Origin of the sequence: Streptomyces sp. NPDC093149 (genome assembly GCF_044754145.1) — a bacterium.
Taxonomy (GTDB): domain Bacteria; phylum Actinomycetota; class Actinomycetes; order Streptomycetales; family Streptomycetaceae; genus Streptomyces.
This window is the reverse complement of record NZ_JBIVON010000011.1, coordinates 56808-114478: the sequence shown is the minus strand read 5'-3', so window position 1 is coordinate 114478 and position 57671 is coordinate 56808. Positions and strand designations below refer to the sequence as shown.

Annotated in this window: 53 protein-coding genes (2 of these 53 cut by a window edge); 37 read left to right on the top strand and 16 right to left on the bottom strand. The window is 71.1% G+C overall.

Annotation, left to right across the window (positions count from 1 at the left end; all coding sequences use genetic code 11):
• Both ACIQCZ_RS29395 and thiD read left to right on the top strand, forming a co-directional pair.
• Positions 1-442, top strand: the 3' portion of a protein-coding gene (locus ACIQCZ_RS29395) for a thiamine-phosphate kinase (RefSeq protein ID WP_093545137.1). Its footprint begins 530 nt before the window's first position; only the last 442 of its 972 coding nucleotides appear in the window; the start codon falls outside the window, past its left edge; its stop codon occupies positions 440-442.
• A gap of 10 nt (positions 443-452) precedes the next feature.
• Positions 453-1259, top strand: a complete 807-nt coding sequence (gene thiD, locus ACIQCZ_RS29390; RefSeq protein WP_402286413.1) for a bifunctional hydroxymethylpyrimidine kinase/phosphomethylpyrimidine kinase — start codon at positions 453-455, stop codon at positions 1257-1259.
• An 83-nt stretch (positions 1260-1342) separates the two neighbouring features.
• On the opposite strand, the gene rpmB is transcribed toward thiD, so the two are convergent.
• A complete protein-coding gene (gene rpmB, locus ACIQCZ_RS29385; protein WP_030928661.1) occupies positions 1343-1528 on the bottom strand; it encodes a 50S ribosomal protein L28 in 186 nt (61 codons plus the stop codon).
• Between the two features lie 257 nt (positions 1529-1785).
• Between rpmB and ACIQCZ_RS29380 the strand changes: the two genes are divergently transcribed.
• Positions 1786-3399, top strand: coding sequence for a DAK2 domain-containing protein (locus ACIQCZ_RS29380; protein ID WP_402286410.1), 1614 nt, complete (start codon positions 1786-1788; stop codon positions 3397-3399).
• 16 nt (positions 3400-3415) lie between these two features.
• Here the strand turns inward: ACIQCZ_RS29380 and ACIQCZ_RS29375 are convergent, their stop codons facing one another.
• On the bottom strand, positions 3416-6364 hold the full coding sequence (locus ACIQCZ_RS29375) for a tetratricopeptide repeat protein (protein ID WP_402286408.1): 2949 nt from the start codon (positions 6362-6364) through the stop codon (positions 3416-3418).
• The gene (locus ACIQCZ_RS29370; RefSeq protein WP_402286405.1) at positions 6361-8250 is read right to left on the bottom strand and encodes an HSP90 family protein; all 1890 of its coding nucleotides are present in this window, start codon (positions 8248-8250) and stop codon (positions 6361-6363) included. Before ACIQCZ_RS29370 ends, ACIQCZ_RS29375 begins: the two co-directional genes overlap by 4 nt.
• A 174-nt stretch (positions 8251-8424) precedes the next feature.
• Between ACIQCZ_RS29370 and recG the strand changes: the two genes are divergently transcribed.
• The 11 genes from recG (at position 8425) to ACIQCZ_RS29315 (ending at position 17887) form a co-directional block, all read left to right on the top strand.
• Positions 8425-10641 (top strand): ATP-dependent DNA helicase RecG, encoded by a 2217-nt coding sequence (recG, locus tag ACIQCZ_RS29365; protein ID WP_402286403.1) that lies wholly within the window; start codon positions 8425-8427, stop codon positions 10639-10641.
• A 115-nt stretch (positions 10642-10756) separates the two neighbouring features.
• Positions 10757-11341, top strand: coding sequence for a 16S rRNA (guanine(966)-N(2))-methyltransferase RsmD (gene rsmD, locus ACIQCZ_RS29360; protein ID WP_402286401.1), 585 nt, complete (start codon positions 10757-10759; stop codon positions 11339-11341).
• A 26-nt stretch (positions 11342-11367) separates the two neighbouring features.
• The gene (coaD, locus tag ACIQCZ_RS29355) at positions 11368-11847 is read left to right on the top strand and encodes a pantetheine-phosphate adenylyltransferase (protein WP_402286715.1); all 480 of its coding nucleotides are present in this window, start codon (positions 11368-11370) and stop codon (positions 11845-11847) included.
• 98 nt (positions 11848-11945) lie between these two features.
• The gene (locus ACIQCZ_RS29350; RefSeq protein ID WP_402286399.1) at positions 11946-13019 is read left to right on the top strand and encodes a cell division initiation protein; all 1074 of its coding nucleotides are present in this window, start codon (positions 11946-11948) and stop codon (positions 13017-13019) included.
• Positions 13020-13200: 181 nt separating this feature from the next.
• Entirely contained in the window at positions 13201-13872 is a 672-nt protein-coding gene (locus tag ACIQCZ_RS29345; protein WP_376208604.1) for a DUF177 domain-containing protein, read from the top strand.
• Positions 13873-13874: 2 nt separating this feature from the next.
• Positions 13875-14048: a 50S ribosomal protein L32 gene (gene rpmF / locus ACIQCZ_RS29340; protein WP_003965982.1), complete on the top strand. Its 174-nt coding sequence runs from the start codon at positions 13875-13877 to the stop codon at positions 14046-14048.
• 19 nt (positions 14049-14067) lie between these two features.
• Positions 14068-14892, top strand: coding sequence for a ribonuclease III (rnc, locus tag ACIQCZ_RS29335; RefSeq protein ID WP_114246886.1), 825 nt, complete (start codon positions 14068-14070; stop codon positions 14890-14892).
• A 102-nt stretch (positions 14893-14994) separates the two neighbouring features.
• Positions 14995-15864, top strand: a complete 870-nt coding sequence (mutM, locus tag ACIQCZ_RS29330) for a bifunctional DNA-formamidopyrimidine glycosylase/DNA-(apurinic or apyrimidinic site) lyase (protein ID WP_402286396.1) — start codon at positions 14995-14997, stop codon at positions 15862-15864.
• 186 nt (positions 15865-16050) lie between these two features.
• Positions 16051-16689 (top strand): LysE family translocator, encoded by a 639-nt coding sequence (locus ACIQCZ_RS29325; RefSeq protein WP_402286394.1) that lies wholly within the window; start codon positions 16051-16053, stop codon positions 16687-16689.
• Between the two features lie 270 nt (positions 16690-16959).
• Positions 16960-17562 carry an RNA polymerase sigma factor gene (locus ACIQCZ_RS29320; RefSeq protein ID WP_402286392.1) on the top strand — a complete coding sequence of 201 codons (603 nt, stop codon included), beginning with the start codon at positions 16960-16962 and terminating at the stop codon, positions 17560-17562.
• Positions 17552-17887, top strand: a complete 336-nt coding sequence (locus ACIQCZ_RS29315) for a hypothetical protein (protein ID WP_402286389.1) — start codon at positions 17552-17554, stop codon at positions 17885-17887. The genes ACIQCZ_RS29320 and ACIQCZ_RS29315 overlap by 11 nt, the downstream gene beginning before the upstream one ends.
• Before the next feature lie 170 nt (positions 17888-18057).
• Here the strand turns inward: ACIQCZ_RS29315 and ACIQCZ_RS29310 are convergent, their stop codons facing one another.
• Both ACIQCZ_RS29310 and ACIQCZ_RS29305 read right to left on the bottom strand, forming a co-directional pair.
• Entirely contained in the window at positions 18058-18462 is a 405-nt protein-coding gene (locus ACIQCZ_RS29310; protein ID WP_402286387.1) for a winged helix-turn-helix transcriptional regulator, read from the bottom strand.
• A 71-nt stretch (positions 18463-18533) separates the two neighbouring features.
• A complete protein-coding gene (locus tag ACIQCZ_RS29305) occupies positions 18534-19478 on the bottom strand; it encodes a CAP domain-containing protein (protein WP_402286385.1) in 945 nt (314 codons plus the stop codon).
• 145 nt (positions 19479-19623) lie between these two features.
• Between ACIQCZ_RS29305 and ACIQCZ_RS29300 the strand changes: the two genes are divergently transcribed.
• The 4 genes from ACIQCZ_RS29300 to ACIQCZ_RS29285 all read left to right on the top strand — a co-directional run bounded on the left by ACIQCZ_RS29300 (position 19624) and on the right by ACIQCZ_RS29285 (position 26281).
• Positions 19624-19905, top strand: a complete 282-nt coding sequence (locus ACIQCZ_RS29300; RefSeq protein ID WP_030928628.1) for an acylphosphatase — start codon at positions 19624-19626, stop codon at positions 19903-19905.
• 439 nt (positions 19906-20344) lie between these two features.
• Positions 20345-20557 (top strand): hypothetical protein, encoded by a 213-nt coding sequence (locus ACIQCZ_RS29295; protein ID WP_018551753.1) that lies wholly within the window; start codon positions 20345-20347, stop codon positions 20555-20557.
• A 354-nt stretch (positions 20558-20911) separates the two neighbouring features.
• Complete coding sequence (locus ACIQCZ_RS29290) at positions 20912-24640, top strand: AAA family ATPase (RefSeq protein ID WP_402286383.1); 3729 nt, start codon at positions 20912-20914, stop codon at positions 24638-24640.
• Positions 24641-24862: 222 nt separating this feature from the next.
• Entirely contained in the window at positions 24863-26281 is a 1419-nt protein-coding gene (locus ACIQCZ_RS29285) for a sugar porter family MFS transporter (RefSeq protein WP_402286382.1), read from the top strand.
• Positions 26282-26360: 79 nt separating this feature from the next.
• Here ACIQCZ_RS29285 and ACIQCZ_RS29280 read toward each other — a convergent pair whose 3' ends face one another.
• Complete coding sequence (locus ACIQCZ_RS29280; protein ID WP_402286380.1) at positions 26361-27326, bottom strand: LLM class flavin-dependent oxidoreductase; 966 nt, start codon at positions 27324-27326, stop codon at positions 26361-26363.
• 367 nt (positions 27327-27693) lie between these two features.
• Here ACIQCZ_RS29280 and ACIQCZ_RS29275 point away from each other — a divergent pair, with 367 nt between their 5' ends.
• Both ACIQCZ_RS29275 and ftsY read left to right on the top strand, forming a co-directional pair.
• Positions 27694-27939 carry a hypothetical protein gene (locus ACIQCZ_RS29275; RefSeq protein ID WP_402286378.1) on the top strand — a complete coding sequence of 82 codons (246 nt, stop codon included), beginning with the start codon at positions 27694-27696 and terminating at the stop codon, positions 27937-27939.
• 360 nt (positions 27940-28299) lie between these two features.
• Positions 28300-29511 (top strand): signal recognition particle-docking protein FtsY, encoded by a 1212-nt coding sequence (gene ftsY, locus ACIQCZ_RS29270; protein WP_351074110.1) that lies wholly within the window; start codon positions 28300-28302, stop codon positions 29509-29511.
• Between the two features lie 155 nt (positions 29512-29666).
• Here the strand turns inward: ftsY and ACIQCZ_RS29265 are convergent, their stop codons facing one another.
• A complete protein-coding gene (locus tag ACIQCZ_RS29265; RefSeq protein WP_402286375.1) occupies positions 29667-30326 on the bottom strand; it encodes a bifunctional DNA primase/polymerase in 660 nt (219 codons plus the stop codon).
• A gap of 426 nt (positions 30327-30752) precedes the next feature.
• Between ACIQCZ_RS29265 and ACIQCZ_RS29260 the strand changes: the two genes are divergently transcribed.
• The 5 genes from ACIQCZ_RS29260 to ffh all read left to right on the top strand — a co-directional run bounded on the left by ACIQCZ_RS29260 (position 30753) and on the right by ffh (position 38489).
• Positions 30753-32228, top strand: a complete 1476-nt coding sequence (locus tag ACIQCZ_RS29260) for a hypothetical protein (RefSeq protein ID WP_402286374.1) — start codon at positions 30753-30755, stop codon at positions 32226-32228.
• 372 nt (positions 32229-32600) lie between these two features.
• Complete coding sequence (locus ACIQCZ_RS29255; protein WP_402286712.1) at positions 32601-33956, top strand: ammonium transporter; 1356 nt, start codon at positions 32601-32603, stop codon at positions 33954-33956.
• Positions 33953-34291: a P-II family nitrogen regulator gene (locus ACIQCZ_RS29250; RefSeq protein ID WP_402286372.1), complete on the top strand. Its 339-nt coding sequence runs from the start codon at positions 33953-33955 to the stop codon at positions 34289-34291. Before ACIQCZ_RS29255 ends, ACIQCZ_RS29250 begins: the two co-directional genes overlap by 4 nt.
• A gap of 59 nt (positions 34292-34350) precedes the next feature.
• The gene (locus tag ACIQCZ_RS29245) at positions 34351-36810 is read left to right on the top strand and encodes a [protein-PII] uridylyltransferase (RefSeq protein ID WP_402286370.1); all 2460 of its coding nucleotides are present in this window, start codon (positions 34351-34353) and stop codon (positions 36808-36810) included.
• 131 nt (positions 36811-36941) lie between these two features.
• Positions 36942-38489: a signal recognition particle protein gene (ffh, locus tag ACIQCZ_RS29240; RefSeq protein ID WP_402286368.1), complete on the top strand. Its 1548-nt coding sequence runs from the start codon at positions 36942-36944 to the stop codon at positions 38487-38489.
• Between the two features lie 69 nt (positions 38490-38558).
• Here the strand turns inward: ffh and ACIQCZ_RS29235 are convergent, their stop codons facing one another.
• The 8 genes from ACIQCZ_RS29235 to yhfZ form a co-directional block, all read right to left on the bottom strand.
• Positions 38559-39800 (bottom strand): phosphopentomutase, encoded by a 1242-nt coding sequence (locus tag ACIQCZ_RS29235; protein ID WP_402286365.1) that lies wholly within the window; start codon positions 39798-39800, stop codon positions 38559-38561.
• A 26-nt stretch (positions 39801-39826) separates the two neighbouring features.
• Entirely contained in the window at positions 39827-40990 is a 1164-nt protein-coding gene (locus ACIQCZ_RS29230) for an alanine racemase (RefSeq protein WP_402286363.1), read from the bottom strand.
• A gap of 2 nt (positions 40991-40992) precedes the next feature.
• The gene (locus ACIQCZ_RS29225) at positions 40993-42108 is read right to left on the bottom strand and encodes an aminotransferase class V-fold PLP-dependent enzyme (RefSeq protein ID WP_402286360.1); all 1116 of its coding nucleotides are present in this window, start codon (positions 42106-42108) and stop codon (positions 40993-40995) included.
• Entirely contained in the window at positions 42105-43067 is a 963-nt protein-coding gene (locus tag ACIQCZ_RS29220) for a phosphotriesterase (protein ID WP_402286357.1), read from the bottom strand. Before ACIQCZ_RS29220 ends, ACIQCZ_RS29225 begins: the two co-directional genes overlap by 4 nt.
• 35 nt (positions 43068-43102) lie before the next feature.
• Complete coding sequence (locus ACIQCZ_RS29215; protein WP_402286356.1) at positions 43103-44437, bottom strand: YhfT family protein; 1335 nt, start codon at positions 44435-44437, stop codon at positions 43103-43105.
• 42 nt (positions 44438-44479) lie between these two features.
• Positions 44480-44836: a DUF2620 domain-containing protein gene (locus ACIQCZ_RS29210; protein ID WP_402286353.1), complete on the bottom strand. Its 357-nt coding sequence runs from the start codon at positions 44834-44836 to the stop codon at positions 44480-44482.
• Between the two features lie 76 nt (positions 44837-44912).
• Positions 44913-45299 (bottom strand): PRD domain-containing protein, encoded by a 387-nt coding sequence (locus ACIQCZ_RS29205; RefSeq protein WP_391742861.1) that lies wholly within the window; start codon positions 45297-45299, stop codon positions 44913-44915.
• A 90-nt stretch (positions 45300-45389) separates the two neighbouring features.
• Positions 45390-46328: a GntR family transcriptional regulator YhfZ gene (yhfZ, locus tag ACIQCZ_RS29200; RefSeq protein WP_351083092.1), complete on the bottom strand. Its 939-nt coding sequence runs from the start codon at positions 46326-46328 to the stop codon at positions 45390-45392.
• 154 nt (positions 46329-46482) lie between these two features.
• Here yhfZ and ftsH point away from each other — a divergent pair, with 154 nt between their 5' ends.
• Complete coding sequence (gene ftsH, locus ACIQCZ_RS29195; RefSeq protein ID WP_402286351.1) at positions 46483-48396, top strand: ATP-dependent zinc metalloprotease FtsH; 1914 nt, start codon at positions 46483-46485, stop codon at positions 48394-48396.
• A 57-nt stretch (positions 48397-48453) separates the two neighbouring features.
• Here ftsH and ACIQCZ_RS29190 read toward each other — a convergent pair whose 3' ends face one another.
• Entirely contained in the window at positions 48454-49314 is an 861-nt protein-coding gene (locus tag ACIQCZ_RS29190) for a methyltransferase domain-containing protein (protein WP_402286348.1), read from the bottom strand.
• 238 nt (positions 49315-49552) lie between these two features.
• Here ACIQCZ_RS29190 and proS point away from each other — a divergent pair, with 238 nt between their 5' ends.
• The 11 genes from proS to lepB (ACIQCZ_RS29135) all read left to right on the top strand — a co-directional run.
• A complete protein-coding gene (gene proS / locus ACIQCZ_RS29185) occupies positions 49553-50968 on the top strand; it encodes a proline--tRNA ligase (RefSeq protein WP_402286346.1) in 1416 nt (471 codons plus the stop codon).
• A gap of 229 nt (positions 50969-51197) precedes the next feature.
• Positions 51198-51791: a hypothetical protein gene (locus ACIQCZ_RS29180; protein ID WP_402286344.1), complete on the top strand. Its 594-nt coding sequence runs from the start codon at positions 51198-51200 to the stop codon at positions 51789-51791.
• Positions 51792-51948: 157 nt separating this feature from the next.
• Positions 51949-52392 (top strand): 30S ribosomal protein S16, encoded by a 444-nt coding sequence (gene rpsP / locus ACIQCZ_RS29175; protein ID WP_351083101.1) that lies wholly within the window; start codon positions 51949-51951, stop codon positions 52390-52392.
• 2 nt (positions 52393-52394) lie between these two features.
• Positions 52395-52634 (top strand): RNA-binding protein, encoded by a 240-nt coding sequence (locus tag ACIQCZ_RS29170; RefSeq protein ID WP_020868149.1) that lies wholly within the window; start codon positions 52395-52397, stop codon positions 52632-52634.
• Positions 52635-52713: 79 nt separating this feature from the next.
• On the top strand, positions 52714-53298 hold the full coding sequence (rimM, locus tag ACIQCZ_RS29165) for a ribosome maturation factor RimM (protein ID WP_402286341.1): 585 nt from the start codon (positions 52714-52716) through the stop codon (positions 53296-53298).
• The gene (trmD, locus tag ACIQCZ_RS29160; RefSeq protein WP_351083106.1) at positions 53298-54119 is read left to right on the top strand and encodes a tRNA (guanosine(37)-N1)-methyltransferase TrmD; all 822 of its coding nucleotides are present in this window, start codon (positions 53298-53300) and stop codon (positions 54117-54119) included. The genes rimM and trmD overlap by 1 nt, the downstream gene beginning before the upstream one ends.
• Positions 54120-54286: 167 nt before the next feature.
• Positions 54287-54637, top strand: coding sequence for a 50S ribosomal protein L19 (gene rplS / locus ACIQCZ_RS29155; protein ID WP_073784884.1), 351 nt, complete (start codon positions 54287-54289; stop codon positions 54635-54637).
• Between the two features lie 101 nt (positions 54638-54738).
• On the top strand, positions 54739-55509 hold the full coding sequence (gene lepB, locus ACIQCZ_RS29150) for a signal peptidase I (RefSeq protein WP_402286338.1): 771 nt from the start codon (positions 54739-54741) through the stop codon (positions 55507-55509).
• Positions 55502-56581: a signal peptidase I gene (gene lepB / locus ACIQCZ_RS29145; RefSeq protein ID WP_402286336.1), complete on the top strand. Its 1080-nt coding sequence runs from the start codon at positions 55502-55504 to the stop codon at positions 56579-56581. The genes lepB (ACIQCZ_RS29150) and lepB (ACIQCZ_RS29145) overlap by 8 nt, the downstream gene beginning before the upstream one ends.
• On the top strand, positions 56478-57377 hold the full coding sequence (gene lepB / locus ACIQCZ_RS29140; RefSeq protein WP_402286710.1) for a signal peptidase I: 900 nt from the start codon (positions 56478-56480) through the stop codon (positions 57375-57377). The genes lepB (ACIQCZ_RS29145) and lepB (ACIQCZ_RS29140) overlap by 104 nt, the downstream gene beginning before the upstream one ends.
• 51 nt (positions 57378-57428) lie before the next feature.
• Positions 57429-57671, top strand: the beginning of a protein-coding gene (lepB, locus tag ACIQCZ_RS29135) for a signal peptidase I (protein WP_402286334.1). 504 nt of this gene lie beyond the right edge of the window; the window shows 243 of its 747 coding nt (coding positions 1-243); it begins with the start codon at positions 57429-57431; its stop codon lies off the right edge, out of view.

Here is a 57671-nt window from a genome sequence, read left to right as displayed (position 1 = left end):
CTCCCGTGGTTTCCGCTCGCCCCGCGCCTTCGTCGAGGCCCACCGCCGCCCCGAACCGCCGTACCACGCGGGCCCCGCGGCCGCAGGGCTCGGCGCCACCGCGATGACGGACGTGAGCGACGGACTCGTCGCCGACCTCGGACACATCGCCGAGGCCAGCAAGGTCCGGATCGATCTGCGCTCCGGACTGATCGACATCCCCTCGCAGATGTCCGACATCGGACAGGCCGTCGGCGTGGATCCGCTGCAGTGGGTGCTGACCGGGGGAGAGGACCACGCGATCGTCGCCACCTTCCCGCCGGACGTGAAGCTGCCCGCCCGCTGGAAGGTGATCGGCGAAGTCCTCAACCCCTCGGCGCTGCCGCAGGTGACGGTCGACGGAGCGCCCTGGACCAGCAAGAGCGGCTGGGACCATTTCGGGGACATCGAGGACGCCCAGTAGATTCAGGCACATGCCCTCGACTGCTGCCGTACCTGCCTGTGTGCTCACCGTCGCCGGATCCGACTCCGGCGGCGGCGCGGGTATTCAGGCCGATCTGAAGACGATGCTGGCGCTCGGCGTGCACGGCATGAGCGTGCTGACCGCCGTCACGGCCCAGAACTCGCTGGGGGTGCAGGGCGCCTGGGAGTTGCCCGTCGAGGCCGTACGCGCCCAGTACCGCAGTGTGGTGGACGACATCGGTGTACGGGCGGTGAAGACCGGCATGCTGTCGTCGGCCGCGCTCGTGGAGACCGTGGCCGAACTCCTCGCGGAGACCGACGCCCCCGTCGTCGTGGACCCGGTCGGGGTCTCCAAGCACGGGGACCCGCTGCTGGCCGCCGAGGCACTCGATTCGGTGCGGACGAAACTGCTTCCGGTCGCCACGGTCGCCACCCCGAACCTGGACGAAGTGGCGCAGCTCACCGGTGTGAACGTCACGGACGAGACCGGAATGCGACAGGCCGCCACCGGGATGCTCGGGTTCGGACCGCGCTGGGTCGTCATCAAGGGCGGGCACCTGTCCGGCGAACCCGTGGATCTGGTGACGGACGGCACGGAGGAGCACTGGCTGCGCGCGACGCGGCACGACAACCGGCACACGCACGGCACAGGCTGCACACTCGCCTCCGCCATCGCCTGCGGACTGGCCCTGGGGCAGGACGTACCGACAGCGGTGCGGGGTGCGAAGGACTATGTCACCGGGGCGATCGCGGCGGGCTTCCCGCTGGGTGCCGGGATCGGCCCCGTCGACCACGGCTGGCGGACGCGCACCGTGTGAGCACGCCGGGCACAGCAAAAAGCCGGTCCACCGAGGCGGACCGGCTTTTTGGGCAACCGGAAGGCTGCGCTACGACGGGAACGTCAGCGCGCGACCTTGCCGGCCTTGATGCACGAGGTGCAGACGTTGAGCCGCTTCGGCGTCCGACCGACCACGGCACGCACGCGCTGGATGTTGGGATTCCAGCGACGGGACGTACGGCGGTGCGAGTGCGAAATGTTGTTGCCGAAGCCCGGCCCCTTGCCGCAGACGTCGCAGTTGGCAGCCACGGGTCACTCCAAAGACTTCAGGTGCACTTACAGTGAATTCCGGCGCGCCGGATTCATTTGACTGAAGTGGCGGTACCGGGGAATGGCCCGACTCTCGTCGGGCAACCGAAGCAGCATACAACGGCCGCGTCGGTAGAACGAAACTACCATGGGTTCCGCCGCCCCCCGCCCGCCCCTGTCTCCGCCGGACCCGGCGTTCGGGGACTACTCTGCGGTGCAGCCGGCCACGTACGGCCGATTCCGAGGAGGACCGACAGGTGCCGCAGACCGCCGACGACATGGACGCCGTCGCGGTGCGTACCTGGTGCTCACTGGCCCTGGAGGCGCTGGGCCGGGAGCGCGCGGCGATCGACGCGATCAATGTGTACCCGGTCGCGGACGGGGACACCGGCACGAACCTCTATCTGACCGTGGAGTCCGCCACCCAGGCCGTCGAAGCGGTCTTCGCCGCACACGAGACCGGCACGACGGCCCCCGTCGCCGCCGACGCGGTACGGGCCATGGCGCACGGGGCGCTGATCGGCGCCCGCGGGAACTCCGGCACGATCCTGGCCCAGCTGCTGCGCGGGATGGCGGGGGTGCTGGGCGACGGGCACGACGCGGACCATCTGCGCCGGGCGCTCACCGCCGCCGCTGCCGCCGCCCGGCAGGCCGTCGCCCACCCCGTCGAGGGCACCGTGCTGACGGTGGCCTCCGCGGCCGCCGAGGCCGCCGGGCGCACGGCGGACGACGCCGGAACCGCGGAGGTCGCACGGGCGGCGTACGAGGGGGCGCGGACGGCCCTGGAGGAGACCCCCGGGCAGCTGGAGGTCCTCGGGCGCGCAGGCGTCGTGGACGCCGGTGGCCGGGGCCTGGTGACAGTGCTCGGGGCGCTCGTCGAAGCGGTCTCCGGGAGGGCGCCCGAGCACATGTACACGGCCGCGCCCGCGCCCCAGGTCGCGGTGGTGGAGAGCTGTGCGCAGGGCGGGCCGGCCTTCGAGGTCATCTACCTGCTGGAGGCCGCGGACGACGCCGTGGACCGGCTGCGGAACCGGCTCGACCGGCTCGGTGACTCGCTCGTGGTGGTGGGCGGCGACGGGCTGTGGAACGTCCATGTGCATGTCGACGACGCGGGTGCGGCGGTGGAGGCCGGCGTCGAGGCGGGGCGGCCGTACCGGATCCGGATCACCCACTTCGGTGCGGACCGGGTGCACGCCCAGGCCGAGCCCGTGCAGCGCGCGGTCGTCGTGGTGGTCCCCGGCGACGGCCTCCGCGGGCTGTGCAAGGAGGCCAGCGCGACGACGGTCCTGGCGCGTCCCGGCGAGCCGCCCGCCAGCGGCGAACTGGTCGACGCGATCCGACGGGCGCACGCCCGCGAAGTGGTTCTGCTGCCCAACGACGCCGAGTTGCGCCACACCGCGGCCGCCGCCGCCGAACAGGCCCGCGCGGAGGGAGTCAGGGTCGCCCTGATCCCGACCCGGGCCGCCGTCCAGGGCATCGCCGCCCTCGCCGTCCACGAACCCGACCGCAGCTTCGACGAGGACGTGGTGGCGATGACCGCCGCCGCCGGTGCCACCCGCTACGCCGAACTGGCCGTCGCCGAGCGGCAGTCGTGGACCATGGCGGGCATCTGCCAGGCCGGCGACGTCCTGGGCCTGATCGACGGCGACGTCGCGGTGATCGGCGAGGACGTGCCGGAAACGGCCCGCACCGTGCTGGACCGCATGCTGGCGGCGGGCGGTGAACTGGTCACCCTGGTCCTGGGCGAGGACGTCCCCGACAGCCTGGCCGACGCGCTGGAGGAGCACGTGCGCGAGGGCTATCTGGCGGTCGACACGGTGGTGTACCGGGGCGGCGACCAGCGCGCTCCCCTGCTGATCGGCGTGGAGTAGGGCCGGGGCGGGGTCCTCAGCCGCCGGACGGGCCCGATCTCCCGTCCACGTACTTCAGCAGCGCCTCGGCCTCCGCACGACGCTCCCGGCCCGTCTCGTCGGGCTCCCCGGTCCCGTAGATCTCGAGGATCCTGCGGGCCCGGGTCCGCGCGGCGTCCGGATGGCCCAGGTCGGCCTCCAGCCAGGCGGCCGTCAGCTCGGTGGCGGTGCGCGGTCCGAGGAACTCGGGGCCGGCCTCCGTGAAGCGGTCGATCGCCCGGTGCACATGGCCGAGAGCCTCCTCGAACTCCGGTGCCCCGCCCGGTTCGCCCTGGCACAGGTGCGCGATCAGCTCACCGGTCTGGCGGTGGGTGTCCGCGAGCTCCGCCAGCAGCCGAGGCGCCCCCTCCACCGGTCCGGACGCCAGGGCCGCCTCGCACTCCCGCTCGGCCGCCGCCATGAACTCCCGTGCCGCGGCCGGGCCCGACTGCCCCTCCCGGATCGCGATCCAGGCCCGCACCCGCAGCGTCCGGACGAGCGCCGGGACGTCACCCAGCTCGCGCCACAGCTCCCCGGCCCGCGCATAGGCCCGCTCCGCCTGGGAATCGAGATCGGCCCGGTAGAGGGCCTCCGCGGCGAGACCGGCGAGCATCGCGTGGTCGTGCTGCTCGGGCCAGTGGCGGGCGATGTCGGCCGCCTTCAGCCAGTGCCCTGCCGCCTCGCGCGGCTCGCGCAGCTCGGTGAGGGACTCACCGAGCCACCACAGCGTCTGCACCACCATGCCGTCCCCGTGCTCCTCGGCCGTGATGTCCGGCAGCACGGCCTCCAGCACCGCCGCCGCCTCCGCCGCCCGGCCCAGCCGCAGCAGCCAGCCGCCGAGCCGATGGCGGGCATGGACCCCGAGCGTCGCGCTCTCGCCCGCCTCGTCCGCCCAGTGCGCGGCGTCCAGCGCGTGCTCGGTCGCCTCGTCGAACTGCCCGGCGGCGCCGAGGACTTCGGCGAGCCCGAGGTGCAGCTGGGACCGTCCCGCGGCAGGGACGAACGCCGCTCCGTGCTCCAGCGCGGCGCGTGCGGCGCGTTCGGCCCTCCCGTGCTCGTCGAGCCAGGTGGCGAGCGCGGCCGTCTTGGCCTCGTACTCGACGGCGTACCACGGCAGCCCGGCGGCATGGGCCCCGGCGGCGGCCCGCTCGTACAGCTCCAGCGCGCCCCGCGGATCGCCCCGGTACCTCGCGACGTCGCCGAGAAGATCCAGCGCCTCCGTGAACCGGGTGACGACCGACCCCTCGGCGCACAGCGGTTCGGTGAACGCGAGCAGTTCCCGCGCACCCTGTTCCAGACCGGCGACAGCCGCCTCGGCGGACTCCTCGTCCGAGGCCTCGCGCACCAGCCGGCCGAGAACGCGGGCCCGGCACATCAGCACGGTGCTCGCCTGCCGGGCGGTGGCCCCGCCCCCGGCGTGCAGCGCGAGGGCCCGGTCCAGGAGCGGTGCGAGCTCGGCCAGCGCCTCCTGCGCGCGACCGGTCTCCAGCGAGCGGGCGTACGCGGCCCTGGCCGCCGCGGCCGTGGCCTCGCCCGGGTCGCCCGCGGCCTCGTACAGTCCCGAGGCGGTCCGGAAGGACGCGACCGCCTCGGCGGGCGGCAGGGAACCGTCCATCGCCCGGTGGTCCTCGACGCACGCGCGGTCGTGGTCCGACAGCCCGGCCGCCGCCCCGTCCGACTCGGCGGCGCGGCGGGCGACGGCTCCCCAGGCGGCCTCCGCGTCCGGGTGCTGGGCGTCCGAGAGACGGTGCGCCTCGGCCAGCAGACCTGCCAGGTCGAGCGGCGCGTCCACCACCCCGCTCGGGGCCGCGTCCGGCTTCCCGGCCGCGGTGGTGAGGCGTGCGGCCCGTACGCCGAGCGGCAGCCGGTCCAGCAGCGGCTGCCGGTCCAGACGCTCCCGCACCAGACCGCTGATGTACGCGTTGCCGTTGCGCTCGTCGAAACGGGCGGCCAGCGCGAGCGCCTGCGCACGGGCGTGCACGGCCAGCGAACGCGCCGTCCAGCCGGTCCCCGCGGGCCCCGGTACGGTCTGCTCGCCGTGGCCGAGAGCGGTCAGCCGGTCCATCAGCAGGGCGGTGACGGCCAGGAAGTCCATCAGGCTGCCGGGGTTCCCGCTGTCGGTGAAGTACGCGGGCCGCTCGGCGATGATCTCAAGGGCACGGGCCTCGTTGCCGGTCAGGGCGCAGAACTCGATGTGCTGGGCCGCGGAGTCCCGCATGCTCTCCATCGACCGGACCATGCGGTACCCCCGCAGATGGTGGGCGCGCGCCTGCTCCGCGCGTCCCGTCCGCAGCAGCGGGAGGAGCGAGGCCGCCAGCACCGCGTGCGGCTCATGGGCGCAGGTGTGCTCACCGGCCAGCACCGGCGCCCAGGTCTCCAGTGCCTCGGCGTCCAGACCGCGCTGCACCTGCCAGCCACCCTGTTCGTGCAGCTCACAGGCGTGACAGTTGGCCATCCGGTCCCGGTCGGCTGCCTGCCAGGCGGCAAAGGCCCGCTCGGCCCGCGCCAGGTCGCCCAGGTGCCGGGCGATCTCCAGCTCGCCCTGGCGCACGGCCCGCTCGGAGTGACCGGCCAGCCGGTAGCGGTGCTCCATCTCGCCCTGCCACTTCTCGATGGCGGCGAGCGGGATGTGCGGCTGGTCGACCATGGAGCTGGAGACCCACTTGAACATCCAGAACAGATGGTGGGTCATGAAATCACCGAAGGCTCCGGGCTGTTCGTCCCACATGCGCAGCAGCCGCGCGAAGGGCACGAACATCTTGTCCTTCTCGGAGCTGTAGTTGTAGACCTGCAGCTGATGGGTGAGCGCCTCGACGAGGAGGGCGGCGTCCCCGGTCTGCTCGGCCTCGGCGAGCAGCCGTTCCGCACGGGCGTTGCGCGCGGGGCCCTCCGGTTCCGCGTCGTTCTCCCGCAGGGCCTGGCGGATCGTGGTGCTGTCGAGGCTCATCGGCCGTCCTCCTGGGGGTCCGCGGGGGAGTGCCCCGGTACCGCGGGGTGGGTGGCCCACTCCAGCAGACCGACGAACGCCCGGTTCAGCAGCGCCGAATCGGCGGGCCGCAGCGGGCGCTGCGCCATCAGCAGCGCCTGCCCGTACAACGCCTCGGTCGCGGTCGCGGCCAGCTCCGGGCTGTCCAGCGAACCGATCCGCCGGACCAGTGGGTTGAGGTGGTTCAGTACGAGCCGGGCGCGCGGCGCACTGCCGCGCAGCGAGCCGAGGATGCCCGCCCACAGGTCGTCCGCCTGCCCCTCCGCCTCGGCGCGGGCCTGCTCGTGGCGGGCCGCCCGGTCGTCGAGGTGCAACGCGGGCACGGTCAGCGGATGGAAGGCGCGCAGCGCCACGTCACAGCCCAGCGGGTCCAGCCGGGCGCGGGCCGCGGCCAGGAAGGCGCCGAGCGCCAGCTCCTGTGCCGGATCGACGGAGTCCAGATGAGCGGTGACGGTATCGGCGTCCAGCTCCGCGACCGTGGTCCCGGGACGGACCGAAGGCAGCCGCTCGACCAGCTCCGTGTCGTACGTGTAGCCGCCGTTGACCACCCCGATGCCCTGCGCCGAGGCGATCGGCGCGACCTGCCGGTACTCCTCCACGGTCCGCGTGAAGTGCACCACCGGGTGGCGCCGGGCGAACTCCTCCAGCGACAGCCGTCCGTCCGTCGTCTCGAACGGCAGCCACGGCAGCATCGTGCGCAGCATGGCGCTGTCGTGCCGGGCGAGCGACTTCACCCCCAGGTGGTGCACGGAGAGGAACTCCGCGAGCCGCTCCGGATCACCCGCGGCGAGCCCGGTGAGCCAGTCCCTGATCCGGTCGCCGAGCGCCTCCCGCACGGCGGCCAGGGTCTCGTCCGCGTACAGCGCCTCGCGCGAGGCGGTGGGCCGCAGGCTGTCCGTGTCGAGGACGCAGCGCACGAAGAACGCCCAGTCGGGCAGCAGCTCGTCGGCCCGGTCCGTCAGCAGCATCCCCTTCAGATGCACGCGGTGGCCCGCGCGCTGCGCCGGGCTGACGGCGGACGGAAGGACATAGGCGACACCGCGGATCCCGGCGAGCGGCAGATCCAGGTCGATCGCGTCGAGCGGCGAGAAACCGAACTGCTCGTGGCAGTGGCGCGCGAGCGCCACCCGCCGCGCCGCCGGGGTCGGGTACGGCCGGTCCCACGCCGCGGGAAGATCGGTGACGGCCGCCTCGCCGACCCGTACGTCGTAGGGCAGGAGCGAGCCGAAGTCACGGGCGAGGGAGAGGACCCGCTCCTCGGCGAGCCAGTCCGCGCTGCCGGGGCGGGCGGTCAGATGCACGGTGGTGCCGGGCTCCGGACGGGCGCTGTCCGGCAGCGTACGCACGGTGTACGAACCGTCGTCGCGGGCGCACCACTCCACGGGCGGTGAGCCGGGTGTCCGCGCCGACCGGCTGATCACCCGGATCTCCGCCGCCACGACGAAGCAGGCCAGCAGCCCGATGCCGAACTGGCCGAGGAACTCGGTACGCGCCGACGCCAGCCCCTCGGCCCCGTCGCGTTTGGAACTGCGGCCGATCGTCGCGAGCAGGCTGTGCACATCGGCCTCGGTCAGACCGATCCCGCTGTCCTCGACCCGCAGCCGTCCGCCGTCCGCGTACAGCCGCACCAGGGCGGGCGCGTCCTGCTCCTCGGCGCGGCGGGCCGTGATGGCGTCCACGGCGTTCTGCAGCAGCTCACGGAGGTAGACACGAGGGGAGGAGTAGAGATGGTGGGAGAGGAGATCGACCAGTCCGCGCAGATCCACCTGGAAGGTGTGCGGCGACCGATCGGGGAAGGGTTCGGAATGCTCGGGGGACGCGGAATTCGCTGAGGTCTCAGATGTCATCGTCGCAGCGCCGGTGGGGGGACTTGCGACAGCGCGGGTCGGGCGATCCCGTGAAGGGTGATCGCGAGCCGGAAGCGTGGGAGCCGATCCTAGGGGTGCGGCGACGATTCCTACCAGGGGATTCCGGTGATCCGCGTGGTGCCCGCCGGACATCTGTCAGTGGTGTGGTGTGCAATGGATCGCGTGTCTGCGTTCGATGAACCCCTCAAGAAGCTGCTCGGCGGAGCCACCGCGAAGGTGATGGCCGAACATCTCGACCTGCACACGGTCGGTGATCTGCTGCATCACTACCCGCGGCGGTACGAGGAGCGCGGCCGGCTCACCGCCCTGGCCGACCTCCCGCTGGACGAGCACGTGACGGTGGTCGCCCAGGTCGCCGACGCCCGCATCCTGATGTTCAACAACGGCCGTGGCAAGCGCCTCGAAGTGACCCTCACCGACGGCAACGGCCGCCTCCAGCTGGTCTTCTTCGGCCACGGCGTCCACAAGCCGCACAAGGAGCTGCTGCCGGGACGGCGCGCGATGTTCGCGGGCAAGGTCTCCGTCTTCAACCGGAAGATGCAGCTGGCCCACCCCACGTATCAGCTGCTGGACGCCGAGTCCATCGACGGGGCCGAGGCCGCGGAGGCGGTGGACGCCTTCGCCGGGCGGCTGCTGCCGATCTACCCGGCCTGCAAGCAAATGGACTCCTGGCGGATCGCCAAGGCCGTCGACACCGTGCTGCCCAGTGCCGCGGAGGCCGTCGACCCGCTGCCGCCGGGTCTGCGCGAGGGCCGTGGATTCACCCCGCTCCCGGAAGCGCTGCTGAAGGTCCACCGCCCGCAGACCAAGGCGGACATCGCGCAGGCCAGGGACCGGCTGAAGTGGGACGAGGCGTTCGTCCTCCAGGTCGCGCTGGCCCGCCGCAGATACGCGGACACCCAGCTCCCGGCGGTGGCGCGCAGACCCCGGCCCGACGGGCTGCTCGACGCCTTCGATGCCAAACTGCCCTTCACCCTCACCGAAGGACAGCGGAAGGTCTCCGGGGAGATCTTCGACGACCTGGCGACCGAGCACCCGATGCACCGGCTCCTGCAGGGCGAGGTCGGTTCCGGGAAGACGTTGGTCGCCCTGCGCGCCATGCTCGGCGTCGTCGACGCGGGCGGACAGGCCGCCATGCTCGCGCCCACCGAGGTGCTCGCCCAGCAGCACCACCGGTCCATCACCGAAATGATGGGCGAGCTGGCCGAGGGGGGAATGCTGGGCGGCTCCGAACAGGGGACGAAGGTGGTGCTGCTCACCGGCTCCATGGGGGTCGCGGCCCGCCGCCAGGCGCTGCTCGACCTCGTCACCGGCGAGGCCGGGATCGTGATCGGCACGCACGCGCTGATCGAGGACAAGGTGCAGTTTCACGACCTGGGCCTGGTCGTCGTCGACGAACAGCACCGCTTCGGGGTGGAACAGCGCGACGCCCTGCGTTCCAGAGGGAACCAGCCCCCGCATCTGCTGGTCATGACCGCCACCCCCATTCCCCGTACGGTCGCCATGACCGTCTTCGGCGACCTGGAGACGTCCGTACTGGACCAGCTCCCGGCCGGCCGTTCGCCGATCGCCAGCCATGTCGTCCCCGCCAAGGACAAGCCGCACTTCCTCAGCCGCGCCTGGGAACGGGTCCGGGAGGAGGTGGAGAACGGGCACCAGGCCTATGTGGTCTGCCCCCGCATCGGCGACGACGCCGAGGACGAGGCGGCCGGCGGGAAGGGGAAGAAGAAGGCCCCCGAGGACGACGGCGAGAAGCGCCCGCCGCTCGCCGTCCTGGAGATCGCCGAACAGCTCGCCAAGGGCCCCCTGGCCGGTCTGCGCATCGAGGTGCTGCACGGCAGGATGAATCCCGACGACAAGGACGACGTGATGCGCCGCTTCGCCGCGGGCCAGGTCGACGTCCTCGTCGCCACCACCGTCATCGAGGTCGGGGTCAACGTCCCCAATGCCACCGCCATGGTGATCATGGACGCCGACCGGTTCGGCGTCTCCCAGCTGCACCAGCTGCGCGGCCGGGTCGGCCGTGGCTCGGCCCCCGGGCTCTGTCTGCTGGTCAGCGAGGCCCATGAGGCCAGTCCCGCCCGTGCCCGGCTCTCCGCCGTCGCCGCCACGCTCGACGGCTTCGAGCTGTCCCGGATCGACCTCGAACAGCGGCGCGAGGGCGATGTCCTGGGCCAGGCCCAGTCCGGCGTCCGCTCCTCGCTGCGGATGCTCACCGTCATCGACGACGAGGAGGTCATCGCCGCCGCCCGCGAGGAGGCCGTGGCGACAGTCGCGGCCGACCCGGAGCTGGAGCGTCTGCCCGAGCTGCGGATCGCGCTGGACGCGCTGCTCGACAAGGAGCGCGAGCAGTACCTCGACAAGGGCTGACAGGCCCGGCAGGGGGCGACGGGCGCGCGGGCCCGATCCGCCACGACGCCATATCGTGGGTGCCACGGCGCCGCAGCACCCTGTGGGCCACCCACGAACCGAGGACCAGACACCCATGACCCGCGTGATCGCCGGCTCGGCCGGCGGACGCCGCCTGGCCGTCCCGCCCGGCACCGGCACCCGCCCCACCTCCGACCGTGCGCGCGAGGGACTCTTCTCCACCTGGGAGGCGTTCCTGGGCAGCCTCCACGGCACCCGAGTCGCGGATCTCTACGCGGGCTCGGGCGCCGTCGGCCTGGAGGCGCTCTCCCGCGGCGCGGTCCACGCCCTCCTCGTCGAGGCCGACTCCAAGGCCGTCCGCGTCGTCCGGGACAACGTCCGCACGCTCGGCCTGCCCGGCGCCGAGGTCCGTACCGGCAGGGCGGAACAGATCGTGACCGGGCCGGCGCCCGCCGAGCCGTACGACGTCGTGTTCCTGGACCCGCCGTACGCCGTGACCGACGGCGATCTTGGGGAGATACTGCTCACACTCCGTGCTCAGGGGTGGCTCACGGCCGACGCGCTCGTCACCGTGGAACGGAGCACCCGAGGCGGAGAATTCAACTGGCCCAAGGGATTCGAGCCACTGCGGGCCCGTCGCTACGGCGAGGGAACGCTTTGGTACGGTCGCGCCGCCTCTACGTGCGAAGACGCACGATGACCGGACCGGAGAGCGAGGGAACCAAGTTGCGCCGCGCCGTCTGTCCGGGGTCATTCGACCCCATCACCAATGGACACCTCGACATCATTGGCCGTGCCTCGAAGCTGTACGACGTCGTGCACGTCGCGGTGATGATCAACCAGTCCAAGAAGGGTCTGTTCACGGTCGACGAGCGGATCGATCTGATCCGTCGGGTGACCGCGGACTTCGGCAACGTCCAGGTCGAGTCCTTCCACGGGCTCCTGGTCGACTTCTGCAAGCAGCGCGACATCCCGGCGATCGTGAAGGGCCTGCGGGCCGTCAGCGACTTCGACTACGAGCTGCAGATGGCCCAGATGAACAACGGCCTCTCCGGCGTCGAAACGCTCTTCGTGCCGACCAATCCCATCTACAGCTTCCTGTCGTCCTCCCTGGTCAAGGAGGTCGCCACCTGGGGCGGAGACGTCTCCCACCTGCTTCCCCCCGTGGTCCACCAGGCCCTCACCGAGCGTCTCGCCGGGCGCTGAAGCACTGACTGTCCGTCACCAGGTGTCGGGCGGGCGCCGACTGGCCGTACAGTCGTCCCGTCCGTCTCCAATCGGCTGTAGAGAGTGGCGAGCACACGGTGGACGTGCAGAAGAAGCTCGACGAGATCGTCGAGGCGGTCGGCAGCGCCCGGTCCATGCCCATGTCGGCTTCGTGCGTGGTCAACCGCGCCGAGCTGCTCGCGATGCTCGAAGAGGTGCGTGAGGCCCTGCCCGGCTCGCTCGCCCAGGCCCAGGAGCTCATCGGCGGGCACGAGCAGCTGGCCGAGCAGGCCCGTCAGGAGGCCGAACGGATCATCGAGGCCGCGCACGCCGAACGCACCTCGCTGATCGCCGGGACCGAGGTCGCCATGCAGTCGCGCAGCGAGGCCGACCGCATCCTCGACGAGGCCCGCCGGGAGGCCGCGGAGGTCCGCGCCGAGGCCGACGAGTACGTCGACAGCAAGCTCGCCAACTTCGAGGTCGTCCTCACCAAGACCATCGGCTCCGTCGACCGGGGCCGCGAGAAGCTCCTCGGCCGCGGCCAGGCCTTCGACGAGCAGGGGTACGAGGACCCGGACTTCGCCGAGGCCCCCGAGCGCAGCACCGACCCGGCCACGCTCCAGCGCCGTGCGGACGAGTACGTGGACACCAAGCTCGGTGCCTTCGAGGCCGTGCTCGCCAAGACCCTGGAGGCGGTCGGCCGTGGCCGGGAGAAGCTGCTCGGCCGGGTCGCCACCGACGAACTCGGCGCGCACATGGCCGCCCAGGACGCGGCGGGCAACCAGGGGCACATGAGCGACGAGGACCACTGGGCCGGCCTCGCCGAGCTCGCCACCCCGCAGCCGCAGACCGCGCACCAGCAGGTCCAGCCGCACTTCCCGGCCCAGGCCCAGCCGAGCTACGCGGAGACGTACGGGTACCAGGAGCAGCCGCAGCAGGACGTCTACCAGTACCAGCAGCAGCCGGACCCGTACGCCGCCTACCAGCAGCAGGGCTACGACCAGGGCCAGGTCCAGCCGCCGGCCCAGAACTACGACGGCTGGCAGCAGCAGCCCGTGCACCCCCAGCAGACGCTTCAGCCGCAGGGTGAGAGCGCCCTCGACGAGACCAGCCTGTTCGACACCAGCATGATCGATCTGGAACAGCTCCGCCGCTACGAGCAGGAGCGCTGACCGGACCCCGCGGCGGTCCGGTCGCCACGGCGGTCCGGGCCGTGCGGGGGACCGGCGGACCGGATTGGGAGCTGAGCGGCGCGTCCAGTATCCTGGCTCTTCGGTCGCGCGTATGACCGCGATCTCTGCTGCCCGATTCGAATCCGAATCCGGTCAGCCCTCCCCACGCTGCGTGACGCACATGATTTCGAAAGCAGGAAAAGCCCTGAACGGCCACCTCGACCACCGAAACCCCCTCGTGTTCGACACGCACGAGCTGGGTCGGCGTCCCGGTGCCCTCCAGCGGCTCACCCGCACGGTGGACGCACCCGGTTCGCCGGCCCTCGGCATCGACGGGGTCATCGGTGTGCCGGAAGGCGCGCCCGTGGAGCTGGACCTGCGCCTCGAATCCGTCATGGAAGGGGTGCTCGTCACAGGCACCGCCCGTGCGTCGGCCGAAGGGGAGTGCGTAAGGTGTCTGGAGCCGCTGCACCAAGAGGTCGCGGCGGACTTCCAGGAGATGTTCTCGTACCCTGACGCCGATGACCGTGGCCGCAGCAGCAAGGCGGAACCGGCCGACGACGCCGAGGACGACGAGGACAGGCTCTTCATCGAGGACGGCCTGTTCGACCTCGAACCAGTGCTGCGCGATGCGGTGGTGCTCGCACTGCCGATGCAGCCGGTGTGCCGGGAGTCCTGTGCCGGCCTGTGTTCCGAATGCGGAATCAGGCTGGACGAGAACCCCGGTCACCACCACGATGCCGTCGACATTCGTTGGGCGGCACTGCAAGGACTCGCCGACACCGTTCAGGACGGCGAGAAGGACAACATGGGCGGCGCCGAAGCGGGCGTCGACGAGAAGCAGGAGAAGTAGCCGTGGCTGTTCCGAAGCGGAAGATGTCGCGCAGCAACACGCGCCACCGCCGGTCGCAGTGGAAGGCTGCGGTCCCCACCCTGGTTTCGTGCGAGCGTTGCCAGGAGCCGAAGCTGCAGCACATCGCGTGCCCCAGCTGCGGCACGTACAACAAGCGCCAGGTCCTCGAAGTCTGAGCGGCTGGTGAGAGGCCCGATGTCTGAGTTGTCCAACGCCAAGAAGCAGGCAGACAACGTCAACACAGCCTCGTCCCACACGCTTCTGGAAGGGCGGCTCGGGTATCACCTCGAGTCCGCCCTTCTGGTGCGTGCGCTGACCCATCGCTCCTACGCGTACGAGAACGGCGGTCTGCCCACCAACGAGCGTCTCGAATTCCTCGGGGATTCGGTGCTCGGCCTGGTGGTCACGGACACGCTGTACCGCACCCACCCCGACCTGCCCGAAGGCCAGCTGGCCAAATTGCGGGCCGCGGTGGTCAACTCGCGTGCGCTGGCGGAAGTGGGCCGCGGCCTCGAACTCGGCTCCTTCATCCGGCTCGGCCGCGGTGAAGAGGGCACGGGCGGCAGGGACAAGGCGTCCATCCTCGCCGACACCCTCGAAGCGGTGATCGGCGCGGTCTATCTCGACCAGGGTCTCAGCGCGGCCTCGGAGCTGGTCCACCGGCTCTTCGACCCGCTGATCGACAGGTCCTCCAACCTCGGCGCCGGCCTGGACTGGAAGACCAGCCTCCAGGAACTCACCGCGAGCGAGAGCCTCGGCGTCCCCGAGTACCTCGTCACGGAGACCGGCCCGGACCACGAGAAGACCTTTACTGCTGCTGCTCGCGTCGGTGGTGTCTCGTACGGCACCGGCACCGGCCGTAGCAAGAAGGAAGCGGAGCAGCAGGCGGCGGAGTCCGCCTGGCGCGAGATCAGCGCCGCCGCGGAAGCACGGGAGGCCGCGGCGAAGGCCGCTGCCGACGGAGGGGCCGCCGACACCCCTGCCGACCCCTCGCCGTCCACGGACGTCGCTCCGGCCTGACCCGAGAACCCCCTCGGCGCCCTGCGCACCGAGGGGTTTTTCCTGCCCGGATATGCTTTTCATCTCCCCGTTCACTTCTCGTACTTCTCCAGGAGCGACACCGTGCCCGAGCTGCCCGAGGTCGAGGTCGTACGACGGGGTCTCGCGCGCTGGGTCACCGGCCGCACGGTCGGCGAGGTCGAGGTGCTGCACCCGCGTGCGGTCCGCCGCCATCCCGCGGGCGGAGTGGATTTCGCGGCCCGGCTCGGCGGTGCCCGCTTCGGAACGGCCATGCGCCGCGGGAAGTACCTCTGGATACCGCTGGACGACGCGTCCAGCTCGTTGCTCGGCCACCTCGGCATGAGCGGACAACTGCTCGTACAGCCGCAGGACGCCCCCGACGAGAAGCACCTGCGCATCCGGATCCGCTTCGACGACGACCTCGGTACCGAGCTGCGCTTCGTCGACCAGCGGACCTTCGGCGGGCTCTCGCTCCACGAGTGCGCGGCCGACAGCACGGACGGGCTGCCCGACACCATCGCGCACATCGCCCGCGATCCCCTGGACCCGGCATTCGACGACGCGGCGTTCCAGACGGCCCTGCGGTTGCGCCGGACGACGATCAAGCGCGCTCTGCTCGACCAGTCGCTGATCAGCGGAGTCGGCAACATCTACGCGGACGAGGCGCTGTGGCGCACCAAGCTGCACTACGACCGGCCGACCGCCACCCTCACCCGCCCCAGGTCCGCGGAGTTGCTGGGGCATGTCCGTGACGTGATGAGCGCGGCGCTCGACCAGGGCGGCACCAGCTTCGACAGCCTCTACGTCAATGTGAACGGCGAGTCCGGTTACTTCGACCGCTCGCTCGACGCCTACGGACGCGAGGGCGAGCCCTGCCACCGCTGCGGTACGCCGATGCGGCGCAGGGCGTGGATGAACCGCTCCAGCTACTTCTGCCCGCGCTGCCAGCGTCCGCCGCGCACGGCTTCCTGAGGGCTGTCCGGCGAGTCGTCGCCGGACAGCCCGGCGTCCGACGGCGTAACGGCCTGGTGCACGACGGCGAGCGGGCTCCCTGTCGTGCACCGGGCCGTAAGTCGCGGGTGGGTCTCTTCGATCGGCGCGGGGCCGTTCCACGAAAATGGCTGCAGGCATGCCCGGCCCCCGTGTTACATGAGTGCCATGGTGCCCACCGACCGACTGCCGGCCTTCGCGGCCATGTCGTTCCTGCTGATCGTGGTTCCCGGCCCCAGCGTGCTGTTCGTGATCGGGCGGGCACTGGCACAGGGGCGCCGGGCCGCGCTGACCACGGTCGCGGGGAACACACTCGGAGCCTACGTACTCGTCGTGGCCGTGGCGCTCGGAGTCGGGGCCGTGGTCGAGCGCTCGGTCCTGGTCTTCACGGCGCTGAAGCTCCTGGGCGCCGCGTACCTGGTGTATCTCGGTGTCAAGGCGGTGCGGCAGCGCGGGTCGTTGCATGCCGCGTTCACCGGTGATGGTCCCGCGCACGGCAGTCTGCGCACGTTGTGGGAGGGGTTCGCGGTCGGCGTGGCCAATCCCAAGACCATCGTGTTCTTCGCCGCCGTACTGCCCCAGTTCGTCGACCGTGATCAGGGGCACGTCACAGTTCAAATGCTGTTGCTCGGTCTGGTCTTCAATGTCATCGCGGTGGCCTCCGACAGCGTGTGGGGGTTGGTCGCGGCCACCACGCGAAGCTGGTTCGCCCGCTCACCGCGGCGTCTTGCCCTGATCGGCGGGGTCGGTGGGTTCACGATGATCGGCCTCGGTCTGACCGTCGCCGTGACCGGTCGCAAGGACTGAGGTCCCCCGGCCGGACCGTCGCCCGGCGGGACACCACCGGGCTCGGCCGCGGCTGCGGTTCGTACGGGCCGAGGTGCGATGACAGACCGGACCCGCGGCCAGGGGTGAATCCTTCTGGGCCCGCCACGCCTCTCATAGGCGTGCGGACGACCGCGTCCGCCGCATCCCACCGGGAGGACCCCATGACCACCGTCGTCATCGCCGTCGCGGCCGCCGCGCTGCTGCTGTGCGCGTGCACCGTCACGCTGCTGCGCCGCCGGAGGCGTCAGCGTGGCTGACCGCAGCTGGCCCGGCGCGACCCTGGTCGCCGCCGCGCAACGCGGTGACGTCGAGGCGCTCACCGCGCTGGTGTACGGCTCCTACCCGCACGTGCAGCGGTTCGCGCGCACGCTGTGCGCCACACCGCAGGACGCCGAGGACGCCGCCCAGGAAGCGCTGATCATCCTCTACCGCAAGATCGGCATGCTGCGCGCTTCCGGGGCGCTGGCGTCGTGGATGTTCCGGATCGTCCGCAACGAGTGCCTGCGCCGCACCCGCACCCTGCTCCACCACGAACCGGCCGAAGAGCCCGGCCGGCTCGGCACGGCCGACCGGGTCGACGCGTTCGGCGGCACCGCGCGGTCCGCCGAGGAGGACGTCCTGCTGCGCCTGGAGGCCGAACGCGTCGCGGCCGCCGTCGCCGCCCTGCCCGACGACCAGCGGCAGGTGCTGGTCATGCGGGACATCCAAAGCCTGCCCGGCCGCACCGTCGCGGACCGGCTCGGGCTGAGCACCGCCGCGATGAAGTCCCGCCTGCACCGGGCCCGTTCGGCGGTACGCGAGGCGCTGCGCGACGAACCGGCCGCAACGAGGGGAACCGACGATGACACCTGACCCGACCACCGCGACCCGCACCGCCGGGCCCGGTTCCGCACCCGGCGTCGCCGCCTTTGACGCGTCGGCGCGCGGCGGCTTCGCCGGCGACACCGTCCCGCGCCATCTGGCCCGCGGAGCCGTCGGGTTCGGCGCGCTCGCCGGGTCACTCGCCCTGTTGCCGGTCGTCGGCCCGGCGAGCCTGCTGCTCGCCCCGGTCGGCCTGGTCGCGCTGCGCGGATGTCCGATGTGCTGGGCGATCGGCCTCGTGGAGAGCGTCTCGGCCGGGCGGCTGCGTCGGCCTTGCGCGGACGGGAGGTGCGAACTGACCCGCGCCAGGTCCTGACGGCCCAGCCGTGAGGTCCTTCGTTCGGATCGGGCCGGATCGGCGAGCGGGGCCGGTGCTGTGGATCGCACGGCGGAGGGACGTCCGCACACCCGATGCTTGCGGACGTTCCCACAACGCGGCGAGGCGCCGTGGCTGTCGTCGTGCACCAGGCCGTCACGGGACGGCCCTCAGCCCCGGCCCTCCGGTCCCGGGTGGGCCTCGTCGTAGCGGTCACGGGCCCGCAGCACCTCGGGCATCCGGCCCTCGACGAGTTGGATCAGCCCGAGCAGCCGCTCGGCGACCTGTCGGCCCAGGGGAGTCAGCTCGTAGTCGACGCGTGGGGGATTGGTCGGCTGGGCCTCGCGGTGCACCAGACCGTCCCGCTCCAGGGCGTGGAGCGTCTGCGAGAGCATCTTCTCGCTCACCCCGTCGACCCGGCGGCGCAGCTCGTTGAAGCGGAAGCCGCTCTCGTACAGCGCTCCCAGCGTCAGGCTGCCCCACCGCCCGGTGACATGTTCCAGCGTGCCGCGCGAGGGGCACTGCCGGGAGAACACATCGAATGCGAGCGCGTCCGAACGGGAGTTCTCGTCCATGTGCACGAGCTTACGCCCGCACAGCGCTCACCACCGGGTCGCGCTTTCTTCCGGTGAGTATCTGCTGCGGCTCAGAAGCCGAAGTCCTGCGTCCACCAGGGGCCGCCCGCACCGTAGTGCACGCCGACGCCGAGCGTCTTGTAGTCGCAGTTGAGAATGTTCGCCCGGTGACCGGAGCTGTTCATCCAGGAGTCCATCACGGCCCGTGCGTCGGCCTGGCCCCGGGCGATGTTCTCGCCCCCGAGCCCCTGCACACCGGCCTTCGACGCGCGGTCCCAGGGGGTCCGGCCGTCCGGGTCGGTGTGGTCGAAGAAGCCGCGGGCGGCCATGTCGTCGCTGAAGTTCTGGGCGAGCGAGGTCAGTGCGGAGTCGGCCGTCACCGGACTGCAGCCGACCTTCGCGCGCTCCTGGTTGACCAGGGCGAGCACGGCGGCCTGGGCGGAGTCGGCCGTGGCCGACGCCGTGGACCTGCGGGCGGCCGGAGCCGAGGGTGCGGTGGTCTCCGGAGCGGCCGACGAGGCCTCGGAAGCGGCCGGGGCGGCGCTCTTCCCGGCTTCCGCCGCGCCGGCTCTCGGCGCCGAGGTCGACGGGGACGGGTTCGCCCGTTCCTTCGGCCGGGACGTCTTCGACGGGGAACCGGACGACGGGGAGCCCGCCCGGGACTGCGCACTCGTCGGCCCATCGGTACGTCCGGCACCGCGGCCTGCCTCGGCCGACGCGGTGGAGCGGTCGGCGGGCGCGGTGGACGAGCCGCCCTGGCCCAGCAGATCCGGAGCCCCCTCGGTGCGCACCCGGTCGGCGGCCGAGCCGCCGTTCGTGTAGGTGTCGCCGCCGGGCAGCAGACCGGAGGCGACCGCCGCGGCTCCTACGGCAAGGGCGGCGGAGACGCCGACCAGCCCCGTACGAACAGATGTTCCGGACCGCTTCCCGTGGTGCTTGCCCCGGTGCCGACCGGTGTCCCCCGTCGCGGGGTCCTGAGCGGCGGGAGCTGCTGCGGAGCGTCGATGACGTCCCATCTGCTGAGCCCTTCCGACGATCTGTACGCCGCTCTCGGCGTCAACATGCCTCACCCGATCGGGTGAGGTTATTGCGACGGGACTGTACGCCATGGGCTAAAGGAGCAAGGTGCTCCAAGAGCAATTGGCCGGTTAGCGTTCGGGCATGAACGAAGACGTACGACTCACCGCCTGGGTGCGCGGCCGTGTGCAGCAAGTCGGGTTCCGCTGGTTCACCAGGGCAAACGCCCTGGAGATCGGTGGTCTCACCGGGTTCGCCCTCAATCTCGACGACGGCAGGGTGCAGGTCGTCGCCGAGGGCCGGCGTGAGAATTGCCACCGTCTGCTGGAGTGGCTGCGCTCGGACGACACACCCGGGCGCGTTGACGGAGTCACTGAGATCTGGGACACGCCGCGCGGCGGTTACGAGGGTTTCGCGATCCGCTGATCCGAGCCCGAAACGGGTCCGACGCGAGCGCCGTGTTCGGACGGTGTTCGAGGGGCGGCGCGCGGTGACGGGGCGGGGTGCTCATCTGCGTACACATGAAATGACCTGCGAAATGACCGGGTGGTTGCCAAGATTCGGTTGGCGTGCCAGGCTGCGGCAGTAAGGATGATCTCCACGCCCTTCAGGGCCCCGCAGGAGAGTCGCGCCGCATGATTGTGAAGCCGCGCGCCCCAGGGCTGCCCGTCTCTACGGGGTGTGATCGTGTTGACCGTCAAACTTTTTGGTGAGACGCTGAAATCCCCGCGCACCTTAGCTGTTCGGCAGAGCTGTTTGGCAGCAGAACAGCAGTGAATACAGAGCACTGCCGAGCACCGCGGGTGCGAATCCCTCACGACCCACACCGCATCGGTCGGTCACTCAGTGTGGAGGACCATCCATCATGGCAAAGGCGCTTCTCGGTTACGTCGGCGGTTCCGACCCGCGACTCCTCGCCGAGATGCGACGGCTCCAGCAGCGTGTCCAGGATCTCGAATCCGAGCTTGTGCGGATTCAGGACGAGAACGACGCGCTCAACGCCGCCGCCCAGCACCAAGAGTCGCTGCTCGACAGCATCGACATCGACGTACCTCAGGCGGAGCCGGCGCTGACCTGACCGATGGCCACAGGGCCGGTCGGGCTGCCCCGCGTCAGCCGTCCGAGATCATCACCCGGATCGTCGCCGGATCATTGAAGATCACTGCTCTTGATCTGTCACCTTCGTGACATGTCCTTGATCCGTCATGTGCCGCTGCACCAGTACACCGCACACGCAACACCGCACAAGATTTAAAGGGGCGCTCCGGCGTCCCTTCTTTCTTTCCCTTCGGACCTGTGCGGCCCCGCCCCGGACGCGGACCCCTTCTCCTACGGCCTTGATCCACTCTCCATCGCGCACCAGGCCGTTACCGTCTGATGTGCCCTGCACCTTCATCAGCGAAACCGAGAGTGAAAGGTAGAGTCCGGCGGCGTGCACCTCAAGGCCCTGACCCTGCGCGGTTTCAAATCGTTCGCCTCCGCCACGACGCTGCGGTTCGAACCCGGTATCACGTGCGTCGTCGGTCCCAACGGATCGGGCAAGTCCAATGTGGTGGACGCGCTCTCCTGGGTCATGGGGGAACAGGGTGCCAAATCACTGCGCGGCGGCAAGATGGAAGACGTCATCTTCGCCGGCACCACCGGGCGGCCGCCGCTCGGGCGGGCCGAGGTTTCGCTGACCATCGACAATTCCGATGGAGCGCTGCCCATCGAGTACGCCGAAGTGACGATCACTCGGATCATGTTCCGCAACGGTGGCAGCGAATACCAGATCAATGGCGACACCTGCCGACTCCTGGACATCCAGGAACTCCTCTCGGATTCCGGTATCGGCCGGGAGATGCATGTCGTCGTCGGGCAGGGGCAGCTGGACTCCGTTCTCCACGCCGATCCGATGGGGCGGCGCGCATTCATCGAGGAAGCCGCGGGCGTGCTCAAGCACCGCAAGCGGAAAGAGAAGGCGCTGCGGAAACTGGACGCGATGGGAGCCAATCTGGCCCGCGTCCAGGACCTGACCGACGAGCTGCGACGCCAGCTGAAACCGCTGGGCCGGCAGGCGGCCGTGGCACGCCGGGCCGCAGTCATCCAGGCCGATCTGCGCGACGCCAGGCTGCGACTGCTCGCCGACGACCTGGTGCGACTGCACACCGCGTTGCGCAGCGAGATCGCCGACGAAGCGGCGCTCAAGCAGCGCAGGGAGGCCGCGGAGGCGGAGCTCAGGGCGGCCCTGGCGCGCGAGGCGGAGCTGGAGGACGAGGTACGGCGGCTGGCACCGCGGCTCCAGCGGGCCCAGCAGACCTGGTACGAGCTGTCCCAGCTGGCCGAGCGGGTGCGCGGCACGATCTCGCTGGCCGACGCCCGGGTCAAGAGCGCCGGGGCGGCACCGGAGGAGGAACGGCGCGGCCGTGATCCGGAGGAGATGGAGCGGGAGGCGGCCCGCATCCGTGAGCAGGAGGCGGAGCTGGAGGCCGCGCTGGAGGCGGCGGAACACGCGCTGGAGGACACGGCCGCCCACCGTGCCGACCTGGAACGGGAGTTGGCGGCCGAGGAGCGCAGGCTCAAGGACGCCGCGCGGGCCATCGCAGACCGACGCGAAGGACTGGCCCGGCTGAACGGGCAGGTCAACGCGGCCCGCAGCCGGGCCGGTTCGGCGCAGGCGGAGATCGACCGGCTGGCTGCCTCCCGTGACGAGGCACAGGAGCGGGCGGTCGCCGCACAGGAGGAGTACGAACAGCTCAAGGCCGAGGTCGATGGGTTGGACGCGGACGACGCGGAGCTGGGTGAGCGGCACGAGGCCGCCAAGCGGGAACTCGCAAAGGCGGATGCGGCGCTCTCCGCGGCGCGGGAATCAGCGACCGCCGCCGAACGGAAGCGGGCGGCGATCGCGGCCCGCCATGACGCACTGGCCCTCGGCCTGCGCCGCAAGGACGGCACGGGCGTGCTGCTCGGCGCGCAGGACCACCTGGCGGGCCTGCTCGGCCCGGCCGCCGAACTCCTGACGGTGGCGCCGGGGCACGAGGTGGCGGTGGCGGCGGCCCTGGGCGCGGCGGCGGACGCGGTCGCGGTGACGGATCCGGCCACGGCCGCGGAGGCGATCCGGCTGCTGCGCAAACAGGACGCGGGCCGGGCGGCGATGCTGCTGGGCGGGGTGCGCGCCGGCGTCCCCGATCAAGGTGGGGCCTCTGATGCTGTTGTCACTGGTGTGGATTCGGGTGCTGGTGGTGCTGTTGAGACCGGTGGTGCCGGTGGCGCTGATGCGTCTGCTGTGCACCTCCCGGGGCAGACGCACGGCCGGGCGGACGGTCTCCACGCACCTGCCCGCTCCTCGCGCATCGCGGTGGCCGGAGCGACCGCCGGAGGTCCGCCCGCCGTGGCCGACCTCGTCCGTGGGCCCGTCGAACTGGTTGACGCCGTACGGAGGCTGGTGCGGGACATGGTGGTCGTCGGCACCTTGGAGGATGCCGAGGACCTCGTTGCCGCGCGCCCGGAGCTGACGGCTGTGACCGCCGAGGGGGACGTCCTCTCGGCGCACTTCGCGCACGGCGGTTCCGCCGGTGCGCCGAGCCTCCTCGAAGTGCAGGCCTCGGTCGACGAAGCCGCCCTCCAGCTGGAGGAACTGGCGGTGCGGTGCGCGGAGTCGGCCGAGGAACAGCGCCTCGCGACGGAGCGGCGCAGGGCGAGTGCCGGACTGGTCGAGGAGCTGGGGGAGCGGCGCCGGGCCGCCGAGCGGGAGAAGTCCGGGGTGGCCCAGCAGCTCGGGCGGCTCGCCGGGCAGGCCCGTGGCGCCGCAGGCGAGGCGGAGCGGATGACCGCGTCGGCCGCCCGGGCCCAGGAGGCGCTGGAGCGGGCGACGGAGGAAGCCGAGGAACTGGCCGAGCGGCTGCTGGTCGCCGAGGAGATGCCGGTCGAGGAGGAACCGGACACCTCCGTGCGCGACCGGCTCGCCGCCGACGGTGCCAACGCCCGCCAGACCGAGATGGAGGCCCGCCTCCAGGTACGTACTCACGAGGAGAGGGTCAAGGGGCTCGCGGGCCGTGCGGAAGCCCTCGACCGGGGCGCCCGGGCCGAACGGGAGGCCCGCGCCCGTGCCGAGCGGCGCCGCGCCCGGCTGCGGCACGAGGCGGCGGTGGCGTCGGCCGTCGCGTCCGGCGCCCGTCAGCTGCTCGCCCATGTCGAGGTGTCCGTCGTGCGGGCCGAGCAGGAGCGGGGGGCGGCCGAGGCGGCGAAGGCGGAACGGGAGCGGGAGCTGGCGGCCGAGCGTACTCAGGGCCGCGAGCTCAAGAGCGAGCTGGACAAGCTGACCGACTCCGTCCACCGCGGCGAGGTGCTCGGTGCCGAGAAGCGGCTGCGCATAGAGCAGCTGGAGGCGAAGGCGCTGGAGGAACTGGGCGTCGAGCCGGCCGGGCTGGCCGCCGAGTACGGCCCCGACCAGCTCGTACCGCCGTCACCGGCGGTGGAGGGCGAGGAGCTGCCGGAGGATCCGGAGCATCCGCGCAACCAGCCGAAGCCCTTCGTCAGGTCCGAGCAGGAGAAGCGGCTGAAGTCGGCCGAACGGGCGTACCAGCAACTCGGAAAGGTGAATCCGCTCGCCCTCGAGGAGTTCTCGGCGCTGGAGGAACGGCACAAGTTCCTCTCCGAGCAGCTCGAAGACCTGAAGAAGACCCGGGCCGATCTGATACAGGTCATCAAGGAGGTCGACGAGCGGGTCGAGCAGGTGTTCAGCGAGGCGTACCGGGACACGGCCCGTGAGTTCGAGGGCGTCTTCTCGCGCCTCTTCCCGGGCGGTGAGGGGCGGCTCGTCCTGACCGACCCGGACAACATGCTCGCGACCGGTGTGGACGTCGAGGCCCGGCCGCCCGGCAAGAAGGTCAAGCGGCTCTCGCTGCTGTCCGGCGGGGAACGCTCACTGACGGCGGTGGCGTTGCTGGTCTCGATCTTCAAGGCCCGCCCCAGTCCGTTCTACGTGATGGACGAGGTCGAGGCGGCGCTCGACGACACCAACCTGCAGCGGCTGATCCGGATCATGGAGGAGCTCCAGGAGAGCTCGCAGCTGATCGTGATCACGCACCAGAAGCGGACGATGGAGGTCGCCGACGCACTGTACGGCGTCTCGATGCAGGGTGACGGGGTCTCCAAGGTCATCAGTCAGCGGCTGCGCTGAGCGATCCCGCCCTTCAAGGCTTCAATGCGCTCACAGGTTCCTGTCGGGCCGATCACGCAAATGATCGAAGTTGACTTCGAAACTTGAACGAATAGTCTCTGCAACGTCGTCTTTATCTTCAAGTGGTGGCAGGTGGAAAGTTATGCGCCACTTGGAGGAGCTCGCGCCCCACAAGAGCTCGTCCCCCACACCTGACGACGCGGCCAGGCATCAGGAGTTCAAGTGACCAGCATCTCGCAGGGACCGGCGTCCGGAGCCCGAGCGGCCCATCCGGACCACCTCGGCCATGTCATCTTCATCACGGCGGCCGCGGCGATGGGCGGCTTCCTGTTCGGCTACGACAGCTCCGTGATCAACGGCGCCGTCGAGGCCATCCGCAGCCGGTACGAGATCGGTTCGGGAACGCTCGCCCAGGTCATCGCCATCGCCCTGATCGGCTGTGCGATCGGCGCGGCCACGGCGGGACGCATCGCCGACCGCATCGGCCGCATCCGCTGCATGCAGATCGCCTCCGTGCTCTTCACCATCAGCGCCGTCGGTTCCGCGCTCCCGTTCGCGCTCTGGGACCTGGCGATGTGGCGCATCATCGGCGGCTTCGCCATCGGCATGGCCTCGGTGATCGGCCCGGCGTACATCGCCGAGGTCTCGCCGCCCGCCTACCGCGGTCGCCTCGGCTCCTTCCAGCAGGCCGCGATCGTCGTCGGCATCGCCATCTCCCAGCTGGTCAACTACGGCATCCTGCAGCTCGCCGGCGGCGATCAGCGCGGCAGGATCGGCGGCATCGAGGCCTGGCAGTGGATGCTCGGCGTGATGGTCGTCCCCGCCGTCCTGTACGGGCTGCTGTCGCTGGCGATCCCCGAGTCGCCGCGGTTCCTGATCTCGGTCGGCAGGAAGGACCGCGCCCGGCAGATCCTGGCGGAGGTCGAGGGCACGTCCGTCGACCTCGACGCCCGGGTGGCCGAGATCGAGACCGCCATGCGCCGCGAGCACAAGTCCACGTTCACGGACCTGCTCGGCGGACGCGTCGGCTTCCTGCCGATCGTCTGGGTCGGCATCGGTCTCTCGGTCTTCCAGCAACTCGTCGGCATCAATGTGGCGTTCTACTACTCGGCGACGCTCTGGCAGTCCGTCGGTATCGACCCGTCGGCCTCGTTCTTCTACTCGTTCACCACGTCGATCATCAACATCATCGGCACCGTGGTCGCCATGGTTCTGGTGGACCGGGTGGGCCGCAAGCCGCTCGCGCTGGTCGGCTCGACCGGTATGGCCATCGCCCTCGCCTTCGAGGCCTGGGCCTTCTCGGCCCACCTGGTCGACGGCAAGCTGCCCCACACCCACGGAGTCGTGGCACTGGTCGCGGCCCATGTGTTCGTGCTCTTCTTCGCCCTGTCGTGGGGTGTGGTGGTCTGGGTCTTCCTCGGTGAGATGTTCCCGAACAGGATCCGCGCCGCGGCGCTCGGTGTCGCCGCGTCCGCGCAGTGGATCGCCAACTGGGCCATCACCGCGAGCTTCCCGAGCCTGTCCGACTGGAACCTGTCGGGCACGTACATCATCTACGCATGCTTCGCCACGCTCTCGATCCCCTTCGTGCTCAAGTTCGTGAAGGAGACCAAGGGCAAGGCGTTGGAGGAGATGGGCTGATCCCCGCTGTCCCTCTCCTCGTCCACGGATCGCCCCGGCCCGCACCCGCGGAGCCGGGGCGGTTCCGGGCGGGGCGCGGTCAGCGCGCGACCGCGCCGCAGAACAGCCGCAGACTGCGCCACCCCTCCTCGACCGGCATCCCGCCGCACAGCGGATGCAGCACCAGGTTCTCCGCGTCCTCGGAGGCGGCGGCGCACTCGTCCGGTGTGACGACCCGGTAGACCCCTTCGTCCCGCAACTCCGTCACCGTCGTCGCCGCCGAACGCACGGCCGAGCGGATGTCCTTGGACTGCCAGGAGGCGTACGTGCGCGCCTCGTGGAGGAAATGCTTGCCGTACTCCGCCCACGTCCGGTCCGGGTCCTCGGACACATGCAGCAGCGGTGTCCGGGCGGCCGGCATCATGCAGAAGCCGTCCGTCCCGAACCGTGCACGCTGCTCGTGGTAGTACGCCTCCAGCTCCGGCAGATGCGCGCTCGGGAAGAACGGCAGCCCGAACCGGGCCGCCCGCCGCGCCGCGGCCCGCGAACTGCCGCCCACCAGCAGCAGCGGATGCGGCCGGGTGTACGGGCGCGGAGTGATCCGGACCGTACGGCCCCGGTACGGGAAGGGCTCCCCGGTCCACGCCTGCAGCAGGGTCTCCAGCAGCTCGTCCTGGAGCCTGCCGCGCCGGCCCCATTCGACGCCCGCCTGTTCGTACTCCTCCGGCCGGTAGCCGATCCCCGCCACGGTGACCAGCCGGCCCGTGCTCAGCAGGTCCAGGACCGCGATGTCCTCGGCGAGCCGCAGCGGGTCGTGCAGCGGGCCGATGATCGCCGAGACGGTGACCGCGATCCGGCGGGTGGCGCCGAAGACCGAGCCCGCGAAGACGAAGGGGGAGGGGAGCCAGGAGTCGGCGACGCCGTGGTGCTCCTCGGTCTGTACCGTGTCGACGCCGTGCTCGTCGGCGTACGCGGCCATCTCCAGCGCGGCCCGGTAGCGGGCCGAGAGCGACTCGCGGGTGGCGTCGGGATCGACGAGATTGAACCGGACCACGGTGAAAGCCATGACGCTTGTCCCCTTCGTCGGGCGGGCTCGGCGAGCCGGGACACTAGCTGACGCAGCGTCAGAAGTGTAGGGATGCGTCGCCCCCGGGTTCGCTCCCGCTCCCTGTGCGGCGGGGCGCGGCAGGATCGCGCACGCGCGGCAAAGGCGACGACCGCGGTCGCCCGGCCCGGTCCCCGGCGCCCGATCCGGGAGCCGGCGAACGGGCCGGAGAACCACTGCACACCGGTGAGGAGCGGCCCCGCCACGCGGCCCGCGGTCCACGCGGTCACGGCCGCGACGGCGAAGCTCCCCCGTGTACCAGTAGGCGCCGGACGGTGTGGTGTCCAGGAGCGCCGCCGGATCGTATCCGCGCCGCCTCGGCCGATCCGTGCCGAAGGCCCCGATCCACGCCGAGAACGTCACCGCGAGCAGCGTCGGAAAGGAGACGAAGGAATTCGGGAAACCCGCCGCCGTCGTCATCGGCGGCGCGCCCGGTGACGGACTGATGCCGCCGTTCACCCCGACCGCCCACGCCCCGGGGATCCTGAATCCCGGCGTCTGCGTGGGAAAACCGCCCGAATACAGCGACATCGCATTGATCAACACCATGCCGATGACGGCCATCAGCGGATAAGGGGCCGCGAGCCGGCCGGGCGGCAGCGCCCCGATGAACGACCGGGTCGTGGGTGACGGCCGGCCCCGGCGTGGTGACCGCCATCACGGCGCCCATCGGCCCGCATCCCGAGCCCCGGCACCAGGAAGGCGTGAGCCCCGCGCCCGTGGTGAGCAGCAGCACGGCCGGATTCGCACCGGGTGGCGAAGAGGGGCCGGATCCGGCCGGTGCGCTCGCTGTCGGGGGCGGGCTCCAGGCCGCAGGTCTCCACGGACAGGGTCGTACCTTTACCGCCAAAAGGTGCATAACGGTTGGAGTGGATGTGAGGGTGGTCCTTCGGGGCGGTCCGTGCGGGCGGTCGTGACTGATACTGGGTGGGTTATGGAATTCGTCATCCTTGCTGTAGTCATCGCCCTGGTCGCGGTCGGCGTGATCAGCGGGCTCGTGGTCAGCGGCCGCAAGAAGAAGCAGCTGCCCCCGGCGCCGTCGAGCACGCCGACCATCACTCCTCCCGCCGAACCTCATGTCGGCGAGGAGGCCGAGACGCCGCGCGAGGAACCGCGCCGCACCATCGAGGAGGTCGGCCCCCCCTCGGCCGAGGCTCCCGCCGAGGAGGTCCCCGAGGCCGTCGAGCCGGAGGCGCCCGCCGCCCCCGCCCTCGAAGTCCCCGAGCCCACGGCCGGCCGACTGGTACGGCTGCGTGCCCGGCTCGCCCGCTCGCAGAACTCCCTCGGCAAGGGGCTGCTCACGCTCCTGTCCCGCGACAACCTCGACGAGGAGACGTGGGAGGAGATCGAGGACACGCTCCTCACCGCCGATGTGGGCGTCGCGCCCACCCAGGAACTGGTGGAGCGGCTCCGCGAACGCGTCCGTGTCCTCGGCACGCGTACGCCCGAAGGGCTGCGCACGCTGCTCCGTGAGGAGCTCCTCACCCTGCTGGGCACGGACTTCGACCGTGAGGTCAAGACGGAGAGCGGTGTCGACACCCCCGGCGTCGTGATGGTCGTCGGCGTCAACGGAACCGGCAAGACCACCACCACCGGCAAGCTGGCCCGGGTGCTCGTCGCCGACGGCCGCAGTGTCGTGCTCGGCGCCGCCGACACCTTCCGGGCCGCCGCCGCCGACCAGCTGCAGACCTGGGGCGAGCGCGTCGGTGCCCGCACCGTGCGCGGTCCCGAGGGCGGCGACCCCGCGTCGATCGCCTTCGACGCGGTGAAGGAGGGCATCGCCGAGGGCGCGGATGTCGTCCTCATCGACACCGCCGGGCGCCTGCACACCAAGACCGGGCTGATGGACGAGCTCGGCAAGGTCAAGCGGGTCGTCGAGAAGCACGGGCCGCTGGACGAGATCCTGCTCGTCCTCGACGCCACGACCGGGCAGAACGGCCTCGTGCAGGCCCGGGTGTTCGCCGAGGTCGTCGACATCACCGGCATCGTGCTCACCAAGCTGGACGGCACCGCCAAGGGCGGCATCGTCGTCGCCGTCCAGCGCGAGCTGGGCGTACCGGTGAAGCTGGTCGGTCTCGGTGAGGGGCCGGACGACCTGGCTCCGTTCGAGCCGGGGGCGTTCGTGGACGCCCTGATCGGGGACTGACGCCGCGCACACGAGGAGCCCGACCGCATGAGGCAGCTGCGGCCGGGCTCTTCCGTTTCAGGGGGCGGCCGTTCCCGGGAGCGCCTGTCGGTTCCGGGGGCGGTCCGCAGAGCGATGGCGTCCGTCGGCGAGAGCCTCCTGCGCGGAGGAGTGGTTCAGCCGCGGAGAGGTGCGCGATGGCAGCTGTACGCCAGCGTGCCCAGCAGCAGCCGTGCCTGCGGCGGCGCGGCCGCCGTGTCCAGCACCGGCGGGCGCAGCCACCGGACCGGGCCGAGGCCGCCCTCGTCGGACGGCGGGGCGGTGATGTGACAGCCGGGCCCCAGCGCCCGCAGATCGAGCCCCGCGTCGTCCCAGCCCATCCGGTACAGCAGCTGCGGGAGTTCGGCGGCGGCCCCCGGGGCCACGAAGAACCGTGCCCGTCCGGACGGTGTCACCGCGACCGGGCCGAGCGGCAGCCCCATCCGCTCCATCCGGACCAGGGCCCGGCGGCCGGCCGCTTCGGCGACGTCGAGGATGTCGAAGGTGCGGCCCACCGGCAGCAGCATCGAGGCGCCCGGAACCCGGGCCCAGGCCGCCGTCGCCGCGTCGAGCGTCGCGCCTGCGGGGACCTCGGTCGCGAAGTCCAGCGGATGGGCGCCGGGGGAGGGACACGTCCGCTCCCCGCACGAGCAGCGGCCGGAGGCGGCCCGCGTCCCCGGCACGACGGCCCAGCCCCACAGCCCCGTGTACTCGGCCAATGCCATGCACTCGGCCGCACGGCCGCGGCGCCGTGAGCCGGTGCGCATCTCGCGGATGCCGCCGATCGTGAAGCCCATGCCCCCTCCAACGGGTCCGACTTGCCGGTGGTTACGACGTGGAGCCGAGATGTGACGCTCCGGAGTCTCTGTCGATCCGTGGTGCGCCCGGCGCACTCAGGGGCGTGCGACGCCGGGTGCGCGCTCTGAGGTGCATCACTGCAACGACTGGCGATCGTCGTGTGTCAAGTGAATCGCGCCGGGTGGTGGTGGCGTTCATCCGAAGGGGTGGCGAATGGTGGCGTTTCTGTCGGCGCTCTCGTCGGGCTGGTGATCGTAGGATTACCGTCGGTACACGAACCATGGAAGTATGTGCGCCCATGGGTATGCCGGAGGCAACCCGATTTCCTGTTCCATTGCGCGCAACCTCCGTATGGGCGGCAATGGGCCAGGGCATTCTGACAGTGGTTCGCGCGACAGTATTTCGGCGGGAATGGGGGCCTTCCAGTGAGTGGCAGCGGCGCAGGCGATTCGAATGCCGGTAAGCGCCCCAATGAGCAATTGAGCTCATGGTTCGTGCGCAGCGGCTGGTCGAAGGGCGAGCTCGCGCGGCAGGTGAACCGCCGGGCGCGCCAGACGGGCGCCCACCACATCAGCACCGACACCTCCCGGGTGCGGCGCTGGCTCGACGGTGAACAGCCGCGCGAGCCGATCCCGCGCATCCTCTCGGAACTCTTCTCGGAGCGCTTCGGCTCCGTCGTGGCGATCGAGGACCTCGGACTGCGCTCGACGCACCAGTCACCATCGGTGTCCGGTGTCGACCTGCCCTGGGCGGGTCCGCAGACCGTCGCCCTGCTCAGTGAGTTCTCCCGCAGCGATCTGATGCTCGCCCGCCGCGGCTTCCTCGGCTCCTCGCTCGCGCTGGCCGCGGGGCCCGCCCTGATCGAGCCCATGCAGCGCTGGCTGGTGCCCGTCGCCGCCGCCGTACCGGCGGAGCCGGAGCCGTCCGCCGCGGACCGCCGCCCCTCCAGGCTCTCCGGCCCCGAGCTCGACCTCCTGGAATCCACCACCGCGATGTTCCGCCAGTGGGACGCGCAGTGCGGCGGCGGACTGCGCCGCAAGGCCGTCGTCGGGCAACTCCACGAGGTCACCGACCTGCTGCAGGAACCGCAGCCGGCCGCCACCGCCAAGCGGCTCTTCCGCTGCGCCGCCGAACTGGCGGAGCTGGCCGGCTGGATGAGCTACGACGTCGGCCTCCAGCCCACCGCCCAGAAGTATTTCGTTCTCGCGCTCCATGCCTCGAAAGAGGCCGGCGACAAACCGCTCGGTTCGTATGTTCTGTCCAGCATGAGCCGCCAGATGATCCATCTCGGCCGGCCCGACGACGCGCTCGAACTGATCCACCTGGCGCAGTACGGCAGCCGGGACTGCGCCACCCCGCGTACCCAGGCCATGCTGTACGCGATGGAGGCCCGCGCTTACGCCAACATGGGCCAGCCCAGCAAGTGCAAGCGAGCCGTCCGGATGGCCGAGGACACCTTTCTCGACGTCGGCATCGACGGCGAGCCCGAGCCCGACTGGATCCGTTTCTTCTCCGAGGCCGAGCTCAACGGCGAGAACTCCCACTCGTTCCGCGACCTCGCCTATGTCGCGGGCCGCAGCCCCACCTACGCCACGCTCGCCGAATCCCGCATGCAGAAGGCCGTCGAGCTCTTCGGCGAGGACGACGAGCACCAGCGGTCGTACGCACTCAACCTGATCGGCCTCGCCACCGTCCATCTCCTCAAGGGCGAGCCCGAGCAGTCCACGGTGCCGGCCGAGCAGGCCCTGCGTGTGGCCAGGAAGATCCGCTCCGAGCGCGTCAACACCCGGCTCCGCAAGACGGTCGACACCGCCGCCAGGGACTTCGGGGACATTCCCGATGTCGCCCGGCTCACCGAGATGCTCACCGAGCAACTGCCCGAGACCGCAGAGGCGGTCTGAGCGACACCCCCCTGACCCCGGCCACGACGACCACCCCGCACAGACCGACTTCGGCTCCCCCCATCGCCAGGTCAGCGGGTGGTCGGCGTGGCCGGTTCGCGTTGCCGTTCCCGTACGGGAGAGTCGTAACCGCACCGTATGCGGACCCGGTCGCGAAGCAGGCCCCGCACCGGATACGCCACCACCGGTTCATGGGGACGTAACACACCCGAACTCTTCGTCACTACCGCGAAACACCGGGCGGCATCGGCGGAAACCGCGCTGGGCGAGTCTCATGGCGCATAACCGGCCCGCACCTTTTCCCCAGTGGTCCCGCACGTGGTGCAGCTCATCCCGCCCGCACGCGGCCGCACCGACGACGAGGAGACGCCGATGCCCCCAGGCATCACGACGCTTGCCGCAGACACCCCGACGCTGTCTGCCGCCAACACCGGGTTCATGCTCATCTGCTCCGCCCTGGTGATGCTCATGACCCCGGCCCTGGCCTTCTTCTACGGAGGCATGGTCCGCGTCAAGAGCACCCTCAACATGCTGATGATGAGCTTCATCAGCCTCGGGATCGTCACGATCCTGTGGGTGCTCTACGGGTTCAGCCTCGCCTTCGGCACCGACATCGGTTCCGTCCTCGGCTGGAGCTCGGACTTCGTCGGCCTCAGCGGGATCGGCATCACCCAGCTCTGGGACGGATACACGATCCCCGTCTACGTCTTCGCCGTCTTCCAGCTGATGTTCGCCGTCATCACTCCCGCGCTGATCAGCGGTGCCCTCGCCGACCGGGTGAAGTTCACCTCCTGGGCCCTGTTCATCACGCTCTGGGCCACCGTCGTCTACTTCCCCGTCGCCCACTGGGTCTGGGGCGCGGGCGGCTGGCTGTTCGAGCTCGGCGTCATCGACTTCGCCGGGGGCACGGCGGTCCACATCAACGCGGGTGCCGCCGCGCTCGGCGTGATCCTCGTCATCGGCAAGCGCGTCGGCTTCAAGAAGGACCCGATGCGCCCGCACAGCCTGCCGCTCGTCATGCTCGGTGCCGGACTGCTCTGGTTCGGCTGGTTCGGTTTCAACGCCGGCTCGTGGCTCGGCAACGACGACGGCGTCGGCGCGGTCATGTTCGTCAACACCCAGGTCGCCACCGCCGCCGCGATGCTCGCCTGGCTCGGATACGAGAAGCTCCGCCACGGCTCCTTCACCACCCTCGGCGCGGCCTCCGGCGCCGTCGCCGGCCTCGTCGCCATCACCCCGTCCGGCGGCGCCGTCAGTCCGCTCGGTGCCATCGCGGTCGGTGCCATCGCCGGTGTCCTGTGCGCCATGGCCGTCGGCCTGAAGTACAGGTTCGGCTACGACGACTCCCTGGACGTCGTCGGTGTCCACCTCGTCGGCGGTGTCGCGGGCTCCCTCCTCATCGGCTTCTTCGCCACCGGCGGCGTGCAGTCCGACGCCAAGGGCCTGTTCTACGGCGGTGGCCTCGACCAGCTCGGGAAGCAGGCCGTCGGGGTCTTCGCCGTCCTCGCGTACTCTCTGGTCGTCTCCGCGGTCCTCGCCTTCCTCCTGGACAGGACGATCGGTATGCGGGTCGACGAGGACGACGAGATCTCCGGCATCGACCAGGTCGAACACGCCGAGACGGCGTACGACTTCAGCGGAGCGGGCGGCGGCACGGCCCCGCGCACCGCCTCCGCCACGGCACCGGGTACGACGGCAGCAACGCAGACCAAGAAGGTGGACGCATGAAGCTCATCACCGCAGTCGTGAAGCCGCACCGGCTCGACGAGATCAAGGAGGCCCTGCAGGCCTTCGGCATCCAGGGCCTCACGGTGACCGAGGCCAGCGGCTACGGGCGTCAGCGCGGCCACACCGAGGTCTACCGGGGCGCCGAGTACACCGTCGACCTCGTCCCCAAGATCCGCATCGAGGTCCTGGTCGAGGACGAGGACTCCGAAGAGCTCATCGACGTCGTCGTGAAGGCCGCGCGGACCGGCAAGATCGGTGACGGCAAGGTCTGGAGCGTGCCGGTCGACACCGCGGTCCGCGTACGGACGGGCGAACGCGGCCCGGACGCCCTCTGACCGACGGCCCCGACGACCACCGTCCCAAGACCGACGGCCCCGAGACGAAAGGCAGCCGGGTGACGAGCACCGAATCGACCACCGAATCCGAGGACTCGGAACCCAGCGGCTACGCGGCGGCCCGGCTGCGCCTCCTCCAGGGGAAGGCGCGGTCCGGGCCGCCGCGCCGTGCGGCCCTCGCCTCGCTCACCGACGACTGGCTCACCGCGCTGTTCACCGCCGCCGCCGAACAGACCGGCGTCCGCGGCGCCGCCCTCGTCGCCGTCGGCGGCTACGGCCGCGGTGAACTCTCCCCGCGCAGCGACCTCGACCTCCTGCTGCTGCACGACGGCCACGCCGACACGGCCGCGGTCGCCGCCCTGGCCGACCGCGTCTGGTACCCCGTCTGGGACCTCGGCCTCGCCCTCGACCACTCCGTGCGCACCCCCGCCGAGGCCCGCAGAACGGCCGGCGAGGACCTCAAGGTCCAGCTCGGACTGCTCGACGCCCGGCCCGTCGCCGGAGACCTCGGCCTCGTCGCCACGCTGCGCACCGCGGTCCTCGCCGACTGGCGCAACCAGGCCGTCAAACGCCTCCCCGCACTCGACGAGCTCTGCCGCGAACGCGCCGAACGCCAGGGCGAGCTCCAGTTCCTCCTCGAACCCGACCTCAAGGAGGCCCGCGGCGGACTGCGTGATGTCACCGCACTGCGCGCCGTCGCCGCCTCCTGGGTCGCCGACGCCCCCCGCGAGGGCCTCGCCGAAGCCCGCCGCGTCCTCCTCGACGCCCGCGACGCCCTCCACCTCACCACCGGCCGCGCCACCGACCGTCTCGGACTCCAGGACCAGGACCAGGCCGCCGCCGAGCTCGGCCTCCTCGACGCGGACGCCCTGCTCCGCCAGGTGTACGAGGCCGCCCGCACCGTCTCGTACGCCACCGACGTCACCTGGCGCGAGGTCAACCGCGTGCTGCGGGCCCGCTCGGCGCGCCCCCGGCTGCGCGCGATCCTGGGCGGCGGCAGGACCACCGCGGCCGAACGTACCCCGCTCGCCGACGGCGTCGTCGAGGCGGACGGCGAAGTCGTGCTCGCCCGCACCGCGCGCCCCGAACGCGACCCCGTGCTCGTGCTGCGGGCCGCCGCGGCCGCCGCACAGTCCGAACTCCCGCTCTCCCGGCACCTCGTACGCCACCTCGCCACCACCGCCCGCCCGCTGCCGGTGCCCTGGCCCGCCGAGGCCCGTGAGGAACTCGTCACCCTCCTCGGCGCGGGCGAGGCCACCGTTCCCGTCTGGGAGGCGCTCGAAGCGGAGGGCCTGATCACCCGGCTGCTCCCCGACTGGGAACGCGTCCACTGCCGCCCCCAGCGCAACCCCGTCCACACCTGGACCGTCGACCGTCACCTCGTCGAAGCGGCGGTCCGCGCCTCCTCGCTCACCCGTCGCGTCGGCCGCCCCGACCTGCTCCTCGTCGCCGCGCTCCTGCACGACATCGGCAAGGGCTGGCCCGGCGACCACTCCGCCGCCGGGGAGGTCATCGCCCGGGACATGGCCGCCCGGATCGGCTTCGACCAGCACGACGTCGGCGTCATCGCCACCCTCGTGCGCCATCATCTGCTGCTCGTCGAGACCGCCACCCGCCGTGACCTCGACGACCCGGCGACCGTCCGCTCCGTCGCGAACGCCGTCTCCACCGCCTCCACCCTGGAACTTCTGCACGCCCTCACCGAGGCCGACGCCCTCGCCACCGGGCCCGCGGCCTGGTCCTCCTGGCGTGCCGCCCTCGTCGCCGACCTCGTCGAGCGCGTCGCCGCCGTGCTCGCCGGCCAGGCCCCCGAAGAACCGGCCCCCGCCGCACCCGGCGCCGAACAGGAGCGCCTGGCCGTCGAGGCCCTGCGCACCGGCGAACCCGTCCTCGCCCTGCACGCCCAGGCCGGGACCCCGGACGAGGACGGCGAACCGGAACCGGTCGGTGTCGAACTCCTCATCGCCCTGCCCGACCGGCCCGGCGTGCTGCCGGCCGCGGCGGGCGTCCTCGCCCTGCACCGCCTCACCGTGCGCGCCGCCGACCTGCGCGCCGTGGAACTCCCCACGGAACTCGGCGCCGACGAATCCGCCGACCTGCTGCTGCTCAGCTGGCGGGTCGCGGCCGAGTACGGCTCCCTGCCGCAGGCGGGCCGCCTGCGCGCCGACCTCGTACGCGCTTTGGACGGCTCCCTGGACATCCGTGCCCGGCTCGCCGAGCGCGAGGCCGCCTACCCCAGGCGGCGCGGGGTGAAGGCCCCGCCGCCGAGGGTGACGGTCGCCGCGGCCGGCTCACGGCTGGCGACGGTGATCGAGGTACGGGCCCAGGACGCCCCGGGACTGCTGCACCGGATCGGCCGGGCGCTGGAACACAGCGGGGTCCGGGTGCGCAGCGCGCACGTGTCGACGCTGGGCGCGAACGCGGTGGACGCCTTCTACGTCACGGACACCGACGGGGAGCCGCTGCCCGAGGCGCGGGCGGCCGAGGTGGCCCGGGAGGTCGAGAAGGCGCTGGGCTGAGCGCCGCAGCCCGGCCCGCGGGCCCCCGTACGGCATGAGAACCGGGCGAGGGCTTCGCGTTTCCCGGGGTCCGGATACCCTTGGGGACGACTGACCTGCCCCGCCCCCGACCCTGAGGACCGACGAGCGCCGTGTTCGATACTCTCTCCGACCGCCTTAGCGCGACTTTCAAGAACCTCCGGGGCAAGGGCCGCTTGTCCGAGGCGGACATCGACGCCACGGCCCGCGAGATCCGTATCGCCCTGCTCGAGGCCGACGTCGCGCTGCCCGTCGTCCGGGCCTTCATCGCCAACGTCAAGGAGCGGGCGCGCGGCGTCGAGGTCTCCCAGGCGCTGAACCCCGCCCAGCAGGTCGTCAAGATCGTCAACGAGGAGCTCGTGGGCATCCTCGGCGGCGAGACCCGGCGGCTGCGGTTCGCCAAGAACCCGCCCACCGTGATCATGCTCGCCGGTCTCCAGGGTGCCGGTAAGACCACCCTCGCCGGAAAGCTCGGCCTCTGGCTCAAGGGCCAGGGCCACTCCCCGCTGCTCGTCGCCTGCGACCTCCAGCGCCCCAACGCCGTCAACCAGCTCAGCGTCGTCGCCGACCGCGCCGGTGTCGCGGTGTACGCGCCCGAGCCGGGCAACGGCGTCGGCGATCCGGTCCAGGTGGCCAAGGACTCGATCGAGCACGCCAGGTCCAAGCAGTACGACGTCGTCATCGTCGACACCGCCGGCCGTCTCGGCATCGACCAGGAGCTGATGCAGCAGGCCGCGGACATCCGCGACGCCGTCGGCCCCGACGAGATCCTCTTCGTCGTCGACGCGATGATCGGCCAGGACGCGGTCAACACCGCCGAGGCCTTCCGCGACGGCGTCGGCTTCGACGGCGTGGTGCTCTCCAAGCTCGACGGTGACGCCCGCGGTGGTGCGGCCCTGTCGATCGCCCACGTCACGGGCAAGCAGATCATGTTCGCGTCGAACGGTGAGAAGCTCGAGGACTTCGACGCCTTCCACCCCGACCGTATGGCGTCCCGCATCCTCGACATGGGTGACCTGCTCACCCTGATCGAGCAGGCGGAGAAGACCTTCAGCCAGGAAGAGGCCGCCAAAATGGCCTCCAAGCTGGCGTCCAGCAAGGGCAAGGACTTCACGCTCGACGACTTCCTGGCCCAGATGGAGCAGGTCAGGAAGATGGGCTCCATCTCCAAGCTGCTCGGGATGCTGCCCGGCATGGGGCAGATCAAGGACCAGATCAACAACATCGACGAGCGCGACGTGGACCGTACCGCCGCGATCATCAAGTCGATGACCCCGAAGGAGCGCGCCGAGCCGACGATCATCAACGGCTCGCGTCGGGCCCGCATCGCCAAGGGCTCCGGTGTCGAGGTCAGTGCCGTGAAGAACCTGGTGGAGCGATTCTTCGACGCCCGCAAGATGATGTCGAAGATGGCACAGGGCGGCGGCATGCCGGGAATGCCCGGGATGCCGGGCATGGGTGGTGGCCCCGGCCGGCAGAAGAAGCAGGTCAAGCAGGCCAAGGGCAAGCGCAAGAGCGGCAACCCGATGAAGCGCAAGGCCGAGGAGCAGGCCGCGGCGGCCCGTCGCGAGGCGGCGGCGCAGGGCGGCGCGTTCGGCCTGCCGGCGCAGGAGGACAAGAGCTTCGAGCTGCCGGACGAGTTCAAGAAGTTCATGGGCTGATCGCCCGGCGACATGCGTGAGGGGCGCCCACCACCGGTGGGCGCCCCTCACGCATGTTCCCATCCGTTCCTACGCGGCGTGCCGTCCCGGCCGCAGCGCCGTGCCGTTGGCCAGTCCGCCCGGGTCCAGGGACAGCGAGACGGCCGCGGTCGCGCCCACATCCGCGAGGCTCTCCGCGTCCGGCAGCAGCTCCACGCCGTCCGTGCCGGGCCGGTGGATCAGCACCGGCACGTACTCACGGGTGTGGTAGGCGTGCCCGATCGTGGGGTCGTTCCCGTGGTCGGCGGTGACGATCAACCGGTCGCCGGGGCCGTCGAGCAGTGCCACGAGCCCGGCGAGTCCGGCGTCCACCTGCTCCAGCAGGCGTCCGTAGCGTTCGGTGTCCTGCTGGTGCCCGGCCAGGTCGGTCTCCTGGACGTTGGCGACGACGAGCGCGGCGCCGGGGGCGCGTACCGCTTCGAGGGTGTGCGCGAGCACGTCGGCGGTCCTGACGGCAGGGTGCCGCCGCGCCGCCTCGCACGCCAGGATGTCGGCGGCCTTCCCCACCAGGGTGACCGGAACACCCGCGCGGGCGGCCAGATCGGGGAGCTGGCGGGTGTGGTCGAGCTCGGCGCCCAGGTGCTGGACCTCCAGGCCGCCGTTGCGGTAGAAGCCGGTGGCGGGGGTGTCGAGGCCGACGGTTCCCGCGTCGCCGGGGCGTACGAACCGCCCGAGCGGGCCGTCCGCGTGGCCGCCGACCGCGATGACCCGGGCGACGGGCGCGACCGCGCGGACGGTACGGGCGACGGCGAGGATGCCGCCGGGGCCTTCGAAGGGCAGATCGTCGAGGCGTCCCGAGGCGTTCCAGTTGATCCCGGGGTCGGCCTCCAGGTTGTCGTGGACGAGCACCGCCCCGTCGACCACGAGGAGCGGCTTGCCGTCCAACGGGACGACATGGTGCCCGGCCGCCTCCAGGGCCCCGGTCACCTCGTCGAGGTGGTCGGCGAGCCGGGCGACGGTGACCCGGCTGAAGTCGGCGCCCATCATGGTCTGGTGGCCCGCGAAGGTGTCGGCGCCGGGATAGCCGAGCGCGGCGCGGCCCGCGGCGACGGGCAGAAGGGTGCGACGGGCGAGATCCGGGTGCGGGTGGACCAGGCCGAGACCCAGCGCGCCGAGCACCGGCAGACGCAGCGGGCGGCCGAGGGCCGCGCGGCAGTGGTCGAGGACGTGTCCGCAGGTGTCGGCGGTGAGATCGCCGGGGCGCAGGGTGCCCGCGTCGGGCATGGCGCCGATGCCGAACCCGTCGACGACGACGATGACGGTCTTGGCCATGGGGGCCTCCTCCTCCGGGCCGGGCCTCACAGGGCCCGGCCCTGGGCGTCGTACAGCCCGTTCAGCCGGGGGGTGCCGGAGGAGAGTCCGGAGACGACGGCGACGGTCGAGCGGGTGACGAAGATCTGGGTGCGGAAGGCGAGCAGCGCGGTGTCCCCGAGCCGGACGCCCTGGCCGTCGGCGGGCGCGTCGAGCAGCCGGTAGTAGTCGATGTTCTCGGCGGGCGCGTCCTGTACCCCGAGGCGTGCGCCGGTGCGCGGCAGCAGGGCGCTGCGGATGTGGGACCGGGCGTAGAAGCCGCCGCCGCGGATCGCCGGGCGGCCGTCGTCGAGGGTGTGGGCGATCTCGCTGACGTACACGTACGCGGGCTTCTCGGGCTGGTGCGGGTCGACGGCGTGCAGCGGGGTGGTGCCGGTGAGGGCGTGGCCGGGTTCGCCGTGGGTGGCGCCGAGTCCGGCGAGCAGGGGGAGGGAGGCCATCGAGGTGGCGCTGGGCGCGCTCAGCTTCAGGCGCTCGTGCCCGCGGGAGGCCAGGACCTCGCGGGCCTTGAGGGCGAGCGCGAAGTTGGGGGTGGCGCGGGGAACGCCGGTCGCCGGGTCGCACAGGACGCAGGGGAAGGCGGTGACGCCCGCGATCCGGATGCCGGGCAGCCGTTCGGCGGCCTCGGCGAAGGCGTCCAGCCGGGCGAGCGGGACGCCGCCCTCCTGACCGGGGTAGACCGAACCCTGGGCGCCTTCGAGACGTACCAGAACGTCCTGGACGAAGCCCAGCCGCTCGGCGGCCTCGGACACGGCCTGTGCGTTGGCGAGGTCGAAGACGGTGACGGCCTCGGGGCGCCAGGTCAGCAGCTCGGGCAGTGCGCGACGGGGGATCTGGACGAGGTGGCCGAGATTGCCGGCCCGTGCGCCCGCGGCGTGCAGGGTGCGGGCCTCGGGCGGATCGATCGCGGCGAACGCGGGGATGTGCCGGGCGACGGCCCTGATCAGCTCGGGGTTGCGGCCCAGCTGCTTGACGACGAACCAGAGGCCGACGCCCAGCCGTTCGGCCTCCGCCGCCAGCAGTGCGGCGTTGGCCTCGATGGCGTCGAGGTCCATCACATAGGTGTCGGGCGGGATCTCGCCGCGCCGGTGAAGGGTGGCCGCGGCGTCGACGAGCTCGGGGTTGCGGGTGAGCACGGTGTCGAGAAACACGGTCAGTCGTCCTTCGGGTCGTTCAGGGCGTCGAGCGAGCGGCGCAGGATGTCGATGACGAGATCCGCGCCCGCCCGCATCGGATTGACGCGCACGGTCCAGTCGGCCAGCTCGGGGGAGTCGTCCAGGGCGGAGCTGGACATCCGGTAGAAGAGCGGCGCGATCTCGTAGCGGGAATTGGAGCCGACGGGGTAGGGCGCGGCCCCGAAGCGGGCGGCCACGGCGGGCAGTTCCCGCGCGACCGGCCGGTCGAGGCGGATCAGCAGGCAGCGGTCCTGGGCATTGGCGATCCGTACCTCGGCGACACCGTCCACCTCGCCCGAGGCCAGCCGCTCGGCGACCTCGGCGCCCACCCGGGACTGCACGGACCACATGACCGGTACGTGCGTGAGGGCACGCAGGGCGTCGAGCGCCTGCCAGCCCTGGACCTGACCGCCGCCGGAGTAGTTGTCGCGGCGGATGTGCCTAACCAGGTCGCGTGCGCCGACCACGATGCCGACGCCTTCGGGGCCGTGCAGCTTGAAGAGGGAGAAGCAGGAGGCGTCGGCGCCGAGCTCCACTCCCGCGGCGGGGGTGCGCATGACGGCGTAGTTGTCGTCGACCAGGGTGCGGACCCCGGCGGCCCGGCAGGCGGCGAGGACCTCCGCCGGGTCGTACGAGTCGGCGAGCCGCTGGCGGGTGTGCTGGACGTAGGCCCACCGGAACCGGCCGGACCCCAGGGCCTCGCGCAGCGCCCGCGCGTCGTTGAAGTCGACCTCGACGGTGCGCACGCCGATGCCGCGCAGCGTGACCTCGGTGGTGCGGTAGACGGGGGCCCGGTGGATGAGCAGAGGGTCGCCCGCGCGCACGGCGGCATTGAGGGCGGCGCGGATCGCGCCGGTGCCCGCGCCCTGGACGAAGGCGGCGTCCTCGGCGCCGAAGAAGTCCGCGAGCACGGCCTCGACCCGGGCGGTCGTGCGGGGGCGGCCGAGCCCCGGGACGACTCCGGCGTCCGCGTCGAAGAGCTGGGGGCCCTCGAAGTGCGTGGCGGTGGCCTCCAGGAGCCGGAACTGTCTGGCGATCGCGTCGTCCAGCTCCACCGTCGCCAGCGGGAAGGTCTGCGGAAGTACGGGACTCATGCTCGGATCTCCTCCACGTGTCCGCCGGTCAGGAAACGCAGCGGATTGCGACGGGTCATCAGGTCGATCAGCTCGTCGTCGACCCCGGCGGCACGGACCTCGGGCAGGAAGCTCCGGAAGAGATGTCCGTACCCTTGGCCGCCCTCGTCCAGGAGGTAGCCGTGGCGGGAGATGTCACAGCTCAGCAGCACCCGGTCGGCGTGCCCGGCCTCGATGAGGGCGAGCAGCAGCCGCAGCCGGGTGCCGTCGCTCTGGTAGCCGTCCTTGCCGACGGTGTCGAACGCGACGTACGCCCCGCTCGACGCCAGCTCCTCGTGGACGGCGGGATCGTCCAGCAGATCCTGATGGCCGATGCTGACGCGGTGGGCCGGCAGGCCCTCGCCGGTCAGCAGCTCCAGCTGGGCGATCCCGCCGCGGCCGAGCTGGGCGTGGGTGGCGACGGAGAGGCCGGTGGCGAGGGCGGCCCGCGCACTGGCGCGCAGCACCTTGGCCTCGGGCGCCGTCGGGGTGTCGCCGTGGCTGCCGATCTCGCCGAGGACACCGGGGCGGACGCCGGTGGCGCCGATGCCGCCTTCGATCTCCCGGACCAGCGTGTCGGTGAGCTCCTCGACGCTGCTGCCGTCGATCTCGGGGGTGTGGAACGGTTCGTAGTACCAGCCGGTCGCGGCGACGACGGCGATCCGCGCTTCTTGGGCGATGCGGGCCAGGGCCCGGACGTCGCGGCCCATGCCGCGGCAGGTCAGTTCGACGACGAGGCCGAGGCCGAACTCCTCGCGGAGCGCGGTGAGCTCGGTGGTGACCGCCGCGGTGTGACGGTGCGGGTCGAGGACGGCCGCGCCGTCGCCCTTGTGGTCCAGGTCGAGGACCAGGTGCTCATGGGCGAGGGCGGGACCGGTCACGGAACCGGCCGGGAGATCGCCGGTGACGGTGCGCAGGACGGGCGGGGCGGGGTGGTTCATCGTGGGGGGTTCCTTCTTCGTGTACGCGGTCGGCCTCAGCCCTTGATCGGGGTGAACAGGTCGAGCCAGTACAGGACGTTGAGGAGGATGCCGCCGACGATCACCGCGGCGGGAGCGGCGGCCATCTTCACGACCGGCCGGCCCATCGCCTCGTTCAGCAGGTAGAGCCCGCCGACGACGAGGATGCCGAGCCCGCCGCCCATGGCGTTGGCGGCCATCAGCGAGCCGAAGAGGATCGCGAGCTGCAGGGTGTCGCCGATCGCGCTGCGCAGGTGCTCCGAGGAGTCACGGACGCTGGGCAGCTTGCCGAGAAGCTTGCCGATGTACGAGAGGGCCAGGACCTCGGCGGCGAAGACGACGGCACCGACGACCGCTGCCAGGAACGGGTTCGGCATCAGATAGCCGATGGGGTACACCAGGGTGAATCCCGCGATGCCGTACGCGCCGGAGGCGAGTGCGGTCGTCGCGATCAGCGGGATGAAGCCGAAGACCCGGTAGAAGTCGACCTGGGCGGCCTCGGAGTACTGCCCCTTGGCGATCAGGAAGCTGGTCGCCTCGCCGCCGCCGAATATGTGCATCTGAGCCAGCACGCAGACTCCGGCGCCGAGCACCATGAACAGCGGGAGGTACTTGCGCAGGCGGGCCGCGCTGGCGCTGAAGAGCGAGGCCATCGGGTCGTCCTCCAGGACGACCTCGGTGACACCCGCGGCCCGGTCGGCCTTGCGCTGCTTCATGTCCTTGGCGACGGCCAGGGCGATCAGCATCAGCACACCGACGGCCATGGCCAGCGCCCCGGCGAACATCTTCGGCCAGACCTTCATGGTCATGACCACCAGGGCGAGTTCCAGGACTCCGGCGACGGCGCCCCACTTGCGGCCGAACTGCTTGGTGATGGCGAGCACCGGGAACAGCGTGAAGAGGAAGAGGATCGGCGTCGACATCTGCTGCATGGCGGTGATGAAGTCGACGGGCAGGTCGTGCGCGACGTTGTTGGCGCCGTTCAGTCCGAAGACGACGACGGCCCCCCAGGCGCCGCCGAGGATCGGCGCGAGCCACTTCTTCGGTGCCAGGATGCCGAGGATGTCGGTGGGCAGGAAGACGAGCCACGGGTTGAGCACGCCGGTGGAGAGGGCCATCGGGGCGCCGAGCCCGAAGATGAATCCGGCGGAGAGGCCGAAGGAGACCGCCGTCGTCGCGCTGCGGGTGGTGCGCCCCTGGATGAAGTCCAGCAGGAACGGACGTACGCCGTCGTTGAAGACGGCCAGAGCCATGTGCGAGATGTACGCGGTCAGCGCGCACAGGGCTATCACGGTCAGTTGCTGCGCCAGCGTGAAATCAAGGCTGGTGCCGGCGGCGAGTGTGGTGCTCACGAGTCACTCCTTCGTGCCCGGGACGGGGGAGGGGCGGCCGGATCAGCCGCGGGCGGCGATGGCGCGCGCCATGAGGGGGGCGATGGCGTCGATCTGGTCCATGGAGAAGCCGAAGACCTTCTTGCCGTCGGCGATCAGGGCGGTGATCTCCTCCTCGGTGGGCACGCTGCGGCCGAAGGTGTGGCAGGCGGCGGTGCCCATGAGGCCGACGAGGACCCCGAGGGAGGCACCGGCCCCCGTGTGGCAGGTGCCGAGGTAGTAGTCGGCCTGTCCGACGCGGAGCTTCATCGCGGCGTCCATGTCGCTGGAGGTGACGACGTCGAGGGAGTCGATGCCGAGCTCGGCGATGGCCTTCGCGACCTCGACCTTGCCGACTCCGCCGGTGAGGATCTTCGTCATTTCTGTCTCTTCTCTCTGTGCGTCTGTTTCCGCGGGCCGGGACGTGTCTGTTCCGCGGGCCGGGGGCCGGGGCCGGTCAGGAAGTGGGGGCGGCCGGTGACTGCTGGGCCAGGACGGCGAGGTGCATGCCGAGGAAGTTGACCTCCGAGTCGGGGAGCGCGGCGCCGAGCTCGCGCTCCGCCCGCGCGGACACGGCGCGGGCGCGTTCGACCGCGTCGGGGTGTCCGGCCAGTTCGGCGGCGACCTGGTCGTCGGTGAGGAACTGCTCGATCGGTTCCCCGTCCAGGAGCCGGGTGAGCGCCATCATCAGATGGCTGGTCAGCATGCCCGCGGTCGCTTCGGTGACCGTGCGGCCGTCGGCTTCCAGGGCGGTCAGCTCGGCGGTGACGAAGTCGGCCACTTCGGGCCGGACCTGGCCGCCTTCGCGGAAGAGCTGGATCCGCAGTGCGAGCTGGTCGTCCATGGTGATCCTCCTAAAATCAACAGTAACCAGGATTCTGTATTTTCAGGCCGGTGAATGTTCCGGACGAGCGAGATGTCCGTCACCCGCCGGTCAGTACGAGGGCATGCGCTCGCCCCGCAGTACTTCGCTCTGCAGCCGGGTCACCAGGGACAGGTCGAGCGCGTCCCGGACCGCGGCGAGCGCCTTCGTCCCCTCGGTCCGTCCGATGACGGCCGCGCTGGAGTTGCGCAGCGACAGCTCGCGGGTGACCTCGTCGCCGAGCGGGAGCACGTCGACGCCCGGCCCGATCCGGTCCTGCGCCTCGTCCAGGTTCCAGACGGTGGCGTCGACCTCGTCGCGGGCGAACAGATCGCGCAGCTGCATGTACGAGGCCTCCAGCCACTCGATGTCGTCCCGGCCGGCGAAGACCCGCTCCACGAGCATCCGCAGATCCTCGGACGCGTGGTCGACGGCCACCCGCAGCCCGGGGGAGTCCAGGTCGACGCCGTGCCGCACCAGCATCCCGTGCGCGCCGACATAGGTGGCGGGGCCGAGATCGGCGACGAGTTCCACCGGGTGCTCGGCGATCAGCTGGTCGGCCGCGAAGCGGGACAGGATGACGAGGTCGACCTTGCCCTCCAGTAGTGCGGCCGTGCGGGCTCCGGCACCTCGCATGAACGTGATCGCGAACGGCGCGCCCGCCTCCTCGAAGGCGCTGCGCAGCCCGGTCGCCAGCCCTTCGTACCTGCGCGAGTACGGGAGCGGCATCGCGGCGAGCAGCGTGCCGAGTCCGGACAGCCGCCACAGGACGGAACGGTCGGACCGGACGAGGAAGGTGCCGAGATGGCCGCGGGCCGTCGTCTCGATCGCACCGGAATCCTCCAGCAGCTGCAAGGCCGCCTGAACGGTCCCGTTTCCGCAGCCCAGCTCCTCGGCGAAGTCGCGCACACGGGGCAGGCGGGTGTCCGGCTCGTGGTTGAGCAGCAGGACGGCGAGCTGCCGGGCGGCGAGGCCGTTTCGAGTGAGGAAGCGGTCATCGAAAGCGTTCACGAATCAAACAGTAAACAGGATTCTGGATATTGACAAGGAATTCACCCGGGCGACCTTGATTCCCCCTGTGGGCCCACTGGAGAGGCCCACAGGGGGCTTGGTGTCGCTTTCTCATCTAATGTCACGATTGACGGCTGTCGGAAGAGGAGCACGCGTGACCAACCCCGTACCTCCCCGCGATCGAACCGACCAGCCGTGGCGCTCCGAGGGCGCCCCACCACCCCCGCCGACGGGCCGGAAGATGCCCGGGGGCTGGGGCGGGCTGCTGCTGACCGCGCTCGCCGTCTACCTGATCGCCAATCTGGTGCTGTCCTTCTTCAACGGGGCGGAGGAGCGGACCATCGCGTACACGGAGTTCAGCAAGCAGGTCACCTCGGGCAATGTCTCCAAGATCTACTCCAAGGGCGACGCCATCCAGGGGCAGCTCAAGAAGGAAGCGAAGGTTCCGGGAAGCGACAAGACGTACACCAAGTTCGTCACTCAGCGGCCCGCCTTCGCGGATGACAACCTCTGGGCCGAACTGGTCAAGGACAACGTCACCGTCACCGCCGAGCCCGTCGTCCAGCAGCGCAGCTTCCTGGCCAATCTGCTGATCTCGCTGGCCCCCATGCTGCTGCTCGTCCTGCTCTGGGTGTTCATCGCCCGGCGGATGGCCAGGGGCATGGGTGGCGGGATGGGCGGCTTCGGGCGCAAGGCGCCGCCCAAGCCCGTCGAACTGGAGGGCGCCAAGCGCACCACCTTCCAGGACGTGGCCGGGATCGACGAGGTCGAGGGCGAACTCAACGATGTCGTGGACTTCCTGAAGAACCCGCAGGCCTATCGGAGGATGGGCGCCCGGATGCCCGGCGGAGTCCTCCTCGCGGGACCTCCCGGAACCGGCAAGACCCTGCTCGCGCGGGCCGTCGCCGGCGAGGCCGGAGTGCCGTTCTTCTCGGCCTCGGCCTCCGAGTTCATCGAGATGATCGTCGGCGTCGGTGCGAGCCGGGTACGGGAACTCTTCGCGGAGGCGCGCAAGGTCGCACCCGCCATCATCTTCATCGACGAGATCGACACCATCGGCCGGGCCCGCGGCGGCGGCTCCGGCATGGGCGGTCACGACGAGCGCGAGCAGACGCTCAACCAGATCCTCACCGAGATGGACGGTTTCTCCGGTTCGGAAGGGGTCGTCGTCCTCGCCGCCACCAACCGCGCCGACGTCCTCGACCCCGCCCTCACCCGGCCCGGCCGCTTCGACCGGATCGTCCAGGTCAGCCCGCCGGACAGGAGCGGCAGGGAGGCGATCCTGGAGATCCACACCCGGCAGATCCCGCTCGCCGAGGACGTGAACCTGGCCCAGGTGGCCGGCACGACCCCCGGAATGACCGGCGCCGATCTCGCCAACCTGGCCAATGAGGCCGCGCTGCTCGCCGTCAAGCGCCGACAGTCCGAGGTGAGCCAGTCCGATCTCTCGGACGCCCTGGAGAAGGTCCAGCTCGGAGCGGAACGCTCGCTGGTCATGTCGGACGAGGAGCGCCACAGGACCGCGTACCACGAGAGCGGGCACGCCCTGCTCGGCATGGTCCAGCCGGGCGCCGATCCGGTCCGCAAGGTCACCATCGTCCCGCGCGGCCGGGCCCTGGGTGTCACCCTCTCGACTCCGGACGCCGACAAGTACGCCTACACCGAGGAGTACCTGCGCGGCCGCATCATCGGCGCGCTCGGCGGGATGGCCGCCGAACAGGTGGTCTTCGACGTGATCACCACGGGTGCGGAGAGCGACCTGGAGCAGGTCACCAACCTGGCCCGCGGCATGGTCGGCCGCTGGGGCATGAGCCACAAGGTGGGCAGGCTGACCGCGATCCCGGGCGATGCCCAGCAGGCGTACGGCCTGTCGGCCGCCCCCGCGACGCTCGACGCGGTGGACGGCGAGATGCGGCGGATCGTCGACGAGTGCTACGAGGCGGCGTGCCGGCTCCTGCGCGAGAACCGGGACCGGCTGGACGCGCTGGCCGCGGCCCTGCTGGAGCACGAGACGCTCGACGAGGCCGCGGCCTACCGGGCGGCCGGTATCACCCGTCTGGCCAAGTAGCGGCCGCCCGGCCCCGTGTTGCACACGGGGTTCACATGCCGCACCGCGGGACCACGATCACGTGGCGCACACGAGATAGCGGAAGACGTTCGGCATCCAGATCGTGCCGTCCCGGCGCCGGTGCGGACGCAGGGCCTGCGCGACCTCCTTCTCCACCTGGGCCCGGTCCGTCACCCGTACCGCCGCGTCGAAGAGCCGCGTCGAGAGCAACCCCCGCACCGCGCTGTCCATGTCCGCGTACCCGAACGGGCACGCCACCCGTCCGGAGCCGTCCGGTTTCAGACCGGCCCGGAACGCCACTTCCTCCAGGTCGTCCCGGCGCGCCACGCGCCAGCCGTCCGGGCGGGGCGTCGGCGCCCCGTCGGAGAGCCGGTCCGCCACCCGCAGCACCGGCGCCGTCGCACACCGCTCCGGCGGACCCCACCCGGTCAGCACCACCGTGCTGCCGCGGGCGGCCAGCGGCACGGCGGACCGCAGCGCGGACACCAGCCCTTCCGCGTCCCCGGACGAGCAGCCGATCGGGGTGAACGCGGTGAGCAGGTTGTACGGCGTCCCGTCGGCCGGGGCGGCCTCGGACGGATCACCGTCGAGGAGCCGGCGATGCCCGGCCCCGGTTCCGGCCTCGTTCCCCGGGTCGGGCAGCAGCCGGGCCCGCGCGAGTGCCAGCCGGTCGGGGTCGGTGTCGACGCCCGTGACGCGGGCCCCGCGGCCGGCCGCGATCAGCAGCGCGAGACCGGAGCCGCAGCCGAGGGAGAGCAGCCGGGTGCCGGTTCCCACTTCGAGCCGCTCGTACACCGCTTCGTACAGCGGTGCGAGCATCCGCTCCTGGATCTCGGCCCAGTCCCGGGCACCGGTGTCGGGATCCACCGGGGTGGCCGTGTCCGCGTGGCTGTGGTGCCGGACGAGCGTAGGTGTCATGGAAGCGCCCCAATCCGCCGAGAGGTCGGTCGTGTCCGATCGGTCGTGCCCCGAGTGGATGCCCCCCTCTGCGTGTGCGCCCGTTGCCCCCGTATGTCGGAGAACTGCGCATCGGCCCCCGCGTCCAGGGGCCCGACGGCGATGGCCGGGTGCCCGGCCGGTGCGCCCGGAGGGACGGACCGCTGCAGCGGGGCCCGTCGTTCCGTGTGGTGTGCGGTGTCGCCGTACGATGCGCGCCATGGCAAAGGCACCCGTTCTCACGCCCCAGGCCGAGGACTTTCCCCGCTGGTACCAGGATCTGATCAACAAGGCCGAACTCGCGGACAACGGTCCGGTGCGCGGCACCATGGTCATCCGGCCGTACGGATACGGCCTGTGGGAGCGGATGCAGCAGGAGATGGATGCCCGGATCAAAAAAGCGGGCGCCCGGAACGCCTACTTCCCGCTCTTCATCCCCCAGTCTTACCTGACACGCGAAGCCGAGCACGTCGAGGGATTCGCGCCGGAGCTCGCGATCGTGACCCACGGAGGCGGAAAAGAGCTCGAAGAGCCCGTGGTGGTGCGGCCGACGTCCGAAACGATCATCAACGAGTACTTCTCGAAATGGGTGCGGAGCTACCGAGATCTGCCGTTGCTGATCAACCAGTGGGCGAACGTGGTGCGCTGGGAGATGCGGCCGCGGGTCTTTCTCCGCACGACGGAATTCCTCTGGCAGGAGGGCCACACCGCCCACGCCACCTACGAGGAGGCCCGGGAGTACGCCGCGTACATCCAGCGGGACGTCTACGCGGATTTCATGACCGATGTCCTGGGCATCGATGTGGTCCTGGGTCGCAAGACCCCGGCCGAGCGGTTCGCCGGCGCCGTCAACACCCTGACGCTCGAAGGCATGATGCGGGACGGCAAGGCCCTGCAGATGGGTACGAGCCACGAGCTCGGCACCAATTTCGCCAAGGCCTTCCACACCGGCTACCTGTCCAGGGAGGGCAGGCGGGAACTGGTCTGGCAGACCTCGTGGGGCTCGTCGACCCGTATGGTCGGCGGTCTGATCATGGCGCACGGCGACGACCACGGCCTCCGGGTGCCGCCGCGGCTCGCCCCCGTCCAGGCGGTCGTCCTCGCGGTCAAGGAGGACGAGGCCGTGCTGGCCGCGGCCCGGTCCGTCGGGGAGCGGCTGCGCGCCGCGGGGATCAGGACCGAGGTCGACGACCGCACCGACACCCCGTTCGGCCGTCGCACGGTCGACTGGGAGCTGAAGGGCGTGCCGGTACGGATCGAGATCGGCCCGCGCGATCTGGAAGGCGGCACCGCGATGCTGGCCAGGCGCGTCCCCGGCGGGAAGGAGCCGGTGGCGATCGAGGCGCTGCCCGCGCTCCTTCCGGCGATCCTGGAGGAGGACCAGGCGGCGCTGCTGCGCGAGTCCCGCGACCGGCGCGAGTCGTCCACCACCGAGGCCGCCTCCGTCGAGGAGGCCGCGGAGGCGGCGGCAGCGGGCGGCTGGGCACGTATCGCCTGGTCGGCCCTCGGTCCGGCGGGGGAGGCCCGGCTCGCGGAACGGGGGGTCTCGGTGCGGTGCCTGGTCGCGGAGGACGGGTCGGTGCCGGATACGGACGACGCCCCCGGTAATGTCGCGCTGGTGGCCCGCGCCTACTGACGCCCGGCCCGCCCACCGGGCCGTGTCGGTATCCCGGCCTACGACGGTCGACTACGCGTCCGGGCGTACGGGGTGCTACGTACCGGCTTGGTGCGAGCTGTGAGACTTCTCCGCAGATCTGCGCACCCGCCCTCGTCAGGACGCATCAACGGCAACTGACTGGTACGTGCAAATTATTTGGGATGGCCCGGAATCGGAACACCGGGGCACTCGCGCTCGTTGTCACGACGTGAGCACGACACCACCTGTACTTGCCGCAGAGCTGGCGCAGGCGTGGGCCGACATTCAGCGGTACCACCCCGAGCTGCCGGATCTAGCCGCGCCCGAGTCCCTGATCGGAGAGTCCTCGTCCGCCTGTGGCGCCGAACTCTCCTTCGAGCGACTGCTGCATGAGGCAGTCCACGGCACCGCCGCCGCGAGAGGTGTCCGCGACACCTCGCGGGCCGGCCGCTACCACAACCGTCGATTCCTCGCGATCGCCGAGGAGCTGGGCCTCGACCATGCGGAGGAGCCCCACCCCAGCAGTGGCTTCTCCCTGGTCACGCTCAACCCCGAGGCCAAGCGCAGGTACCGGCCGACGATCGAGCGGCTGCAGCGCGCCCTCAAGGCGCACACGGTCGCCACCGCCGCCGACACCAAGCGTTCCTTCCGCGGGCCGGCCGCCCGGCACGGTTCCTCCGGCGGAGGCGTCCGCGTCAAGGCCGTCTGCGACTGCGGACGCAATGTGCGGGTCGTCCCGTCGGTCCTGGCGCAGGCGCCGATCGTCTGCGGCGGTTGCGGAAAGCCGTTCCGTATCCCGGAAGCCGCGGTCGCGGTGGGGTGACCCGATGCGGTGTGGCACAATGGCTAGCTGTACTCGACAGTCGCACAGGACCCCTCTCTCCTCCGGCTGACGCGTCCATCGGGCACCCGAGTACCGCAACCCCACGTGGCATCTTCGTTGTGCCCAACCACGTCATAGACCAGGAGACACCACTTCCGTGGCAGTCAAGATCAAGCTGAAGCGTCTGGGCAAGATCCGTTCGCCTCACTACCGCATCGTCGTCGCCGACTCCCGTACCCGCCGTGACGGCCGGGCCATCGAGGAGATCGGCCTGTACCACCCGGTGCAGAACCCCTCGCGCATCGAGGTCAACTCGGAGCGTGCGCAGTACTGGCTGTCCGTCGGCGCCCAGCCGACCGAGCCGGTTCTCGCGATCCTGAAGCTCACCGGTGACTGGCAGGCCCACAAGGGTCTCCCGGCCCCCGCGCCGCTGCTGCAGCCGGAGCCCAAGGCGGACAAGCGCGCCCTGTTCGAGGCCCTGGCCAAGGACGGCGGCGAGGAGTCCAAGGGCGAGGCCATCACGCAGAAGTCGAAGAAGTCCGACAAGAAGGCGGACGAGGCTGCTGACGCGGCTGCGGCCGCCGAGTCGACCGAGGCCTGAGCATGCTCGAGGAGGCTCTCGAGCACCTCGTGAAGGGCATCGTCGACAACCCCGACGAAGTGCAGGTCGCCTCGCGCAACCTGCGCCGTGGTCGCGTGCTTGAGGTCCGGGTCCACCCCGACGACCTCGGCAAGGTGATCGGCCGCAACGGCCGCACCGCGCGCGCACTGCGTACCGTCGTGGGCGCCATCGGCGGCCGTGGCATCCGCGTCGACCTCGTCGATGTGGATCAGGTTCGCTGACAGAGTTGAACACCGGCACGGGCCGGGGAGGGCCAAGCGCCCGCCCCGGCCCGTCGTCGTATGACAGGAGAGACACAAGGTGCAGTTGGTAGTCGCGCGGATCGGCCGTGCCCACGGCATCAAGGGCGAGGTCACCGTCGAGGTGCGTACGGACGAGCCCGAGCTGCGGCTCGCGCCCGGAGCCGTACTCGCCACCGAACCGGCCGGCGCCGGACCGCTCACGATCGAGACCGGCCGGGTGCACAGCGGACGGCTGCTGCTCCGGTTCGAGGGCGTACGCGACCGTACGGCTGCCGAGGCCCTGCGCAACACACTTCTGATCGCCGAGGTCGACCCGGCCGAACTCCCCGAGGACCCCGAGGAGTTCTACGACCATCAGCTCATGGACCTCGACGTGGTCCTGGCCGACGGCACCGCAATCGGCCGGATCACCGAGATCACACATCTGCCGTCCCAGGACCTCTTCATCGTGGAGCGGCCGGACGGCAGCGAGGTGATGATCCCGTTCGTCGAGGAGATCGTCACCGAGATCGATCTGGCGGAGCAGCGTGCGGTGATCGTCCCGCCGCCCGGACTGATCGACGAGAGCCAGGCCGTGATCGCCTCCTCGCGCGACGAAGAGGGCGACGCGGACGGGACGCCCGTGTCCGGGAAGGACGTCTGATGCGCCTCGACGTCGTCACGATCTTCCCGGAGTACCTGGAACCGCTGAACGTCTCGCTCGTCGGCAAGGCCCGCGCGCGCGGGCGCCTCGATGTGCACGTCCACGATCTGCGGGACTGGACGTACGACCGGCACAACACGGTCGACGACACCCCGTACGGCGGCGGCCCCGGCATGGTCATGAAGACCGAGCCGTGGGGCGAGGCGCTGGACGACGCCCTGGCGGGCGGGTACGAGGCCGGTGCGCACTCCCCGGTGCTCGTGGTCCCCACGCCCAGCGGCCGTCCGTTCACCCAGGAACTCGCCGTCGAACTCTCCGAACGGCCGTGGCTGGTCTTCACTCCGGCTCGCTACGAGGGCATCGACCGCCGGGTGATGGACGAGTACGCGACCCGGATGCCGGTCGTCGAGGTCTCCATCGGTGACTACGTGCTCGCCGGCGGGGAAGCCGCGGTGCTGGTGATCACCGAAGCCGTGGCCCGGCTGCTGCCCGGCGTGCTCGGGAACGCCGAGTCGCACCGGGACGACTCCTTCGCCCCCGGCGAGATGGCCAATCTCCTGGAGGGGCCCGTCTACACCAAGCCGCCCGAGTGGCGCGGCCGGGGCATCCCGGACGTCCTGCTCAGCGGTCACCACGGGAAGATCGCACGCTGGCGGCGGGACGAGGCGTTCCGTCGTACGGCACTCAACCGGCCCGATCTCATCGAACGCTGCGAGGCGAGCGGCTTCGACAAGAAGGACCGCGAGATCCTCTCCATCCTCGGCTGGTCACCTGAGCCCGGGGGCCGATTTTGGCGCAGGCCCGAGGCCGTGGAAGAATAGGCCGCTGCTGTACGTCCGACGTGCGCCCCTGCCACAGGGGGAAGCGACCGCTGTGTTCTCCATGCACATGGGGAACGGTCCCGACGCCCGTCCGGCGCGATCAGCGCCTCCAGCTCCTCACTATCTCCCGTCGATGACCTGTGGCATCGGCGAAGAAAGCAGACAACATGGCTTCCCTGCTCGACGACGTCAACGCCGCATCGCTGCGTACCGACGTCCCGGCGTTCCGCCCCGGTGACACCGTCAACGTCCACGTGCGAGTGATCGAGGGCAACCGCTCCCGTATCCAGCAGTTCAAGGGCGTGGTCATCCGTCGCCAGGGCGCCGGCGTCAGCGAGACCTTCACGGTCCGCAAGGTCTCCTTCAGCGTCGGCGTGGAGCGCACCTTCCCGGTGCACAGCCCGATCTTCGAGAAGATCGAGCTCGTCACCCGCGGTGACGTCCGTCGCGCCAAGCTGTACTACCTCCGTGAGCTGCGCGGCAAGGCCGCGAAGATCAAGGAGAAGCGCGACAACTGAGCTGACGGCCTCGCCCACCATGGGCAGTGGACGCCGCTGACGATCGTGGGCGAGGCCGTGACTCCCAGGTCCACAGGACAGCCGGATAAGCTCTGGCCCCGATGGACACGGAAGCCAAGCCCTCGGAGCGCGACCGCTCCTCCGCACCCGCAACAGGGTCGGAGGAGGGGTCGCGCTTCTCGCGTATCCCGGACCGGTTGACCGCCTCGCTGTCGTGGCGGCGGACCGCCGCGCTCGGCGCGGCCTGCGCGGTCTTCGTACTGCTGCTCAGCGCCTTCGTGGTGCAGCCCTTCCTGATTCCCAGCGGCTCGATGGAGTCGACGCTGCGGGTGGGGGACAGGGTGCTGGTGAACAAATTGGCGTACCGTTTCGGCTCCGTGCCGCAGCGCGGCGACGTGGTGGTCTTCGACGGCACCGGCTCCTTCGTGCAGGAGGCGCCGCGGGTGAATCCCGTCACCGGACTGCTGCACGGCGCGGCAGCGTCCCTCGGCCTGGTGAGGCCCGCCGAGACCGACTACGTGAAGCGGGTGGTGGGTGTGGGCGGCGACCGGGTGGTCTGCTGTGACAGGCGCGGGAGGATCGAGGTGAACGGCCGTCCCGTCGACGAGGACTACCTGTATCCGGGAGACGTGCCGTCCCGGGTGCGCTTCGACATCGTCGTCCCCGACGGCACGCTGTGGATGATGGGCGACCACCGCAGCAATTCCCGCGACTCGCGCGACCACCTGGGAGAACCGGGCGGCGGCATGGTTCCGGTGGACCGGGTGATCGGCCGGGTGGACTGGATCGGCTGGCCGCTGCGCCGGCTGGGCCCGCTGCCGGACAGCGCCGCCTTCGCCGGGGTGCGGGCGCCGGGCCGGGCCCATGGGTAGCCGCGGGCGGCGGGACGGCGGGGCCGACCCGGAGATACCGCTGTCGGCCGGCACCGGGCCGACGGCCGCCCGCTCACTGCCGACCAGGGCGGAGCGGCGCAGGCTGGCACGCAAGGTCAGACGGCGGCGGCGCGGCTCGGCCGTGCGGGAGATCCCGCTGCTCATCGTCGTCGCGCTGCTGATCGCGCTCGTGCTCAAAACCTTCCTGGTGCAGGCGTTCGTGATCCCGTCGGGATCGATGGAACAGACCATCCGGATCGGCGACCGGGTGCTCGTGGACAAGCTGACGCCCTGGTTCGGGTCCAGGCCCGAGCGCGGCGACGTCGTCGTCTTCAAGGACCCGGGGAACTGGCTGAACCAGGAGAACGCCGGCAAGAAGGACTCGCCCGTCGTCGTCAAGCAGGTGAAGGAAGCGCTGACGTTCATCGGGCTGCTGCCCTCCGACGACGAGCAGGATCTGATCAAGCGGGTGGTCGCGGTCGGCGGCGACACGGTGAAGTGCTGTGACAAGGACGGCCGGATCACCGTCAACGGCGTGCCGCTCGACGAGCCGTATCTGCACCCCGGCAATCCGCCCTCCCTCATCAAATTCGAGGTAAAGGTTCCGGCTGGACGGATCTTCGTGATGGGCGACCACCGGTCCAATTCGGCCGATTCGCGCTATCACCTGGACGAGCCCGAGCACGGCACGGTCTCCGAGGACGAGGTCGTGGGGCGGGCCGTGGTCATCGCCTGGCCGTTCGGCCACTGGCGAAAACTGGAGGAACCGGCGACATTCGACTCGGTCCCTGACGCGCGCGCCGGGACGGCCGCTGGCTCGGGCCCGTCGAATAGTGTGTCGTCCAAGGATCCCGATGGAATGATCCCTCTCCCGACCCCTGCGGAACTCCCGCTCGTTATGGGAGTGGTGGGCCTGCACCGGCTAGGGCGCGGGCGGTGGCACGGAGTAAGGAGTGGATGTGGGGGATTTGGCGGTCGGCGCGCGATCCGGACACGGGGAACCCGAGGACCGGCCGGGCAATCCGGAGAATGTCGAGTCCGCCGGAACGGCGGCGGACGGCGCGGGGAGTGACGGCGACTCCCCGGGCAGCGGTGATTCGGCTCTGAAGAAGCCGCGCTCCTTCTGGAAGGAGCTGCCCCTGCTCATCGGTATCGCGCTGGTGCTCGCGCTGCTGATCAAGACGTTTCTGGTGCAGGCGTTCTCGATCCCCTCGGACTCGATGCAGAACACCCTGCAGCGGGGCGACCGGGTGCTGGTCGACAAGCTGACACCGTGGTTCGGCGCGGAGCCCAAGCGCGGCGAGGTCGTGGTCTTCCACGACCCGGGCGGCTGGCTGGAGACCACCCAGACGAGCAATCCGAATGTGGTGCAGAAGTTCCTCAGCTTCATCGGACTGATGCCGTCCGCCGAGGAGAAGGACCTGATCAAGCGGGTCATCGCGGTCGGTGGCGACACGGTGGAGTGCAAGAAGGACGGCCCGGTCGTGGTCAACGGCAAGGCGCTGGACGACAAGTCGTTCATCTTCCCGGGGAACACGCCCTGCAATGACGAGCCGTTCGGGCCGATCAATGTGCCCGAGGGGCGCATCTGGGTGATGGGCGACCACCGGCAGAACTCCCTCGACTCCCGCTACCACCAGGGGCTGCCGGGCGGCGGCACGGTCTCCAACAAGGAGGTCGTCGGCCGGGCCATCGTCGTGGCGTGGCCGATCAACCGCTGGGCGACCCTGCCGGTCCCGAAGACCTTCGACCAGCCGGGGATCAACGCGGCGATGGGTCTGGCCCCCGGAGCACTCGGTGTAGCCGGTGCGGTGCCCCTCGTGATGTGGCGTCGCAAGAGGCTGACCAGCGGACGTACCGCCGGGTAGGGTGCCGACTCGGATCAGCGATTGTCGATCTCCGAGGTGGGGGACGCTGGGATGAGTGGAACAGGACGTACGGGTGACGGCCACGGTCGGCTCGGCAGCAGGCTGTCGGGGCTGGCCGTGGCCGTCGGCTGTGTGCTCTTCCTCGGCGGCTTCGCCTGGGCGGCCGTGGTGTACAAGCCGTACACCGTGCCGACCGAGTCGATGACACCGACGGTGCACGCCGGCGACCGGGTGCTCGCGGAGCGGATCGACGGCAGCGAGGTGCGCCGCGGCGACGTGGTGGTCTTCACCGAT

Coding starts and splice junctions, on each gene's coding strand:
- thiD (WP_402286413.1), top strand. CDS start 453: ATGCCCTCGACTGCTGCCGTACCTGCCTGTGTGCTCACCGTCGCCGGA.
- ACIQCZ_RS29375 (WP_402286408.1), bottom strand. CDS start 6,364: ATGAGCCTCGACAGCACCACGATCCGCCAGGCCCTGCGGGAGAACGAC.
- ACIQCZ_RS29370 (WP_402286405.1), bottom strand. CDS start 8,250: ATGACATCTGAGACCTCAGCGAATTCCGCGTCCCCCGAGCATTCCGAA.
- recG (WP_402286403.1), top strand. CDS start 8,425: ATGGATCGCGTGTCTGCGTTCGATGAACCCCTCAAGAAGCTGCTCGGC.
- rsmD (WP_402286401.1), top strand. CDS start 10,757: ATGACCCGCGTGATCGCCGGCTCGGCCGGCGGACGCCGCCTGGCCGTC.
- ACIQCZ_RS29345 (WP_376208604.1), top strand. CDS start 13,201: ATGATTTCGAAAGCAGGAAAAGCCCTGAACGGCCACCTCGACCACCGA.
- rnc (WP_114246886.1), top strand. CDS start 14,068: ATGTCTGAGTTGTCCAACGCCAAGAAGCAGGCAGACAACGTCAACACA.
- ACIQCZ_RS29325 (WP_402286394.1), top strand. CDS start 16,051: ATGGTGCCCACCGACCGACTGCCGGCCTTCGCGGCCATGTCGTTCCTG.
- ACIQCZ_RS29315 (WP_402286389.1), top strand. CDS start 17,552: ATGACACCTGACCCGACCACCGCGACCCGCACCGCCGGGCCCGGTTCC.
- ACIQCZ_RS29310 (WP_402286387.1), bottom strand. CDS start 18,462: ATGGACGAGAACTCCCGTTCGGACGCGCTCGCATTCGATGTGTTCTCC.
- ACIQCZ_RS29305 (WP_402286385.1), bottom strand. CDS start 19,478: ATGGGACGTCATCGACGCTCCGCAGCAGCTCCCGCCGCTCAGGACCCC.
- ACIQCZ_RS29300 (WP_030928628.1), top strand. CDS start 19,624: ATGAACGAAGACGTACGACTCACCGCCTGGGTGCGCGGCCGTGTGCAG.
- ACIQCZ_RS29295 (WP_018551753.1), top strand. CDS start 20,345: ATGGCAAAGGCGCTTCTCGGTTACGTCGGCGGTTCCGACCCGCGACTC.
- ACIQCZ_RS29280 (WP_402286380.1), bottom strand. CDS start 27,326: ATGGCTTTCACCGTGGTCCGGTTCAATCTCGTCGATCCCGACGCCACC.
- ftsY (WP_351074110.1), top strand. CDS start 28,300: ATGGAATTCGTCATCCTTGCTGTAGTCATCGCCCTGGTCGCGGTCGGC.
- ACIQCZ_RS29265 (WP_402286375.1), bottom strand. CDS start 30,326: ATGGGCTTCACGATCGGCGGCATCCGCGAGATGCGCACCGGCTCACGG.
- ACIQCZ_RS29255 (WP_402286712.1), top strand. CDS start 32,601: ATGCCCCCAGGCATCACGACGCTTGCCGCAGACACCCCGACGCTGTCT.
- ACIQCZ_RS29250 (WP_402286372.1), top strand. CDS start 33,953: ATGAAGCTCATCACCGCAGTCGTGAAGCCGCACCGGCTCGACGAGATC.
- ACIQCZ_RS29235 (WP_402286365.1), bottom strand. CDS start 39,800: ATGGCCAAGACCGTCATCGTCGTCGTCGACGGGTTCGGCATCGGCGCC.
- ACIQCZ_RS29225 (WP_402286360.1), bottom strand. CDS start 42,108: ATGAGTCCCGTACTTCCGCAGACCTTCCCGCTGGCGACGGTGGAGCTG.
- ACIQCZ_RS29220 (WP_402286357.1), bottom strand. CDS start 43,067: ATGAACCACCCCGCCCCGCCCGTCCTGCGCACCGTCACCGGCGATCTC.
- ACIQCZ_RS29210 (WP_402286353.1), bottom strand. CDS start 44,836: ATGACGAAGATCCTCACCGGCGGAGTCGGCAAGGTCGAGGTCGCGAAG.
- ACIQCZ_RS29205 (WP_391742861.1), bottom strand. CDS start 45,299: ATGGACGACCAGCTCGCACTGCGGATCCAGCTCTTCCGCGAAGGCGGC.
- ACIQCZ_RS29190 (WP_402286348.1), bottom strand. CDS start 49,314: ATGACACCTACGCTCGTCCGGCACCACAGCCACGCGGACACGGCCACC.
- proS (WP_402286346.1), top strand. CDS start 49,553: ATGGCAAAGGCACCCGTTCTCACGCCCCAGGCCGAGGACTTTCCCCGC.
- ACIQCZ_RS29170 (WP_020868149.1), top strand. CDS start 52,395: ATGCTCGAGGAGGCTCTCGAGCACCTCGTGAAGGGCATCGTCGACAAC.
- trmD (WP_351083106.1), top strand. CDS start 53,298: ATGCGCCTCGACGTCGTCACGATCTTCCCGGAGTACCTGGAACCGCTG.
- rplS (WP_073784884.1), top strand. CDS start 54,287: ATGGCTTCCCTGCTCGACGACGTCAACGCCGCATCGCTGCGTACCGAC.
- lepB (WP_402286338.1), top strand. CDS start 54,739: ATGGACACGGAAGCCAAGCCCTCGGAGCGCGACCGCTCCTCCGCACCC.
- lepB (WP_402286336.1), top strand. CDS start 55,502: ATGGGTAGCCGCGGGCGGCGGGACGGCGGGGCCGACCCGGAGATACCG.